At 31.6% G+C, this 45,557-nt stretch carries 30 protein-coding genes, 4 tRNA genes and 1 riboswitch (1 of these 35 only partly in view); of the genes, 17 read left to right on the top strand and 17 right to left on the bottom strand.

Annotated features, from left to right (window positions below; translation table 11 throughout):
• Positions 1 to 585 precede the first annotated feature (585 nt).
• The 3 genes from ACNF4Z_RS04345 to ACNF4Z_RS04335 form a co-directional block, all read right to left on the bottom strand.
• A complete protein-coding gene (locus tag ACNF4Z_RS04345; protein ID WP_458328019.1) occupies positions 586 to 2,586 on the bottom strand; it encodes a DUF2079 domain-containing protein in 2,001 nt (666 codons plus the stop codon).
• A 3,636-nt stretch (positions 2,587 to 6,222) separates the two neighbouring features.
• Complete coding sequence (locus tag ACNF4Z_RS04340) at positions 6,223 to 7,368, bottom strand: glycosyltransferase family 4 protein (protein ID WP_458328018.1); 1,146 nt, start codon at positions 7,366 to 7,368, stop codon at positions 6,223 to 6,225.
• A gap of 13 nt (positions 7,369 to 7,381) precedes the next feature.
• The gene (locus ACNF4Z_RS04335) at positions 7,382 to 8,527 is read right to left on the bottom strand and encodes a glycosyltransferase family 4 protein (protein WP_458328017.1); all 1,146 of its coding nucleotides are present in this window, start codon (positions 8,525 to 8,527) and stop codon (positions 7,382 to 7,384) included.
• Positions 8,528 to 10,210: 1,683 nt separating this feature from the next.
• Between ACNF4Z_RS04335 and ACNF4Z_RS04330 the strand changes: the two genes are divergently transcribed.
• Positions 10,211 to 11,338, top strand: coding sequence for a glycosyltransferase family 4 protein (locus ACNF4Z_RS04330; protein WP_458328016.1), 1,128 nt, complete (start codon positions 10,211 to 10,213; stop codon positions 11,336 to 11,338).
• A 1,003-nt stretch (positions 11,339 to 12,341) separates the two neighbouring features.
• On the opposite strand, the gene ACNF4Z_RS04325 is transcribed toward ACNF4Z_RS04330, so the two are convergent.
• Together ACNF4Z_RS04325 and ACNF4Z_RS04320 are read right to left on the bottom strand one after the other, a co-directional pair.
• Positions 12,342 to 14,921, bottom strand: a complete 2,580-nt coding sequence (locus ACNF4Z_RS04325; RefSeq protein WP_458328015.1) for a YVTN family beta-propeller repeat protein — start codon at positions 14,919 to 14,921, stop codon at positions 12,342 to 12,344.
• Positions 14,922 to 15,704: 783 nt separating this feature from the next.
• Entirely contained in the window at positions 15,705 to 17,240 is a 1,536-nt protein-coding gene (locus ACNF4Z_RS04320; RefSeq protein ID WP_458328014.1) for an oligosaccharide flippase family protein, read from the bottom strand.
• Positions 17,241 to 18,954: 1,714 nt separating this feature from the next.
• Between ACNF4Z_RS04320 and ACNF4Z_RS04315 the strand changes: the two genes are divergently transcribed.
• The 3 genes from ACNF4Z_RS04315 to ACNF4Z_RS04305 all read left to right on the top strand — a co-directional run bounded on the left by ACNF4Z_RS04315 (position 18,955) and on the right by ACNF4Z_RS04305 (position 23,834).
• Entirely contained in the window at positions 18,955 to 21,741 is a 2,787-nt protein-coding gene (locus ACNF4Z_RS04315; RefSeq protein ID WP_458328013.1) for a hypothetical protein, read from the top strand.
• A gap of 588 nt (positions 21,742 to 22,329) precedes the next feature.
• Positions 22,330 to 22,485: a transposase gene (locus tag ACNF4Z_RS04310; protein WP_458328020.1), complete on the top strand. Its 156-nt coding sequence runs from the start codon at positions 22,330 to 22,332 to the stop codon at positions 22,483 to 22,485.
• A 560-nt stretch (positions 22,486 to 23,045) separates the two neighbouring features.
• Positions 23,046 to 23,834, top strand: coding sequence for an FkbM family methyltransferase (locus ACNF4Z_RS04305; protein WP_458328012.1), 789 nt, complete (start codon positions 23,046 to 23,048; stop codon positions 23,832 to 23,834).
• A gap of 420 nt (positions 23,835 to 24,254) precedes the next feature.
• Here the strand turns inward: ACNF4Z_RS04305 and ACNF4Z_RS04300 are convergent.
• Positions 24,255 to 24,328: transfer RNA gene (locus tag ACNF4Z_RS04300), tRNA-Ile, on the bottom strand.
• 115 nt (positions 24,329 to 24,443) lie between these two features.
• On the opposite strand from ACNF4Z_RS04300, the gene ACNF4Z_RS04295 reads away from it, so the two are divergent.
• On the top strand, positions 24,444 to 25,463 hold the full coding sequence (locus ACNF4Z_RS04295) for a TrkA-related ion transporter (protein WP_458328011.1): 1,020 nt from the start codon (positions 24,444 to 24,446) through the stop codon (positions 25,461 to 25,463).
• Positions 25,464 to 25,499: 36 nt separating this feature from the next.
• Positions 25,500 to 25,584: transfer RNA gene (locus tag ACNF4Z_RS04290), tRNA-Leu, on the top strand.
• A 60-nt stretch (positions 25,585 to 25,644) separates the two neighbouring features.
• Here ACNF4Z_RS04290 and ACNF4Z_RS04285 read toward each other — a convergent pair.
• Entirely contained in the window at positions 25,645 to 26,601 is a 957-nt protein-coding gene (locus ACNF4Z_RS04285) for a Gfo/Idh/MocA family protein (RefSeq protein ID WP_458328010.1), read from the bottom strand.
• 51 nt (positions 26,602 to 26,652) lie between these two features.
• Positions 26,653 to 28,467, bottom strand: coding sequence for a chloride channel protein (locus ACNF4Z_RS04280; protein WP_458328009.1), 1,815 nt, complete (start codon positions 28,465 to 28,467; stop codon positions 26,653 to 26,655).
• A gap of 84 nt (positions 28,468 to 28,551) precedes the next feature.
• On the opposite strand from ACNF4Z_RS04280, the gene purB reads away from it, so the two are divergent.
• Both purB and ACNF4Z_RS04270 read left to right on the top strand, forming a co-directional pair.
• Entirely contained in the window at positions 28,552 to 29,913 is a 1,362-nt protein-coding gene (gene purB / locus ACNF4Z_RS04275; protein WP_458328008.1) for an adenylosuccinate lyase, read from the top strand.
• Entirely contained in the window at positions 29,897 to 30,490 is a 594-nt protein-coding gene (locus tag ACNF4Z_RS04270) for a hypothetical protein (protein WP_458328007.1), read from the top strand. The genes purB and ACNF4Z_RS04270 overlap by 17 nt, the downstream gene beginning before the upstream one ends.
• Here ACNF4Z_RS04270 and ACNF4Z_RS04265 read toward each other — a convergent pair.
• The gene (locus ACNF4Z_RS04265) at positions 30,485 to 30,910 is read right to left on the bottom strand and encodes a hypothetical protein (RefSeq protein WP_458328006.1); all 426 of its coding nucleotides are present in this window, start codon (positions 30,908 to 30,910) and stop codon (positions 30,485 to 30,487) included. The two genes, ACNF4Z_RS04270 and ACNF4Z_RS04265, sit on opposite strands and share 6 nt — an antisense overlap.
• 89 nt (positions 30,911 to 30,999) lie before the next feature.
• Here ACNF4Z_RS04265 and ACNF4Z_RS04260 point away from each other — a divergent pair, with 89 nt between their 5' ends.
• Positions 31,000 to 32,058 carry a radical SAM protein gene (locus tag ACNF4Z_RS04260; RefSeq protein WP_458328005.1) on the top strand — a complete coding sequence of 353 codons (1,059 nt, stop codon included), beginning with the start codon at positions 31,000 to 31,002 and terminating at the stop codon, positions 32,056 to 32,058.
• A gap of 5 nt (positions 32,059 to 32,063) precedes the next feature.
• On the opposite strand, the gene ACNF4Z_RS04255 is transcribed toward ACNF4Z_RS04260, so the two are convergent.
• Positions 32,064 to 32,699 (bottom strand): diphthine--ammonia ligase, encoded by a 636-nt coding sequence (locus ACNF4Z_RS04255; protein ID WP_458328004.1) that lies wholly within the window; start codon positions 32,697 to 32,699, stop codon positions 32,064 to 32,066.
• A gap of 83 nt (positions 32,700 to 32,782) precedes the next feature.
• Between ACNF4Z_RS04255 and ACNF4Z_RS04250 the strand changes: the two genes are divergently transcribed.
• A complete protein-coding gene (locus tag ACNF4Z_RS04250) occupies positions 32,783 to 33,259 on the top strand; it encodes a peroxiredoxin (RefSeq protein ID WP_458328003.1) in 477 nt (158 codons plus the stop codon).
• Positions 33,260 to 33,266: 7 nt separating this feature from the next.
• Here ACNF4Z_RS04250 and ACNF4Z_RS04245 read toward each other — a convergent pair whose 3' ends face one another.
• Entirely contained in the window at positions 33,267 to 36,404 is a 3,138-nt protein-coding gene (locus ACNF4Z_RS04245; protein WP_458328002.1) for an MMPL family transporter, read from the bottom strand.
• An 83-nt stretch (positions 36,405 to 36,487) separates the two neighbouring features.
• Here ACNF4Z_RS04245 and ACNF4Z_RS04240 point away from each other — a divergent pair, with 83 nt between their 5' ends.
• Together ACNF4Z_RS04240 and ACNF4Z_RS04235 are read left to right on the top strand one after the other, a co-directional pair.
• Positions 36,488 to 37,405 (top strand): endonuclease V, encoded by a 918-nt coding sequence (locus ACNF4Z_RS04240; RefSeq protein ID WP_458328001.1) that lies wholly within the window; start codon positions 36,488 to 36,490, stop codon positions 37,403 to 37,405.
• Positions 37,387 to 37,471 (top strand) — tRNA-Leu (locus ACNF4Z_RS04235). The genes ACNF4Z_RS04240 and ACNF4Z_RS04235 overlap by 19 nt, the downstream gene beginning before the upstream one ends.
• A gap of 29 nt (positions 37,472 to 37,500) precedes the next feature.
• On the opposite strand, the gene ACNF4Z_RS04230 is transcribed toward ACNF4Z_RS04235, so the two are convergent.
• Positions 37,501 to 37,875, bottom strand: coding sequence for a DUF2004 domain-containing protein (locus ACNF4Z_RS04230; RefSeq protein ID WP_458328000.1), 375 nt, complete (start codon positions 37,873 to 37,875; stop codon positions 37,501 to 37,503).
• Positions 37,876 to 38,072: 197 nt separating this feature from the next.
• Between ACNF4Z_RS04230 and ACNF4Z_RS04225 the strand changes: the two genes are divergently transcribed.
• Positions 38,073 to 38,276 (top strand): hypothetical protein, encoded by a 204-nt coding sequence (locus ACNF4Z_RS04225; protein ID WP_458327999.1) that lies wholly within the window; start codon positions 38,073 to 38,075, stop codon positions 38,274 to 38,276.
• Positions 38,277 to 38,287: 11 nt separating this feature from the next.
• Entirely contained in the window at positions 38,288 to 39,223 is a 936-nt protein-coding gene (locus ACNF4Z_RS04220) for a transcription initiation factor IIB (protein ID WP_458327998.1), read from the top strand.
• Between the two features lie 5 nt (positions 39,224 to 39,228).
• Here the strand turns inward: ACNF4Z_RS04220 and ACNF4Z_RS04215 are convergent, their stop codons facing one another.
• The gene (locus ACNF4Z_RS04215) at positions 39,229 to 39,441 is read right to left on the bottom strand and encodes a hypothetical protein (protein WP_458327997.1); all 213 of its coding nucleotides are present in this window, start codon (positions 39,439 to 39,441) and stop codon (positions 39,229 to 39,231) included.
• Positions 39,442 to 39,492: 51 nt separating this feature from the next.
• Here ACNF4Z_RS04215 and ACNF4Z_RS04210 point away from each other — a divergent pair.
• A tRNA-Leu gene (locus ACNF4Z_RS04210) sits at positions 39,493 to 39,577 on the top strand.
• Positions 39,578 to 39,587: 10 nt separating this feature from the next.
• Here the strand turns inward: ACNF4Z_RS04210 and ACNF4Z_RS04205 are convergent.
• From ACNF4Z_RS04205 to ACNF4Z_RS04190, 4 genes are all read right to left on the bottom strand, one after another.
• Complete coding sequence (locus ACNF4Z_RS04205; RefSeq protein ID WP_458327996.1) at positions 39,588 to 40,685, bottom strand: CBS domain-containing protein; 1,098 nt, start codon at positions 40,683 to 40,685, stop codon at positions 39,588 to 39,590.
• Positions 40,686 to 40,689: 4 nt separating this feature from the next.
• A complete protein-coding gene (locus ACNF4Z_RS04200) occupies positions 40,690 to 41,847 on the bottom strand; it encodes a serine hydroxymethyltransferase (RefSeq protein WP_458327995.1) in 1,158 nt (385 codons plus the stop codon).
• A gap of 76 nt (positions 41,848 to 41,923) precedes the next feature.
• Entirely contained in the window at positions 41,924 to 42,715 is a 792-nt protein-coding gene (locus ACNF4Z_RS04195; RefSeq protein ID WP_458327994.1) for a glycosyltransferase family 2 protein, read from the bottom strand.
• Between the two features lie 35 nt (positions 42,716 to 42,750).
• Positions 42,751 to 43,965 (bottom strand): MFS transporter, encoded by a 1,215-nt coding sequence (locus ACNF4Z_RS04190; protein ID WP_458327993.1) that lies wholly within the window; start codon positions 43,963 to 43,965, stop codon positions 42,751 to 42,753.
• A riboswitch (TPP riboswitch) is annotated at positions 43,956 to 44,057 on the bottom strand. (Overlaps the previous gene by 10 nt.)
• Positions 44,058 to 44,150: 93 nt before the next feature.
• Between ACNF4Z_RS04190 and ACNF4Z_RS04185 the strand changes: the two genes are divergently transcribed.
• Together ACNF4Z_RS04185 and ACNF4Z_RS04180 are read left to right on the top strand one after the other, a co-directional pair.
• Positions 44,151 to 45,149: an ATP-binding cassette domain-containing protein gene (locus ACNF4Z_RS04185; protein WP_458327992.1), complete on the top strand. Its 999-nt coding sequence runs from the start codon at positions 44,151 to 44,153 to the stop codon at positions 45,147 to 45,149.
• On the top strand, positions 45,146 to 45,557 hold the start of the coding sequence (locus ACNF4Z_RS04180) for an ABC transporter permease (RefSeq protein ID WP_458327991.1). It continues 413 nt past the right edge of the window; the window shows 412 of its 825 coding nt (coding positions 1-412); its start codon is at positions 45,146 to 45,148; the stop codon falls past the right edge of the window. The genes ACNF4Z_RS04185 and ACNF4Z_RS04180 overlap by 4 nt, the downstream gene beginning before the upstream one ends.

Here is a 45,557-nt window from a genome sequence, read left to right as displayed (position 1 = left end):
TGGATCATTCACAAAATATTGCCTGTACTTTTCCCTAAGAACTGTGTCGTAAAGGTCACTCACACAGTAACATGGCTATCCCATGAATAAATGTTATTGTTCCCTTATCTGTTCAGGGAATGGGTTTTTAGAAATCCTCATCATAATTGTGTTGTATTTCTCTATTAAATTATGATCAATAAAGTCATTCATTGTAAAATGCCTTTCCATGAATAAATGTTATTTTGTTTTATGAGTTGTATTAGAAAACCTCTACAATTTGAAAAATTTAGATCTGCTAACAGCAAATGGATATTCAATGAAGGAAAATATACAAATCAAGTGGGATCTACAGATAGAATGAAAAGCAAGGAAATAACTGGAAAGAATGAACTAATAGATCATTCAATCATCTAGAGATTTGTTGAAACATGCTGCAATGATCTTGAGGGAGTCATCTCAAGGATCGAACTTGCGGAGAAAATTGCATTCACGTAAAGGAACATAGGTTATTAGAGAGCACCCATATACTTCAGATGTGTCAAATTAAAACTTTATCAATGAACTCACACAAAATGTGATGAGCAAATATTTTTTTTAAATGGATTATAAGGGGGAGGTTTGGGAGACTTGTATGCCATAAAGTGAAACAGTTCCATTCCAATTTGCATTTTCTCCAATGAATTCAATTGTATCATAGAAGGTGTTTAAGGAAAAATTTACACTAATATAACAAACTTGATTGATCTTGGAAAAATTTGTCCCTCTTATTTTGAATTCTCTGAAAATATTTCCGGTGTCATAATCAAAAATAAGAATTTTCATTGAATTATTAACTGAATTATTTGAAACAGAGATTTTTAAAGTCGCAGTATAGTTACCAGGGGGTAAATATTTAAAAGGTCCATACCACAAAGAGCCATTGGGATTTACGCTCACTAGCTTATTTTGATTCATGTATGTTTCATTATAATTGGAAATTCTCATCTCAGAAGGTGTAAAACAATCTAACGTGGGAGTATAATATATAATTTGTCCTTTATATTTATATTTCAATAAAATTATTCCGTGATATTCAGCCATTATCCCATAATTGCCATTTTTATACAATTCTTGAACAACGTCAAACATATTTAAACTATAATTTGGAACATCACTATAATAGTTAAAGCTATTGCTATTGCTATCAGCAATAACATATTGTATTTTTTTTGTCCATACATGCTCAGATAGTTGAAATGTTAAGTTATTGGGATATCCGAACACATAACCAATAATAGAATTGGGAATATTTGGACTGTGCACCAAAACTTCAGGTAAGTTATTTTCTAATAGTATAGAATTACAATTCTGAGGTATCAGACTAATTACATTTTCTAGATACATCTCATCTAAGGTATTGTCCTTTAATATCCCTGACAAGTTATAATTATTTGAACTGTACTCATTTATTGGTGAATACGGTTGATATATAAATGCTAACAAAATTATGATAATAAATATAGTGAAAGGAACTTTATTTAATTTTAATTTCACAAATAAATAAAATAAATTTTTATTAAGTTTGAATTTGTTATTAGAATTCTTTGCATCCATTTTTTTGCTTAAAGATAAACCTTCTGAGGTTCCTAAAAAAAGGAAAGGGATTATTGAAGAAGAATATTGATCACTAATAATATTAGGGTATATGTATCCCTGGTTATTAGCTATAAAAACTAATATAAAGAATGGAGCAATTAGTATTGCCCATTTAATTGATTTAAATGGAATAAAAAGGAATGGTAGAAAAAAAAATATAATGGTAATAAGCTTGGAAGAAATATTTATAAAAGGATTGTAACTTACTATATGAAGATCAGAAGAAAGACTAGCATTAGGAAAAAATAAAAGCGATATTAAATATGCAAAAATAGTAAATGAGAGAGCAACTACCAGAAAAATTATTATATATGTATTTTTTTTGCTATCTTCTTGACTATTGTTTAATTTTAAACTATTTTTGCTAAAAATATTTTTTATTAGTTCATAACCAAGAAAAAGAATTGGAAACATCATATATGGAAATCTCACTAAACCTGAAAGGAAGAAAAATAGAATTGATAATTTATATTTGTTGCGCACATAAAAATAATATCCCAGCATGAAAAAAAAGATAAAAAAAGATTGTGCATGAACATCAAACCAATTTACTCCTGCTAAACTAAAAAAAAACAAGTATGAAATTGAAAGTAATAAAGAGACAAAACTTGAATTATTATGAAGTCTTGAAATTTTAAAGATTACAATTGCCGGAAGTGAAAGAAATAAAGTTTGCACATATAACAAAAGTAAAAGGCTATGAAAATATGAAATCGGTGAAATTAAAATCCTAATTGGCGAGTTTAAAATGTAATATGAAATAGTATGTAAATTTCCATCAAATATTTGAAATAACCCTTTATAGAAAATTCCCAAATCATAAACATAATTGTGAAGTGTAGTAAATTTGTAGTAAATTATGTCTAACCAAATTGCATTGTATAATATAACCATTACCAAAACAATGAGAAAGTAACGTATACTGAATATTTTGTATTTAAAATTCACTTTTTTAAGAGAACTTTCCATTAACATTTCATATTTTTTCTAAATATTAACTTTTTTATGCTTTTATTATTGTGTTACAAAAATTGATCAAAAGCATCACAATGCTAGAAAATGATGATTTTAATATCATAAGTTTGAACAGATACAAGAAGAAGATCTTATGAAATGTGCTTTTCAAATTATAAAAGCAGTTTCCTGAATTCCAATTATTCAGCTAAATGGAGTTCCTACCCAGTAATGTAAAATAGGCTGAAATATGCCTATGGCAAATCATATCTCCTGATGAAGACAGTAATTCTATTAAATGCTTCATTTATGGTGATAGGAAAGAAATGGCCCATATAAAGAATTATGATTGAAGAGTACAGATGATTAGGTTATGAAGAGTATAATTTATGTCCAGTATCTAATCATAGATTTTTTTAAGAACAATCACAAAAACAAGATAATAGTTATTGAGGACCATAATGATAAGGTTTCTCTAGAGTGATTTTAAGATTATTCAGAATATAACCGTTTGAATATTATTATAGACCTAGATAAAGGGATATTCAAAGGAAGGATTCAACCGTAATGGAAAGGTTCAAAGATTTTGAATAAGAAAGTAGAGCATTAGGTTAAAAGAGATAATCATCAATATCAAGGAATATTTAAACAAACGTGAACTTGAAGAATGTAAGAAGTGAGTTGGAAGAAAACAATCTTAGCCTTCCTCTTTTGAACATCGAGGGAATATCAGAATCCAGAAATCTCATTAAACCTCTTAAATCTGGCCTTCTCTTTTAGATCTGAATAAAATATATATAAATGAATCTTGAGTGATCCATCTCAAGCTCATTAAGGATATATTCAACAAAGAATGGCAGAGATGCCATAATACCTAGGATAAGACAATACTCTTGTAATCAATGGAACAGATTTAAAAGAATTGACAATGAAAACAGACACTGCATCACAGTTATATATAACTTAATTTGATGAATAAGGTGAATTTACTTGCAATATGACTTGAATATATCAAGTAAGTCACTTCTAAGGATAACTGTGATATTAGATCGTTCCACAATTCAATAAAGAAAGACAATATCTTGCAATCTGAGTTTCTGGATTTCCATGATACCTTCATTGCCATTAGGAAACCAGTCACAGATTACAATGAATATATTTCGCAGTAATCTATTAATTTTGCTCCCCTAATGGAGTTCAGGAGAAAGTTCACAGTTGATATAAAATTAAGGAAAAGATACTAGAGAAAAAATTTCAGTTAAGACTAAATAAATAATAAAGAAATGTGTTCCAAATTCTGCTGGATTAGCTTCCAAAAATAATTTTCCTCTCCTGAAAGTTAATTTATATGAAATCATAGCTGAGACTAATCCTTACATGTTTAATTTATTCATTTTCTCGAGCTTGACTACGTTTACTGAATATTTTATGGAACTCAAATAGTTTTTTGTCATACCATCCTACAATATGATGTGTCAATGTGTGCTCTATGCTTTAGCAAGTTAATACTTATTTGGGTTTCCACTCCATATCTAAGAAAATAGTATTACAAAGATAGTATTATGATATGACTAGATTTATCCAGATTGATTCCATTTTGTTTTCTCTATTTCACATATGGATGAAAATTCTCTATTTGATATAGAATTTTAAGACCTTTTTTTACCCTCTATCTTATTGCACGATCTATTCATATGAATACAACAATTTTCTCTGCATATTCAAAGAGAAAGATGTCACATATCATTCCAATAATTGGATTTCATGTTTTTAACCTTTAGCTAAAATTCTAATTATAAAATAATTATTATTTTCATGATAAAATTCCATCTCCTTCCTCATCCTTTCCATTTCTTAGATCAATACTTTCTTTTCTCTTATCATTTATGACATTTCCAAACTCAGTAATCCAACTAAGGCAAGTTTTAAGGATAATTCAGAGAGGCCTTCAAGATTTTCTAATTTTTCTCCTATAAATATATAGTTGAATTTCCTTCGAATTTGCTTCAAGACAATCTTCTAATGTTGCATATTTATTTAACTTGTTCACAGTATTCTCATTTATATCAATTGCATTACAAAGATATTTAAATGGCAGATCCGGTAACATTCTGAGGATGTTACTTTTTGTTTTTATATGCAAACTGCTTTTATCTGTTATAAGTTTTCTAAGGTTCCTTATATTTTCAGATAAAGAAAATATCTCTTTTTCTTATCTTATCATGAAATATCTATCGATTAATTTTGAATTCACTATACCATAATCATATTTCTATAGTAGATTTCTTCCCAACTCATAACTCAAGACTATTTAGAATTTTTACATGGAAGCAATCTAAAGTTAAATGGTTTAATAAATTGAAATAATACACTTCTATAAAATTCAGGTCAATTTTATTTATCATGCAGGGAAACTTAGGTGTTTTGATCATCTCTCACTTTTTTTAAATTCAGGAAAGAAAAGCAATAACCTAGGAAATTTAGATAAGAATGTATTAAAAATTGTCACATATGCAAAAGTTTCACAAGAGTTTGTAATAAATAAATTTAATTTATTTTAAAATAGACTTCTATATCTAATTAACCATTTTTTTTGTGATGAGATAAATTTGTTAGAGCCAGGACAATAATAATGGATAAAGATGGAAGAATCATGGAGATATTATACAAGATTTTAAAAAAATGAAAAGAACCCCTCTTATTTTAAAAAAGATTTATTCTTTTGATCCTTAGAATTCAATAATAACTTTATCAAAAGCATGAAAAAGGAAAGCTAAGATATCTTGGGGAGATCACTGAGAGAATACATAATCTCTCATTTAACGCGGAAATAAAAGTTACAGATATCTCAAACAGAACCGTTTCCAAGATGCTGACAAAGAGCAACAGTAAACCTCATAAGATTAGATATTACATTAAGAAGACTGAGCCAGAGATACCTCATTTTAAAGGGGTGTAGAAATACCAAAAAATCTATGAAGAAAGTCTGACTGTCTTTTTCTGATACCAAGAAAGGCCTAGCATTAAGGCTGTAGTGTAAATATATCCTAATAAATTTTTGATCCTAATCATGGGCATGTTTCCAGGAAAGATGACTATCTGAGGAATGAGATATCTTCATTTATTGCCGTATCAATATCTTCTCAGTTTATATTATACACTAGAAGAAAAAAGCCACGACCCGATGAATTCATAAGATTCATTAACATTGTGCATAAGTAATATTCTTGGGAATATGTTATCACAATAATCCTTGCTTACCACTCCTTACATTCTTTTAATGAAACAATAGAATATCATTACAAATAACTACAGAAAATGGGTTTTTCATTTATTCCAAGAGATGTATTATGGCTAAATATAATAGAAAAGTGCTTCAGCTAGATAACATTGACAATATTATGAGAATATTGGCGGATTAGAAGAAAGACTTGAAAAAAGGATTCTAAGTTACACAATTATAAGAGACAAATAGATAAATTGTTTTCTTCAATTTGAAATGAAGGATGGATAAGATGCTAGGTTGAAAAGGAGTATGAAACTACGATTATAATTAGGGAATTCTATATTAAGAGTGCATTATTCATATTTTTAGTTTGCTACTATCTCTCATTTTTAATTTTTGGACTATATTTGGTTGATTCTAATTAGCTAATGCATATTATTTGTCTTAATAATGCTTTCAAATTCAGAAACCATGTTATCTTCTGAAAAATATAAAGCAGTTTTTTTCCCCTCCTCTGAAATTTTTGCAATCATATCACTGTTTTGTGATAGAGAAAGTATTGCGTTCGAAAGTTCATTTACATTTTCGATTTCTACCAACACAGAATTAACACCATCTATCAAATATGTGTCATATCCATCAAATTTTGTAGAAATTAATGCACAACCATTAACCATTGCTTCTAAGTTGACAAGTGGAAACCCTTCTGTCCGAGAGGGTAGAATAAAAATCTTACTCTTACCATATAATTTCTTAAGAAATTCATCTGATATATTTTCGTGATATTCAATCCATTTTGGAACTTTCTTTTTGTTCAGGTTTCCGAAACCTATTAATTTAAAATTTTTTAATTCATCCTTTATATTATTTAACGCGTTTAATACAACATCCGACCCTTTATAGTATTCATTTCTCAAAGGAAATAAAATTATATTTTCTTTCGTTTGGCTAACTTCCTTCCAATAATTAATATCTATACCAATATGAAGAAATAGTGGATCATCAGATTGAAATCTTCTTAGAAGACTAGAATTAATTACTACCTTCTTAAGCGGGAGATCATATGAACGTCTTGCATAAGATGATAAAGAACCTGAAAATGAAGGGTCATCTTCTTTATTTTGAATAAGGTAATATTTATTATCACAATTTAATTTTATTTCATTTACAAAAAAAGCGGTACCCCACCAAGTAGCAAAAATATTTTTAATATTTAAATTGTATTTTTTATCCTTCCTCAATACAAATATTGGGATATTCTCTATAATTGAAAAATCGTAACTTTTTCCGTATATATGTTGAATAACCTTTGAGAACGGCTTAATTATCTTTTTGGGCAATAAATCATATAATTTCTCGTGTATATTCATCTTATAATTAATCTGTTTATCATTATTGTCATTAATTCCTAGTTCTTTTCTTATACTACTATTACTTATTATGAAACATACTTTATATCCTTTCTTTTTTAGTTCTCGCGTGATCCTAAAAACAATCTGGTCACCACCAGATGGTCGTTTCAAAGGCAGAGAACCAAGAACAAAAGCCACGTCAAAGTTTATTTTTTCCATAAATCACCTTCATTTACTTAATAATACTTTTTAAAAATTGAGTGAATTTATCCTCCGAAAAATTTTCTTCCATTCTAAGTCTCCCTCTCAGTCCCATTTCTTTCGCTTTATCAATATTTAAAGATAAATATTCCATTTTTTTTGCCATTTCACTTGGTGAACTTATCAAATAACCTGTTTCTCCATCTTTCAATATTTCTATCGGACCCCCCTCATTGATTGAAATTATTGGTTTATAACTGGCCATCGCTTCAATTAGGACTCTTCCGAAATCCTCATTTTTAGCAGAGAATAAGAAAGCCAAAGAATCCTTGAGGTATCTATTTTTCTCATCTTCTGAAACATTCTCCTTAATTTCAACATTCATTTTTTTTTCGTAAATCAACGATTTAATTTTATTTCGATATTGCATTTCTGTCTTTGTGTCAACAAAACCAATTAGTATTAATCTATAGTCATCGTATTTACGAGAAAAAATTTCAAAAGCATTTACTAAGAATTCAAGCTGTTTCATTGGGGCAATTCTTCCAATAGAAACAAAGTATTTCTCATAATTCCCCAAGTGATATTTATTTTGGTCAATTCCTTGATACATTACTTTGGAAGGAATATTATAATATTTTTCAAGCCTAGTTTTAACATTCTCGCTAACAGCAAATATTTTTCCTGAATTCTTAAGAATTAAATACTTATATAAAACGTTATAAAAATTTGAAAAACTCTTCCATATAAAACGCCCTAAGAGGCCTTTAAAAACAATGTTAGAATAAAAATTAATATTATCAGAAAAATAACGTGGAGGAGTATTAACAACCAAAACATCTGATTTTGGTGGAATAACACCCCCAGTAGAAAATAAGACGGAATATTTTGATTTTAACTTTTTTAAAGTTGCAGGGTATATATGTATAATTAATTCTTTAATAAGGCCATTCTTAGAGTGCTTATAAATTAACAACAACATTTTAGATAAAATAGTCCCATTCTCTATAAGTGAGTTTGAATTTGGTCCAAATAAAAAAATAGCTTCACAATTTGTTATTTTTGAAATATTTTGAATAAGCTCCTTTTCCCCACCATTAGAATTGTAAGCAGCAATAATGAGCCATTGCTTTTTGTTTACCTCTTGTTGATTCAGTTTTTCTGAGTTTATGCCCAATAAACCTCAACACCTATATTATGTTCTATTTTAATATATTTCCGCTTTGAGATATTTTGTATTTTTATATATACAATTTACAATAAAATAAAAGGTAATTATTGTATATTATGGCAACTACACGATGAATTATTTAAATAAATTGGAACATGATGTAGCCATTTACTTTAGGTTATTGGAAAACTAATATAATTCCATTTTTTGCTGAAGTTATAATTTATTAACGTGAGATATTACATTACATCCTTCTAAGTACCAAAACAATGAATGTCTGTTTTTTATAGAATTTCTATGTTGTCCTACTTTGTGAGATACTTACTTTGTGAGATAATGGCAGTGCAGAATGTACTTTCACGTTATTCTGCTAACTGTTAATATTTTCACATAAATGCCGGAATTCCTAAGAAGTACGCAGACCCCTCTGTATCCTTTTATTTTAAATTAAATATGTTCGGATATTTGTGCTTTAAATGTTCATTATCTCCCTCTCTTGCTTTAATAAATTGTTGATTTGAAATGTCTATTTCATTTGATATAAGTGCAAAGGCAATATTTTTCTTTATAATGTCAATAGCAATCTTTATTTGCTCCAATGTCGACCTTTTAAAAAAAATCTATTGCAGATGTCCACCACAAATCAATCTCTTGAGATAATCTATCCATTTTTAGTATTTTTTTCTTTTTATGTTTCACAAATTAACTTGCTTTTACCATCAATAAACTTTTCTTTCTAACTGTGAGGCTTTACTACAGATATTTTGTATCTAGGAAATAATTTATCAATGATTGTTGCTGTCGGTGTGTCTCGACCACTATTTTTATCTTCTTTTTAGCAGGGTATATATGTGTATGAGGATAAAAGGTCAATAAACTCGAAGATATCAATTTACATAGTTTCAAGATGTCCGAATCCTTAAATCAGGATAAATGATTTAAACCTTAACAAGATATCCATTATATAAAACATGTACAAAACACATAATCAAATTTATTAAATTTAAAGAATGAGGATATATAGAAGGTAGGCAATTAAATGGATAATGAGATAAAATATTTAAGGGATTAGGATGCAATCAGTTGACGCTTCTTTGTACCCCTTATTTCAATTTAGATAAATTTCAGGATGCTTAAAATATTCTACGAATGAATTATTATTTAATTTTCCCAAGTTAAATTTATTGAATTGCTCTGACGGCAAAATAGAATTCAGTAAGATTTCGAATATAGTTGTAAAGATTATTGAAAAAATGAATCTTTAATTATTACCTAAGAATTATAGTAATAAAATTGTAAAAAGAAAATTAATTATATAGAGGGATGGTTGCACATCTTAATTTTATATATTTTTCTTTATGAAATATTTTTTCATTAACGAGTTTTGAATTCATTTCATAATGTTTCATTAGATTTGAATTTTCTAAAAACCAAAGTAAATTTTACCACGATTAGTAGCATTTTTTTGGTACGCAAATTTGTGTCACAGGGTAAGTAATTTTTCAACATAATTTTATTATCATATGGTTTTAGGCAAAAAAAGAAACGTTATATTATTTAATTAGACAAACCCAATACTAATATTAGCCGATTGTTAAGCAGATTATAAGCACTTACTAAAAATAAATTTATAAATGGAAGAAGCATAACTATTTAATATAATCACGTAATAATGTCACATTTCAGGAGTTGAGTTGGGCGAAAATTGCCTTTATTTGTGACCGTGTAAACCCATTCTATTTTGGAGGGTATGAATATTTAATTTATAATTTATCTCAGAGATTAGCAAAACTACATAATGTAACAATATTTACATCGATGAATGAAGAAACAACTAAAATAAATGGAGTCGTTTATGTCAGGATCGCAAAGAGATATAGATACGTGAATTCCAGCGGAATTCATAATATAAAGGATTCGATAAGATTTGCACTAAACGTATATAAAAATATAGATAAATTCAATATTTATGATATTGTAATAATTAACACAATACCATATTTTCTATATGGAAAAATAATTAGGAAAATCAAACCTAAAAAAATATCTATTTTTCATGAAGCTTGGCATGATTATTTAAAGGAAGTTAATCCTATTTTAAGATATCTATTGCCTATAGAAATAAAGGGCATAGTAAATCATAGTAATTTGATTGTTGCAGTATCTTCTATAACTAATAACTCATTAACTAAAAATTATGGAGCAAAGAATGTAATAACAATCCCAATAGGAATAGAATTGGAGCCGTTTTTCGATGAGGTAGAACAGAAATATGACATTATATATCTTGGGAGATTGGCCAGTATTAAACACATAGATACACTTATAAAAGCGGTTAGGCTAGTAACTCATAAAATCCCTGATGTTAGTGTGTGCATTGGTGGAGAGGGGGATGAACTGGATAAATTAGTTGAGTTGACTAGAAAACTAAAATTAGAAAAAAACATTTTCTTCATCGGAAAATACAAAGATGAAGAGAAATTTAAATTGTTGAGATCTAGTAAAATCTTTGTTTTACCCTCAGAAAGAGAAGGATATTCAATTTCAACCCTAGAAGCTATGTATTGCGGAGCGGTTCCAATAGTATCAAAGCCAAAGTATGATGAAGTCTTTGGATGTTCAGATTTCGTAATTAATAATGTGACTGGTTTGTATTTTAGCTTCGGAAACATAATAGAGCTTAAAGAGAAAATAATATACCTTTTATTAAATAAAGATATTTTATCTAAGCTTAAGTACAATGCGCAAAACATATCAAAAAAATTCAGCTGGGTAAATGTTTTAAAAAAATATGAGGAAGCCATACTTACTATTTGATTTATGCTGTATAAAATAAATGGATTTCTCTATCTTTTTTTTAAGTAATTATTAACCCTCATTCATTTTCATTTTGTGAAATCCGGGAAACTTTTCAGGAAACTTCTTGATAATGAGTATATTTGTATCATTAAGGAAATATGGTTTGATCTCCAGAGAAAGATGCTTGATATCATCTTGGATTCTCCAGGATGATCAAAATTCACATGTACTGTATGTATACATTGTGTGATATATACTATGTGCAGATAATGAAGAAAGTAGATGGAGAAAACTTAACATCTTTAATTATCTTGTATATGTCCATGGAAGAGAACCGATAATAAAATGCAATGAACATGTAAAGAAAAAATTCAATCTTTCATGTGCAGCCGGATCAAGAATGCCAGATATAATCAAACGGGGAAAGTCAAATAAGAGGAAAAATGATGGCATAATGGAGGTAATAAAATATGAAATAAATTAAGCTGTTGTAAAAGGATTGAAAGACAGGGCCCTTACATCATTTAAGTATTTTTATATTTCAAAAAATCTATCCATTTTTGATAGATTGATTTCCTTTGTTCCTATACAAAATTCGAGATAATACCTTTAAAAACATTTTAATTTGAAATGATCTTATAAATTAAGCGATAATTGAAAACATAATTTAGTCAGTATGGATGGTAAACTCTGTATTGACTGTGGTTTCCATTCTGATCTCTTCATCCCATAAATACAGTGATTATTGAAATTTAAAAACCTGCTATTACACCTATTGTTAATACTCAAAACTCTCACTATTACTTTAAAATATAAATTGAAGATATTCCTTAAAGATACCTGTAATTAAACTATACCTTAAATTACAAGCTGATCTCATTAAGTAATGGTTAACCTAAATGCGTTTGAAATATTCCACTTTTTTCTAATGATCTTAAATTTAAAGAATAAAACTACATTTCATTCTATAATAATTTATTGAAAATTATACATATTATTTTTAAAGAAGAAATAGTAAAGATTATTTTCTTCTCCTTATGATTGCTATCGCGGAGCTTATCAGTGCAACTGCAATAATAATGCCTACTATTGCATACAATTCTGTGTCTGATAGCCCTGACGATTCTTTATTATTTACTGTTGATATTATTTTGAATGATATGGATTCAGATGTGTTTTTTCCATTGACTGTTATGCTTCCAGATGAAATTGTTAGATTGTAACCAGTAACAGATGATACCGTGAACGAATATGTTCCATTTGGCTCAGTGAATAAGATTGTGTCTGTTGTTGATGATTCTGTCAATCCGTTAAGTTTTACAGACCATTCAGTATCAGAAGGCAGGCCGGACTCTATGAATTTTACCGTATATGTTACCTGTGAGAACTGTACTGATATTGATTTTGAAGAACCATTCACTGTGAATATACCTCCGTTAGCATGATAGATCTTATCGACTGTACCTATTGTGAATGAGTATGATCCGTTGATAAGTGTGAATGAATATGATGATCCCGTTATAGCTCCTGAAGACATTCCGTTTGAAAGATTCACAAACCAAGGAGTGCCGGAAATTAATCCTTTATCAACAAATGTTACTGGATAATACGCCATTTGTTTTAATGTTGATATGATGCTTACAGATCCAGAAAGATAGTTGGCAACATAGATATTTCCATTCGAGGAAACAAAAGCTAAACCCTCTGGATCTTTCCCAACATCAATTGTCAAGATAACTCTGTTAGTTGAGCCGTTAATGACCGATAGATTGTTGGTATTGGAATTTGTTACATATATGTAGCCGTTCACTGAATCAAATAGTACACTATGGGGGTTTAAACCCACAGATATGTTTGATATTACTTTGTTAACTGTTGGATTAATTAAGGAAACATCTTGTGAAAGATCAGCTGCTATATATATGCAATTGTTTAATGAATCATATGCTACTCCCGATGGTCTTAATCCCACAGGGATAGATGTAATAACCCTGTTTGTTGTACTGTTAATAACAGAAACATTTTCTGAGTTAGAATTGGTTACATAAACATAATGGTTCAATGAATCGTATGCTGAATTACAGGGGCCTGATCCCACAAGGATCGTAGAAATGACCTCGTTCGTTTTACCATTTATTACCGATACGTTATTAGAGTCATAATTTGTTACATATATATATCCATTAAAAGGATCAAATAGAACACCTTTTGGATTTGTTCCAACTCTTATGGTGGAAACAACTCTATCAGTTGTACCATTTATTACTGAAACCGTGTTGGAAAGTTCATTTGTAACATAGATGTACTCGTTAAGTGAGTCAAATGTTACTCCTTCTGGTCCTAAACCTACTGAAATAGTTGAGAAGATTCTCTTAGTAGAGCTGTTAATGACGTAGACATTATTTGAAGCCTCATTTGTAACATAAATATATTTATTAGAGGTATCAAATGCTGCCCCGTCTGGTTCTGAAGCTATTGATATTGTTGAAATGACAGTGTCTGTTGAACCATTTATTACTGAAATATTATCGGAAAGACAATTTGTTACGTATAAGTATCCGTTAAATGGATCTAAAGCTGCCTGTTGAGGATTCAAACCTACTGAAATTTTAGAGATCAATGTATTTGTTGATCCATTAATCACACAAACAGAATTATCTTCTGAGCTTATTACGTAAATGTAATTATTAAATGTATCAACTGTCACTCCTTCTGGAAAATTTACGGGGATTTGGGTAACAACTTGATTTGTTGAGACGTTTATGACATAGACATTGCAGGAACAAAGATTAGATACATACATATAACCATTTAATGGATCAAAGGCTATACCTTCGGGAGATGTGCCAACTGTTATGTTGGAAACAACTTTATTTGTAAAGTCGTTTATAATTGATACATTATTAGAATATGAATTGGTTACATATATATAGCCATTTAATGAATCTAATGCGATTCCATATGGATTAGTGCCAACTGAGATTGTTGAAATTATATTGTTAGTAGAACCGTTTATTACTGAAACTGTATTTGAATTGTAGTTTGTAACGTATATATATCCGGTCGATTTATCAAATAAAACTTCTTTTGGATTTGACTGAACAGAAATTGTGGAGACCAGTTTATTTGTTGAACCATTTATTACTGAAACTGTATTTGAATTGAAGTTAGTAACGTATATATATCCGTTTAAGGAATCAAAAGCTGCTCCATCTGGAGATGAACCTACAGTAAGGGTTGAAACTACACTCCTTTTTGAAAGATTTATTATTGAAACTGATTTGGAAAAACAATTTGTTACGTATATTTGACCGTTAAACTGATCAAATGTTATCCCGGATGGCCCTAAACCATTTCCAGTATTGATTTGATTTCCATTTAAAAGGGTGTTATTAAAAAGAATTAGTGTGTTATTGACATTCTCACATTCTTTTAAATTCGTGCTTTGAATATTTGTTACCTTTGAAAAATTGTCTTTTTCCATTTCGTTTGTAACTTTATAATAAGATGAGCCTGATGCAGGCGTTAAGAATACAGTTACCAAAAAAATCGTAAATATGAGAGCCAAGATAATTTTTCTTGAGTCTATTGATTTTACCATAAGGTAGCATGAATGAAAAATTTAAAAATTTTTCCTTATAAAATATTTAATTGATTTTTTAAAGTGAAAATATTTTTTTTATTTGGTAAAAAAGAGTGGAGCGAAATTAGATAAAATTTTACCATTTATATTAAAAAATCTTTTTATCTTATTAAATCTTTCAAATTAAAAAAATTTATTTCTTCCATTTTATAAACACATATCTTATAGCATCACAAATTATGTATAAATTCCCAAATCAATAGAAGCAAATCTCTTGAATCATGACTTAAAACTCTCCTGAACAACCATGGAGTTACTAATAAGTATGGAAGAAATAGATAAGAACCGTACAGAAGTTGTTAAAATGACAGTTAAGTAATAGTACAAATGTATAGGAAAGACAATTTCATATATATTTTATCCATATGAAAGTCTCTGATAAATAGAGCAACACATGTATCTCAGGTTTGCAAAACTGAATGAGAAATTTTCTCAGATAATATTTAAGGGAAACTTCAAATGCAGATGTGAATTAAAAGAAGTGTTAATTGAGATTTATAGTTAAATTTATAAAGAGTTTTTGAAAAAATCTTAATCAGAAAATAAGTGAGCGATTAAACTTAAGAATTTAATATACATTATCTAATAATTACTTTTTTCAAAAGTTGTAAAATGTAAAAATATACTTATGTTATAATTAAATTTAGTTGTCTAGAAGGTTTGTCATTGACTATTCTTAAGAATGTAACAAGGGGAATGAAGTTAATATTTTATAATTCTTCCAAGATATAAGTTATTATATTATATTATTAGTTTTATCAATTTTTTTAAGAAATTATAATTTTCAGGAAATATGGAGTAAATAAAATTTTTTTCATCCTCATTAAATATTTTTAATAAATTGGCAATTAAAATAAAAATAAAAGCTCCCAATATAATCAAAAATATTATAAAAAATGGGGAATATCCATAAAATGATATTAATTTATCTGTCAATATAAACAATACTATAAACATTAAGAAAGCAGAGATCCATACTTTTATCATTCCCAATATATCAAATTTTACAATATTATAATCTTTTGCAAAATTATAAATTACTATAAAAGAAACGATTGACACAGATGAAAAGCCGATTGATGCGCCTGTAATTCCGTAAGATGGGATCAAAAGGAATGATAACAATATGTTAACAATAAGTGATAGGCTGCTTGAATAAATGAACAATTTTGTTTTTCTTATGGAAGAAATTGCCTGAATTAATATATTCTGAGATATAAAAAATGATGTGATTATCATTACAATCATTAAAGGTATCTTGGCCTGAACATAAGAAGGCCCTGCAATATAATAGAGCAAAAGTGGAGATAAAGCAGCAACTCCAAATGAAGCTGGAGTGTAAAAAAAACTCAAAAGAAGAGAGGATATTCTTGTGTTTTCCCTTATTGCATCATTTAAATTATTACCGAATAGATTTGAAAATTTTGGTAATATGATGTTGTTAAATGGACCTACAATAAATAAAATACCACTGTAAAAAAGAAGTGTAAAATTATATATTCCTAAGCTTGCACTGTTCAAGAAATAGGCAACTACAAATCTATCTGTATAGGAAGCTCCGTATCCTATTATAGATGAGAAAAGAACTGGCAATGAGTAAAGGATTATTGTTTTATGATCCAATGTATCCCCTTTTATGTTTTTATTTGACAATCTAATTAAAATAAAAATGATTATTATACCGAGAATTATACCTAAAGAAAGACCAATTATCCATCCATAAATTATAGCTATCAGAGAATGCAAAAATAATGCAAGTATAATTGCTCCAAAATAATATAATGTCCATATGAAAATGCTCACAATTGCTGATATTTTGAATTTCTGAAAACCATTTATTGCCCCTACTAAAATGTTAAAAATTATGGTTTCAAATATTACTATGGAAAGGTATTTTATGTATAAAGAAAAATTAGCAGAGTGAAAGAACGTTATTGAAATATAAGGTGAAAGAAGCAAGAGAATTATCAATCCTATAAATCCAGTCAGCAATCCTAAAAATAAAATTCTTTTAAGAGCTTTAAAAGGTGAATATCTTTGAGATTCAAGATAATAAGAAACAAAATGAGTTACACCTGTATTCAACCCAAGTGAAAAAAGTATTCCAAAAATTCCAACTATTGCCAAAAACAATGCTAATACTCCTAAATCAGAGGGTGTGAAAATTCTTGCAGCTACAATATAAAATAAGGATCCAGAGAGTATCTGGACCCCATTTCCAAGGTATTGAAATATCGCGCTTATACCAAGATACTCTTTTGGCTCGGATAATTCCATTGGTTCCCATATGTATGAATATTATTAAGATCTTTTTTTATCAAGCTTATTTATTTTCTTAAATTATAATTTATTAGTGAAAAATTTTCATTTACTTTTTCGGATAGTCTACCAACTTTTGCTTATCAATAACATTGAATCATTCTTTTCTCAAAATTCAAATTCATGAAACATAAAATGATGCATTTCTGGAACAAAATCAGAATGTAATGAATAATGTAAGAGTTTCATAAAAACACATCTTGGATTGTTACTAAGACATTGAAGTATTTCATGATTTCTCTCATGAGATGATGGATACAGATATTACTGATGAAAATGAATATTAATGGAATGGATATTATGAAATGGATCATGAAACAATGTAAGGAAAAATAAGGAAAAATCAATTATCTGAGAATTCAAAGGGATCAAAACAATTAATTTTGGACAACTTTATTTGAGAAATACCAGCGTAATATTTGTAGTGATACTCTTTTGTTTACTTTTTTCACTTCATGAAATGGTATTTTCTCAGAAATTAAGAGGACAAGGTAATATTGAACCTTTTAATGAATTCATGAATAATTGTTCTCAATTAGTTTGCATTAATATTTAGAAGAAATTTTTTTAGTCTAATCAACACTGTTTCAATCTACTACAATAACTTCAATATTATCTATAGATATAAAATAAATTGATTTTAATGAGTATTCCATTGTTTTATTACGGTATTTTGTATTTATCATTATTGACAATCAGTTTTTAATACTTTATTGAGGTTTATTGCATCACACATTATGCATTAATCCAAAAAAAAATAGAATCAAATCTCTTGAATCATGAGTTATACCTTTTCTGAATAACCAGGGAGTTACTAATAACTATAGAAGGGATATATAAGAAGCGGAAAGAAGTTGTTAAAATGAAATTTAAGTAATATGTGAAAAAAATTGATGATAATTGAGAGGAACGCTTTCTTATATGAATGTGTTTGTTTGAAAAATGGATACTATTACGAAAGCATGAAATCAAATATGAAGAGATTGGGAATTTTTAAAGTAAAAATTTATAGGAAAGATAATTTCAGAACTGATAGATTTGATCAATATGAAAATCCAGTGGGAATATATCAACACTTATATCTAATGGTTGCATAGATTAATAAGAAATTTTCTAACATAATATTTAAGGAAAACTTCAAATGCAGATATGACTAAAAAGAAATGTTCAGTAAGATCTATAGTTAAATTTAGTAAGAATTTGTTAAATTATCAATTTCGTAGCTCCAGATTAAAAAAAAGTATCAATAAGGATTTTTTCTTTAATATCTAACAAATATTTTTTTTTATAATTTTTATTGAAAACGTACTGAATTTATTGAAAATAATTTTAAATCAATATGAATGAGAAAAGTCAGAATGATAATTATAGAATGATTTCTACAATTTTATGCGTTTTTCTTTGAAATCTAAACTAGTTAAAAAGGCTTAAAAAAAGGAGTTAAAATGAATTTAAGTGATAAAATGATTATTGAATTTTATTAATTTCCATCATAACAATAAATTCTTATATACAAAATAATTATAAAAAGGTGTATAAAAATTCAAAATTATTTATTTGTTTTGCTTTAGCCTTGATTTTAATTGTTCCGGGGTCACCATTATCTAGTGAAAATACTAAACATTTTATTTCGTCGAAAATTGGTCCGAGTACCTCTACGAGTATAATAACTGTGACAAATAATCAATCAGAGCCTACACCCTCCCCTTTCCAGGAAATGGTGGTTATTAACAGCAAAGAATACGCAAGTGTAGAGAATTGTAACCTTTCAAATGTTTGGTTCAGTTACCTAAATGGCACCAGAATACCATCCTGGCTAGAATCTGGAAACTCAAGATATGATTCAAATAGTACTTACTGGTTAAAAATTAATTCATCAATACCTGCCGGTGTATCTGTCAGAATATTGATAAATTTTCTTCCAATTGGTCAAATAGCGTTCAATAATTGGACCGGAGAGGCTCCGCAGCTCTCAAGACCGTATGGTATTTATGATGATGGAAAACAAGTTTTCAACTTTTATGATAACTTTTCAGGCACATCACTTAAAAGTTCAATCTGGAATGTTCAGGGAGTTTCATCTGCATTTTCCATAGACAATGGAATCTCATTTTTAACCTGTACAGCATTGGTTTCAAAGGTTAGTTTCAAGTCTGCATCAGAAATTGAGGCATATGGGATTATAAATACACCTGAATACAATAATAGTACATCATATTTCCTAAATGGAGTGGGATATGGTAATGGAGGAATGGACTGCTCCAGTCCTGTAATGACTGCAGGGTGGGCAGAGGCAAATTCAAACATGCTTGGCCTTAGTATATGGGTAGGTAATGGAGTTGCATATACCTATAACGCTTCTAAGTCCCTGAGTCCATATGATTACCACGTTTTCGGTGTTGGATACCTTGGAAACGGAAGTACAGCCCTGTATGTTGATAACAAAATTCAAAACGTTAGTGGATTTCCAAATAATACAGGTATATCAATGAATGTGGTTCTCGGTTTTCAGGCAAGGAATTCTCCAAAGATCTTTCATTTTTACTGGATTTTCGAAAAGAACAGCACCAAATCAGGTCAGAATCTGCCATTTAAGATATACACTTCAACAATTCAATTTCAAACAGTAGGTCTTCCAGTCAATGTCCCGTGGACATTAAGTATACAAGGTTCAATGAATTTTAACAGTACGGGAGGTGTTCCAATCATAGCCAATCTCGTGAATGGAACTTTCAGAGGAAATGTAAGTGCCGGAGATGGATATATAGCATATCCAAATTCCATGTGTTTTTTGGTTAATGGTAATTCAGAAGCTTTCATAATAAACTTTGAGTCTCCTTACAACGCTTCTCTTATTCGATCAGAAACTACGTTTTTCCCTGGAAATGGTTCAGGATTAAATTCAGTATCGGGATATCAAATATCCTACTTCAGTCCACCAATGGGATTCTATGCACCGTTCTTTGTTTCAATGGCTTTGGACAATGTTTCTAACAAACTATTTGCAACATTCTCCGTAAACAACACAGGAAATGGAGGTCTAGTATGGGAAAATCTTACAAATAGAACCTCTGGGCACATTGAATTGGCAAATTTCTCAAATCAAATGGGCCTCTATTTTAACTATAAAAATAACTACATATATGTACCTGATAAATCTGGAATTATAATAATAAATGCATCCAACATGAAGATTGTGAAAAATGTTTCCATAAAACATGTCAATGTTTTAGCTTTGTCATTTAATCCTGAAAGTGATACATTTTATGTTTACTCTATAAACTCAACTTCAAAGACGAATATAACAACAATAAATCAAAATGGACAAATAACAGGTAACTTATCTTTTCCTTCAGTATATCTTTCGAGTAGGCAACTTTCTGAATTTATTTCACCACCTGTATATTATCTTGGAACCCTTATGATATCTAACGCTACTGGTATTGTGATATATAATCTGACAGATGGAACACAGAAATTTGTAAAAGCTCCATCTAATTATATACCCATAACGCTCCTTCCCTACGGTCATGCCGGATCATTCTTGGTAGGTGACTCAAATTACAGCGCAACTTACAGTTATGTTTACAATTCATCGAGTGGTCTCTTTACAAAAGGACCATCAGTTTCAGGTGAGGTTGTTGCCTCTGCTTTCAATCCACTGAATGGAGATTATTATATTTGGTCAGAGGGCCAAAATATCGATTCAGGAAATATAACTGTTTTTAACCCAATTAACAATAGAATTGTAGGCAAGGTTCCTTCCCCCATTGCCCCCAACAGTGATATGATTTTTGATTCAAGTAACCAGCTTTTGTATGTATTGAGTGGTTCTATTTCAAGCATGGAAGCTTTACCTTCTCTCTATGTATATTCGACTCAACACCAGTATAATATTCAATTCACAAAAAGTGGACTACCGTCGATGTATTCATGGTCAATAAGTATAAAAAATGAGGTAAGTTCAGGTCAGATATATGGAAATAAATATAGTACATATTTGCCAAATGGTACATACGCAGTTTCAGTTAGAGCCTATACAAGCTTATACCACCCATTAAATACAACATTTTCCATATACGTCAATGGTTCAGACAAATCTGTTGACGTTTCTTTCATTCTTACAACATTTGAAGTCACATTTATTGAAAATGGTTTACCCGTTGGAACAACCTGGAGTATTGTTTTAAACAATGTAACTCATACCGTGAATTCTAATTCAGTCATACTGAATCTTCAGAATGGTTCATACAGATTTTCAGTATCAGCCAATGGTTATATAGCATCGAATCAGTCAGGATTTTTTAATATATCCGGGAATAATATTGTGATCAGAGAAACTTTTCAGGAAGTTAAAACCAATGGATTAACACCGTATTATACCATTTTTGGAATTTTAGCTGCAATAGCGGTTGCAGCAACTGGAATAATTATCTGGAGGAAACGAAGACAAGCTTAAATTCGTTTATTATTATTTTTTTAATTTTTTGATTAAAGTATTTTTATTTCCTTTATTGTTTTAATATATCTTTATTAGAGCGTAGAAAATTTTTAATTAGTCTCTTCGATTTTGTTTATCAATAACATTGAATCATTCTAGCAGCTATGTTTAAATTTCACGAAACATAAAATGATTACTTCCTTGAAAAACAACAGAATATAATGAATAATTAAAGAAATTCATAAAAATATATCCTGGATTGTGATTAAGACATTGAAGTATATCATGGTATCTCTCATTAGATGATGGATACAGATTTTCCCTGATGAAAATGGATTATCATGGAATGGATATTATGAATAGATAAAGTAGAAAGACTAAGGGAATATAAATGAACTGAAAATTTCAATGGATAGAAACAATGAATTTCATACAGATATCTATGAAAAATACCAGCATTATGCTGGTATTGATACTCTTTTGTTTACTTTTTTTCATTTCATGAAATGGTATTTTCTTAGACAGGAAGAGAAGAAGGTAATATTGATCCATTGAATGAAATCAGGAATAAATTGTTCTAAATGTAAACAAAGACCATAATACAACATTGAGAAGAATCTAAATGTTCTTTTGAAGTATTCTGAGTATCATGAATCCATAAGAAGATCAATATATTCTGTAAATATTATTGAAAGAATGAACAATGAAATAAGAAGAATGATCAGGATAATTGATTCAATACAAAATAAGAGAATGATATGAAGATTATATATCTTAAGGTGGAAAATAAGTGTTGTACGGTTTATAAGATCTTTAAGGCGGATATTATATATGTATACATTGATAGTATCAGGGACATTTTACAGGATTTGAATCGTTTATGTTTAAACAGCATTTGTAAAGCTATGTAAAACTTGAAGTTATCCTAATAATATTTGTTTTCTTTATTAAGAGTTTACAGAGAACTACTATATTATATTGAAACAAGATACAGCAAATTTGTTGACTGAAAAAATTATAAAAAACTCTAATAAGCACTATAATTGAAACAATAAACAGCATTCTCTTAACAACATAATGTTTGAGAATTTAAGGTAATTAAGTAGATAAATCTCAAAAAAGGTTAAAGAGATTAAATTTAATATTTCTGATATTATGATATCTGGAAATAATACTAATGATTTCAAAGATAAGATCAGATCTATTGACCATTAGAGATGGAAAGCCTTAAGGATAAATAAATCAAAATTATGTTATAAACAAAGGAAGGTTAAAGAATGAAAAGAAATTAAAGTTTATAAGAAGAAAAAGGTGAAAGTATAATGATTATAAAAATAAGATTTAAAGAGAGTATATTGAAATTATACCTAGAAAGGCATTCTGATTTTTCGGCATTTTACCAAGTTTTTTTAGAAAAATCTTATCCAAATTTGATGATGAAAATCAAGCAAGGCGATACCATCATAGATGCGGGAGCAAATATAGGTATGTTTACAGTTATTGCTTCAGTTATGGCTGGTAATAGTGGTAGTATTATATCTATAGAACCCGATCCAGAGAACTTAAGAATCCTTAAAAAGAACATTGAATTGAATAATTTAAAAAACATTGAAATCATAAATAAAGCTTTATATAAAAAGTCTGGAAAAAAAATTTTATTTATTAAAAATGGGGTCATGTCTAAAATTGCAACTAATGAAGAAAAAGCGGATGCAGATAAAATTGAAGTGGAAACTACAACCTTTAATGATATTATAACCGAAATAGGAATAGAACCAACTATTTTGAAAATGGATATAGAAGGCGGTGAAAAGTATGCGTTATTAAGTGCCGAGAAAATGATGGAAACTATAAATTATTTAGAAGGTGAGATTCATAGTAAGGAAGATTTTGATGTGCTTAGGAGATTCTCTAACTTGTTCTCTTTTAAAATTGAACCTATAGAATCGATGCATAACGTGCTTTCTTTTGGAATCAAACATCCGTTAAAAATACTAAAATTAGAATCTTATAATAAATTTAGAGCAACTAAAAGAATTATCTTATCATCTAGAGCAGATTTTAAACCCTCAGAATATCCAAAAATTGTCTATGGTGAAAAACCTTCATGAAAAGAACAAGAATATAAATACGATTATGTCAACAAAGGAATTGCAAACATAAAACACATAATTTCTAACACGATAAGGTAAATTGGTAGTAAACAAACAACCTTTATAAAACTCAGATTATAAGGTTCTATAAGCATTCATAATTTGAGTTTTGGATCTCAAGCAATTGCAAGACTTGATTTTATTGTTAAAGCCTAAGGATGTCAAGGATAAGGAAATATGGCAAAAAGATGGCAACGTTCTTTGTATAATGCCAAGAGAAATGTAAATAGTTGTAAACCCTTAAATCCGAATGTCAGGATTGTAATAAGTCATTAGAATTATGTGAGGAATAGAAAAAGATTATAATTATTAATATTTACTTATCAATACATTGAAAAATCAGCACTTTATTTCTCATCTATATCATCTTTTAAATAATGGGGCTGATCGGATTCGAACCAATGACCACTTGGTTATGAGCCAAGCGCTCTACCTAGCTAAGCTACAGCCCCTTCAACTCCCAATATTAAAATTAATTTTAAACTTTTCTCATAGTGTAATACTCTGTGTTTCTATGAAGTAAATATTTTTCAAAAAATTTTATTATGCTTACTAAATCTCTAAGCATTGGTCAATCTTAAAAATCTGGTTGAAAATTTTAAAAAGATTCTAAAACAGAACATTGGTAGAACATTGTTCATAGCTATTCTGGTGATAATTTACAGTGTTTTTTCCGAATATCTGATTGAAAATCCAATAAAATCTTCTGGAATCCACTCACTCTTTGAATCCCTTTGGTGGACAATGCAAACCGTCACAACAGTAGGTTACGGTGACGTTACAATAGTGGGATTTTATGGAAAACTGAATGGCATCATTGTAATGATAATCGGTATAGGAACATTCAGTTTTCTTTTAGTATCAATTGCGGCTGAAATAGTTGACGCAAAAATTCTTAAAAGGCTTGGAAGAATACGTACTAAAATGGAAAAACACTCAATCATATGCAACTATACTGACAGATATTCAGATTTGATCAACAAATTAATTGAAATGAAATATCCCATTCTTATACTGGGAAACGAAGAATCCAAGGAGTTAAAGGATAGAGGGGAATTCATCAAAGGAAATCCTTTAAACAGGGAAGATCTTGTAATGGCTGGAATTAAAGATGCAGTATCCATTATAATTTTTCCTAATGAAAAATACGGATCGAGTGATCCTCTTGCTGTTGATGCTGAATCCATATTAATAATTATGACAGCAAAAAAAATCAAACCTGAAATCAAGGTGACAATTGAGTTACTCAATGAAAGCAGCAGAATACATGCAGTTGAGGCTGGTGCGGATAATGTTATTGTAAGGGGAAACATGAGCTCTTCGGCTATTTTAACATCCATAACCAGGCCAGAGGCTGGACATTTCCTGAATAGTGTTATGATTTCTTCTGGAGAATACATTATTGATGAAAAAATTTACAGGGACATGATAGGATATGAACTGCCAGATGTTATTCAAAAATTGATTGATGAGGGTAAAATACCACTGTCTCTTTACAAGGATGGAAGATATGAGAATCCATTTACAAAGAATTTAAAGTATAATGGAGAAATCCTAATATTCCTAAGTAAAGCTAAGCAACGATGACAAATTAAATATGCTTTACTACATTTCAGAATTTGAGCAGAGGTTGTCGAGACTGGTCAAAGGCGCCAGATTGAGGGTCTGGTTCCGCAGGGATACGAGGGTTCAAATCCCTCCCTCTGCATTTTTTTGAAACTGTGGATAAAAAATTCTGAATGGTGAAATACACTTTTTGCTTTACTTTTTACCTTATCAGTGATATAAATTTCTGTGCTTCTTCAACAATCCTGACAGCATTATAACCATCCTTGCCTGTTGCAATAAGTGAGTTTTTATTTTCCACATAATTGACAAAGCCCTCCACCTCACTTTTGTATAATGAATTTATTTTGTCTTCTTTTAAAATTTGCCCGTTCTTGAAAAACTTAAACTCACCCCCGGTGGAATAAAAATTAACAATTCTGTAATTATTGTTCTTCGTAAACACCACAAGATCGTTGGAGGGATTATATGTAGCCCTTGAGGAGAATGAACTGGCAAACCCTCCTTCAAAATGTAGATTTATCATCATACTTTCATCTATTATTTTCTCCTCAGGAATTCTGTATGCGGTTACCTTTCTTGGAAATTTCTTGTAAATGTTCATAATTGAATCAATCACATGAACACCCGTACCCATGACAGATCCACCACCTACCTTATCCTCTTCACTCCACCATTTTCTTGATTCTTCGGGGCTGGAGTGTGTGTTACCATGTCCCCAGTAACCATTTACAATTATTGGTATTTCCCCTTCCTGATTTAGGTTATGTTTTAACAATTCAATTGCAGGGTGAAAACGAAGATGGAACCCTATTGCAACCTTCACTCCATTTTTTTTAGAAAATTCATTTATTTCAGAGGCTTCAATTGATTTTAATGTCATGGGTTTTTCCATAAGTATGTGTTTTTTAAAATTTATAGCCCTCATGGCCTGAGAATAGTGCAAGAAATTTGGAGATCCTATGTAAACAGCATCAATATTGGACTGGAGCATCCTGTCATAACTGTCATAATACTCGCATGAAAATTTTTCTGCAACTTCTCTACCTTTTTCTTTATTTCCCGTGGTTACGGCAGATATTTTGTTACCACTCTCAACTATTGCTGGCATTACCCTGTTCAAAGAATGATTTCCTAAACCAACTATACCAAAATTCACATTAATGAAAATGATGAGGTGTAAATATACTTATTCAATTAAAAAGTTATTTTATTCATTTTCCTTTGACATTTTTCTCTTATTTTCTATTTTTAACCTTCTTATCTCCAGATTATATGCTTCTGCAATTTCTGATATTGTGAGAGTTCCAAGTACTTTTCCAGGAAAGTTTTTATCAATCACCACCAGTTTACCACTTGGCTCCTTTATCAAAATGTTTAGTGCGTCGTGCAAAGACTGATTTTTTTCAATGGATGGAACATTCAATGACATAACCTGTTCAACAGTCTGATCATAATCTAAGTTTTCAGGTATATTCTCAATGGAAAGAAAACCTTCTAGTTTACCTTCATCCTCTACAACAGCACCTTTTGTCCTGCTCTCCCTTAGCTTGTTAATTGCAAATCTCACCTTTTCATACTTGCTTACCCTGATGTAGTCTTTTTTCATAGCTGTGTAAACCGGTATATTATCAAGTATTGGTTTTTTGTATTTGTCCTCATGTGCAGGCGATTCTGATCTATCTAACACCTGTGATCTATATATTGTATTTTGCCCAGTTATAAAATAACTGACAGTTGTGGCAAGCATTATGGGTATAAAGAGTGCATAGCTTCCAGTCATCTCCGTTCCCATAATAATAATGGAGAGAGGTGCCTTTGAAGCACCTCCAAATAATGCTATCATTGAAACGATGACTATTTCGTCAAAACTTAGAAATCCAAAAACCATCTTAATGGGAACTGCCAGTGCTGCGCCAATGAAAGCCCCTGAAACCATACCTGGAGCAAAGACACCTCCTGATCCTTCAGATCCTATTGTAAATGAAGTTGCTATGACCTTAAGGAAAAATAGCACAATGAAAATCAAAAAAAGCATTGAATAGTTAGATGCAAATAGTGAAAGATTGCCGTCTATTATTTGCTGAACCCATCCATAACCCAGCCCAAGTACTTCAGGAAAAAATATTGCGATTACACCAACAATAATACCTCCAATGGCAGGCCTTACATAAGGACTTATATATTTGTTATTATGGAAAAAATTTGAGACGCCATAAAAAGCCTTGATATAAAAAAGGCCAGCAATTCCACAAACAATTCCTATGAACAGATAAACAAGCAGTGAAATTGGATGAAAGAAACCTATAACTTGGTTTGATGGAAGTTCAAACAGTGTTCTGTAACCGGTATAGTATCCAAAAATTGAGTAACCCACAATGGATGCCACAACCGATGGAATGAGGGCTTCAACCTCAAAATCCCTTTTGTATAAAATTTCAGTGCTTAAAATTGCACCTCCCAGTGGAGCCAGAAATATGCTTCCTATACCTGCACCAATTCCCGCAGCAACTGCAATTCTTCTATCTTTCTCATCCAGTTTGAGCACATCAGCAACAAATGATCCAAAGCCTGCTGCAATCTGAGCAGTTGGACCCTCCCTTCCGGCACTTCCTCCGGATCCAATTGTTACCGCTGATGCAATTGTTTTGACAATGGGGATTCTTCTTCTTATATATCCTCCCTTATTATGAAACGCATCGATTGCAGCATCAGTTCCATGGCCCTTTGCTTCAGGTGCTGTCTTTGTGAGGAATATCCCAACGAAAAGACCACCCAAACCAAGAATAATAGGGAAAAACAATCTGTGAACATCAGATGATATTTTATATGTAGAAAGTCCAGCTGTGAGCCCTGAGGATGGTGGATTGAAGCCAGAAATACCGTATAGCATATATTTCGTCACAACGTTAATCATAATGTAAAAAATAATGGAGCCGAAACCAGCAATCACACCTATTAATGTGCCTATAAAAAGCCATTTACCACTTGAATTTTTTAGGATCCTCTTTAATGTTCTTTCCAAGTCTCTCCTATATATTTATCATGGATATAATTATTATACTTTGTGTTAACGATAATATTTTTATCATTACCATGATAACCATTAATGGTAGTATCACCTATCGATACAAGATACGGTAGACCCGAGATACGAAATATTTTTGAAAAACAGAACAGATTCAACATTATGCTCAATATTGAGTACCAGACTGGACTTGTACAGATGGAACTTGGAATAATACCGAAAACGGACCTGTCACCACTTGAAAATATTATAAAAAAGGGTGTGGATATACAAAGAGTTGATCAACTGGAAAGAATAACAAAGCATGACATAATGTCATTCTTAAGAGCACTGGAAGAACAGTCTGGTCATGAATTCAATTACCTTCATTTTGGTCTAACTTCAAATGATTTGAATGATAGTGCCACAGCCATTCAATTGAAACAATTTCTCTCATTGTACAAAAAGTCCGTTTTTTCATTGCAAGAGACTTTGATGGAAATTGTGAGAAAGTACAGGGATACTCCAATGCTTGGAAGAACACATGGCCAGCATGCCTCACCAATCACCTTTGGATTAAAAATGGCAGTTTATCTTTCAGAGATAAACAGACATATTGAAAGAATAAGAGAGAGCGAGAAACGGATAATTGTTGGTAAGCTTTCAGGACCTGTTGGAACAGGGGCAGCAATAGGAAAAAAATACTTTGATTTCATATCAATGATGAAAAATAGGCTTCATATAGATTTTGAAGGTGCATCAGGTCAGATAGTAACAAGGGACAGATACGTTGAATTTCTTTTCATATGTTCAAACATTGCAACAACTCTGGAAAAAATTGGTACAGAGATAAGGAATCTTCAAAGACCTGAGATTAATGAAGTTATGGAGGATTTTGATGAGAAGGATCAGGTGGGTTCAAGTTCCATGCCCAGCAAGAGAAACCCTGTTGAAAGTGAAAACGTCTGCAGTCTTTCAAGATTCATAAGGGCAATGATCATGCCTGAAATGGAGACAGCAGTAACGTGGCACGAAAGGGATCTTACAAACAGCGCACTGGAAAGATTCACCATTCCTTACACTTCCATACTTATAGATTATGTTACAGTTAAAATGGAAAAAATTTTAAGGAACCTAAGGGTATTTTCAGACAGAATGATGAAAAATCTTTTAAATTCCCCCCTTTGTATTTCAGAAAGACTCACAGTTGAACTGACAAGAAGAGGTGTAAACAGAACAGACGCACATGAAATGATAAGGGAAATTTCGATGAATTTTTATTCCGGACACAAGAGCCTGCTTGAAATCATTATGGAAACAAAAGCAGGATCAATCATAGGTTCAGCAGATCTTAAGGAAATAATAAATCCAGTATCTTTCACGGGAAACTCCAGACAGATATGCGATATGATCATTGAGGAAACAAAAAATTTGCGGAGTGATATTAGTGATTGGGGAAACTGATCCTAATGTGGTGGTTGAAAAAATAAAAGAAGTCCTTTCAGGCAAGGAACTTTCAATTTCATCAATCAAATCTGAACTTGACAAAATTGGAGTTAAAGTTCACAGGCTGACACTTTCAGGTTTTCTTGATGCAATGGTTGCACTTGGTGAACTAAATGTGAAACATATAAAACCTTCAAAAATCTACAGTATAAGTGAAAAAAAGATATCAAATTTCTATGATATTGTGGGTAAGGTTTCAAGAGACAATGGAAAAGTCAACAGTGGTGATTTTGCACTTGATTTTCTTTACAGATTTCTTTCAAGGCCTGTTTTCATGAGAGAGATAGAACTCTGTGATGTGGAATATCCCAGACGATATGAGAGGAAGATATCTGATAAAAAGGAAAGATGGATTGAAATGCTTAACAGTCAGGGTATAACAATAGAGTCAAGGAACCCTCTCATAATTCCTAACAACTACTCAATGTCCAGTTCAGAATACGAGCAGACATTAAAAAAGATAATTGCTGAATATGGAAAAATAAAGGATTTTACGGAAAACAGTGAGGATCAGAAAACATTTGATAATTTATGAACCCTTTTGTTTCTTATTATTTTTTATAAGTCCAATTATTGTGTTTTTCTGACCAATTATCTTCCTGTCGAATATTCCTATTTTTGTTCCATCGTAAAGTGTTATTTCATAGAATTTTCTATTAATATTGGTGTTGTTTTCAATTTTATCTATCTGTGAATACAGTATCTTTTTTTTCCTTTCATTGGTTAATATGTAAAAATAATCGCTGGAAAATTCAATGTATGCCTGATTTTTAATGTAATTTCTGGTAAATATGAACATGAATATTACTATTATGGGATAAGGCACAAAATAAAGAAAGTTTGACAGGAAAACTCCATAATACAACACTATGGGAACTATCATGAATAGAATCAATAGAAAATTTACAATGATAGGGAAAATAAACCCTTTTAATCCAACTCTTATGTTTTTCACTATAAACACGTATGAAAAACATTTACTTATATTTTGGAGTGGCCTGTTAAATGAAACCTTATATATATTTATATTCAATACACCAGGTAATGAAAACTCTTCCCGGAAGATCTGCATACTCTGGAGAGCTCCCAGTAGGATGCAAGATGTGTGCAAAGGGTGCCAAGATGGTACTGTTTGTATCAGGTATATGCGATGCAAAATGTTTTTACTGCCCATTATCGGAGCCTAAAAAAATGAAGGATGTAATGTATGCAGATGAGATGCCACTTGCCAACATGAAGGATGCTATTTTTGAGGCAAGGATGATACAGGCAACAGGTACTGGGATTACTGGCGGAGATCCATTAAAATTTTATGAAAGAACCTCAGAATACATAAGAATATTAAAGGAAGAGTTTGGGCAGGCACATCATATCCACCTTTATACAATAAGTGGTTCTAAGGAGGCCATAGACTCAGTTGGTAAGGCGGGATTGGATGAGATTAGGTTCCATCCACCAGAGGAAATATGGAATCACATGCACAGATCAGTATTCAAGAATAGGATAAAGTGGGCCAGGGATAACGGAATGTCAGTTGGAATAGAGGTACCCTCACTCCCTGGAAGGGAGGAGGATATGAGAGCGTTAATACAATTCAGCAAGGATATGGAACTTGACTTTATCAATCTGAATGAACTTGAATTTTCTGAAACAAACTTTGAGAATCTTTTGGGAAGGAATTACAAAATAAAAAATGATGTTGAGTCTGGTGCAAAGGGTAGCCAGGAACTTGCAATTAAAATGGTAAAAGAAAATCCCGATTTCACAGTTCATTATTGTTCAGCCTCCTTTAAGGATGGAGTTCAGCTAAAAAACAGACTGAAAAGAAGGGCACAGTCCATTGCAAGACCCATTGATGCTCTGACCAAGGATGGCACAATAATTAAAGGTGTTGTTGAAGGTGGAGATCTTTTGGAAATTGTGGAGGAACTCAAATTACTGGGACTTAAACCTGGTGAATACCATATAAACAAAATAAGGAAAAGGGTTGAAATATCTCCATGGAGGGCTGAGGACCTCAAAGGAAAAATTCAATACGATATATATCAGGTTGAGGAGTATCCCACTTGGGATGCCATAGAGGTTGAAAGGGTTAAAATCTGAAGATATTATTTTTCAAATATTCTAAAACAATTATTCCCTTCAAAATAATCCTTGAATGACCTAAAACTTATACTTTTTCTTAAATAAGAAAGTACAAGTGTTTCATATTCCCCCCCTTCGCCTGAAGGATTCATTCCATACAGGGAGGATATTTTCATCAATTTTTCAATTCCTTTCATGTCTATTTCCATACCAAGGAAGGATCCATCCAGACCTTCTGATGAGACAGAAACTATAATTGGATGTATTCTGCTTTCAACAATCATTTTCAATTCTTTTTCCTGATTCAATAACCACAGGGGAGTGAAATGTATAATTTTGTTATCTGTGCATAATTTTTCAAGTCTGGTCTTCTGAAAATTGGATGCAATGGCCCCGCTGACAAGAACTTTTACATCATTCGTCCTTATTATTTCTGATAAATCATGGTTAAAATTTTTTTCTTCCAGAAAAATTGTATTGAGTCCAAGGAGTTTTGAAACGTCCTCAGCCATTCTTATATTAGGAAAGTGAAACATTTCAGAATATTTTTCAGGTATTACGGTGATTGCATTAATGAGTTCAATACCCTGTTCCATCGCTATTACGGCAGAGAGGAATGAATCCTTTCCACCTGACATCAGACATATTCCTTTCACCATATGTTATTAAAATGATAGATAAATAGGGATTCAAAAATAGGATTTGATTATATATTAAATAATAATAACCATATGGTGATAATATGACTATTAAAGAAGGAGAAAAAGCACCAGATTTTGAACTGCCAGATCACACAAACAAGGTGAGAAAACTCTCAGAATACAAAGGAAAGCCGGTTGTTCTAGCATTTTTCCCAGGAGCATTCACTGGAGTATGCACAAAGGAAATGTGCAATTTCAGGGATTCCATGTCTGCATTCAATAATGTGGGAGCAAAAGTTGTAGGAATAAGCGTTGACACACCATTTTCACTTGCTGAATTCGCAAAGGTTAACAAACTGAACTTCGATCTGTTGAGTGACCATAATAAGGAAACAATAAAAAAATATGGAATAGTACACAACAAATTTATAAATCTTCCAAATCTGGACGTGGCAAAAAGATCAGTCTTTGTTCTTGACAAAGATGGTGTTATTAAATATTCATGGGTATCGGAAAACCCAGGTGTTGAACCAGATTACGAAACAATTAAGAAAAAAGTTTCAGAATTAAAAAATTAAATTTTTTTTATTTTTCATTTTTTTCAAGCTTTGAGGGCCACCAGTTGAATCTTTTTATTATACTCATTATGGCTGGAATAAAAAATGGCCAGCTGATAAAGGTATCCAATAAAACTCCTATTCCCACGCCTACTCCAATTTCCTGAATCAGCGGTATTGCTGAAAAGTAGAGTGCAGCAAATGTAACAAAGAGGAGTGTTCCCAATAGCATAATGACCGAGCCATTTTCCTTCACACTTGTTACCAGACCTTCCCTCAATGTTCTTCCCTTTATTACCTCCTCTCTCACCCTTGTTATCATAAATATATCATAATCAAGTCCTACGGCCAGTAACGTTACAAATACAAATACTGGCATAAATATGACCACTGGATAACCCTGCAGATAGTGGAAAAGACCGTAAGTAACCATCAGAGAAATGAGAACCATGGCAAGAACCATAAATATAAGCCTAAGTGGTGTGAGTATTGAACTCAGTTGAATTGTTAGTATTACAAAAATTGTTATTGTTAGTATTGGCAGAAGCTCATAAAATGAATTCTGTGTCTGTGTAAAAGCATTTCCCAATGCCTCAGTAAGTCCTCCGATAACAACTGTTTCATCTGCACTTTTGTTATTTTCAATGTTTTTGTACAAAACATTAAGGGTGTTAATGGATTTTGAATTCCAACCAAGTTCGTATGTCTGTATTACCAATTCCACATATCTTGAATTTGAGGAACTTATGAATGACAATGATGTGTTATAATACATCCTTGCATTGGAAGGTGTAGCATTTGATGGTATAAGACCAGTAAAGTATCCATATGGCCTTCCCGGACCTATTACTGTGGTTATTCCATGGGTCTGTGCCGTAACGTTTTCCAAATTATAAAGCTGTTTCATTTCGTTTGTATTAACAACACCATTTGATATGAGAGGAGAAGTGAAATTTACAATTATGAAATCTCTGTCAAAAAAGTCTCCGTTGAAACTATTATTTACCACTTCTATACCCTCTATTGCCTGGCTTTTTGGCAGCAGCTTCAGCAGATCGATTCCCTGTGTGGTTGATGCATAAACAAAAAGTCCACCAATTGTTATTATAACGAATACAACCAAAAGAATCTTTTTATGATCAACTGAAAAATTACCAACCTTTTCCATTCTTCTCTGATCTGGGGCTTTGAAATCTCCTGATGCAGATCTTGGGAAAATTTTCTTTCCAAAACGATGCAGGATAGCCATAAGAAATGTGGTGGCAAGCATCAGTGTAACAGTTACACCTATTGCATTTGCCAGACCAGTATCACTGAAAAATGGAATGTTTGCGAGCCATAACACAACTTCAGAGATGATAACAGTTAAACCAGAGGTGAAAATTGCGTGGCCTGCCCATCTTGAAGTCAAAATTGTGGGGTGTTCTGTTTTATTTCTAAGTTCCCTTCTGTATCTTGCCATCAGATAAACTGTATAATCAGAACTCAGACCTAGTATGAATATAAACAAAAGTGTTGGAGTTATGAATGAAACACTTGTATTGAAAACATAAGTGTAAAGGTAGCCAACCACACCAAGTGATATGATAGCCGCCACTACAAACATCATTATTGGTATAAATGCAGCCCTGAAAGATCTGAAATAAAGGCCAACTATGATAATGGAAAGAATTATTCCTGCAGCAAGGGCCTTAAATAACCCCGAAGTTATTTCATTTTCAAGCTGACTGCTGAATTCCTGGCTTCCGGCTATGATAAATTTGCTTCCCGTGATTTTGTTCTCATAAAGGTGGACAATTGTTGTAATATTATTTTTAATGGAGTTTGAATAGTTCTCGGAAAAAAGATATATGAAAATTATTGTACTATTGTCATATCCAACAAAATTATGAAGCAGGAAAGGTGTTGGAACTAATGGAAAATTATTGAGCGATGATGTATTCATCATCTCATATACTGTATTGTTAATATTTTTTGAGCCTGAAACATTGTATATTATTGAGAAGAAATTCAAAAGATCAGGTGAATTTATCTCTATATCAGGATTTCCGTAAAACTGTTTTTTAGCTGCGCTTTCCGTTAACAATAATGCAGGATTTTCCTCTTCAATACTGGTTAACCCTGAAACAATACCAGTTCTACCCTTCACCAGATAATTGTAAGCGATGTTAAAAAAATTATGTAAGGATATTCCATCCACATTCACAATGAATGAAGTTGCTTGAGAGCCTGCCTGTGATATGAAAATTGGAAGAGTCAAATTTATTGATTCCGCTGAAAAATTTGAAATAAATGCTGAAATGTTCTGCTGTTCAATGATAAATGATGTTATATTTGTGTAAGATGACCCAAGCAGTGTAAGATTATTAACAAATGATTTGTTCTGCAAAGCATTTTCTGAAGCTGTCTGAATAGATTTGAATATTTCTTTTGTAAAACTTTTGCCTAAGGAAAGATCACTTTCAAAATAAGGTTTGACTGTTGAATTAATAACCGTTATGAAGTTTTCCTGGCTATAATAAAGATGTGTATTATTTGTAAAATGATATTCTTCATTTAAAAATTCAGCTGTATTATTAAATGCAAAAGTCATTGATCTACTTACATTATTATTATGAGTGAAAAATTTGAGGAAATAGTTCCCATAGAGAATTTCAATGCCTGGGAAAAATGAACTTGTTGAATTAATAGTGGAAACCAAAGTTGCAGCGTTTCCCAAAACTTGAGCATTTGTGGACATTATTAGTTTCATTCCGTTGGAGAATGCCAGCAATGCATCTTTTTCTGTATCCACTATGTTTTGAGTTCCATTATAACAACTGTATTTTGAAAGAATACTTTGGGTTTGATACTGATATTTTACAAGTTGTGAAAAATCTGTTTTTGAATTTATGCTTGTATTCTGAGTTATTATAATTATTTCAGAACCAGAAATAGAGCCACTGTTTAAGGAAGAATTGGAAAAATATTCCGATAATTCATTTGAGGCCTTCGCTGACATTGAATTGGATGTGCCAAATCCGTTTGCTATGTTAAAATTTGTATGTGAAAAAACCAAGAGACTACCAAAACTCATAAGAACCAGAATTATTATCCACACAACGATAATTTTTCCGCTATGTTTTGAAACCTTTTTACCCAACGTTTCGAAGAAATTTTCAAACATTGAGGGTTAATTAGTTGTGAATATTAATAATTTATTACTTAATAATTGAGTTAATTTAAATAGATTGCTTTATTATATAAATTATGGATCTGAAATTACCAGACCTTTACAAGGCTGTTTACAATATGCTATTGCAGATTCCAGATGGAAAGATCACAACTTATGGTGATATAGCCAGAGCTCTAGGTGACATAAACGCATCAAGAGCTGTGGGTTTCATTCTTTCAAGGAATAAAGAACCAGACATCTACCCATGTTACAAGGTAATCAAGAGTGATGGAGGGCTTGGTGGTTATACCAATCCATTAGGTATTAATGAAAAAATAAGAAGATTGAAAAATGACGGTATAAATGTAAAGGAAGGCAGAGTGCCGAATTTTGAACAATTAATCTTCAAAGATTTCAAAGCAGAAAATTTACTTTTAACATTACTTAATTTTCAAATGGATATTTCAAAAAAAATGGCAGAGTGTGCTCAAAATTTCAATTATGAGGAAAATCTGTTGGGCGCAATTGATATTTCATATGATAAAGATGATAATGGTTATGCTGCCTTTGTCATATCTGAAAAAGGAAAAATAAGTGTTCAATATCTTTTTTTAGAAAATAATTTCCCGTATATACCTGGTTATCTTTTTTTTAGGGAGGGAAAATACATAGAAAAACTTTCAAAAAACTTTAATGGATTACTTCTAGTGGATGGAAATGGAATACTTCATCCAAGAAGAGCAGGCATAGCATCCCTCTCTGGATATATGTACAAAGTAGCAACGATAGGAGTGGCAAAATCAAAGATGAGTTTGCCTTCTGGACTGTATTCCTCAATTAATGAAAAATTCAAGATAATCAATGATAAATACATATTAAGCGAAGGATACGGTGTACCATTCAAAGAAGCCTATTCTATCATAATCAAAGAATACGGTATGACTTATCCAAAAATTCTTAAATTAGCACACAATTATGCAGGAGAATTCAAAAAGCGCAGGTTGTCGAGCTAGGTTAAAGGCGATGGATTCAGGGTCCATTCCCGCAGGGGTTCGCCGGTTCAAATCCGGCCCTGCGCATGAAATTTTCCACAAATTCCATATTTAGATTAGATATAATTGCAAAGTTTATCTTGCCAGAGATCATATTCCTCTTTTAATTCTTCTATATTTTCCTTTTGAAAATCTCCTTTTTTAGAAAGATTTTCATACATTTCGAGAATATATTTCCTTGAATTTTGTGCGAGTTCATCAAAATATTCCCTTATGCTTTTTTCCAACCCTTTGTGTAAATAATTGATTTTCTTCCCAGTGAAAAGTACTTTATAAAATTTCTTGTTTTCAAGTGTGACATGAAATATTTTCCATCTTATATCAAATTCTTCTTTGAAATGATTTCCTGTAAGGTTCGCAAGGGCTAGAACAAGTCTTTCATCATCCGGGTTTTCATTAAGCTGAAATGAAATATCAAGTCCTTTTACCATGTTAAAGCATTGGAAACATTCTTAATTATTTTTGTTAATTTTTTAATCTCTGATTATTAAAAATTATGTTTACAATTAAAAATACCTTAATTTTCAAAGAAAGTGGTTAAACTTTCCATATAAATATATGTAAAAAAATGACCAAAAAAATTAATAGTTTTTCGAAAAGTATATATATATGCATAAAATAACTATATATGAGAAAATCTCTCCCTATCATACATCGATTGGATAGGGAACTATTGGTATCTGATGTTTCCATGGAACTGATTAATAAAAATGTTTACGATAAAAGTGGAAAGAAAATAGGTAAAATAGTAAGGATTCTTGGCAGATCGGAAAATCCACACGGCATTGTTGTATTAAATTCTGATATTGAAACAGATGAGATTTTCTTGTGAGGGTGGTTTTAATGGTAGAAGATGGGAAGAAAAAAATTGAACAGATAGAGAGATGTCCTGAATGCGGTTCAACTGATATGTCAAGGGATTACGAGAGAGGGGAACTGGTCTGTAATAAATGCGGTATTGTTATTGACGAAAGTTACATAGATCAGGGTCCTGAGTGGCGTGCCTTCGACAGTGAACAGAATGAGTCAAGGGCAAGAGCAGGTTCACCAATGACATTCACCATACATGACAAAGGACTATCCACGGATATTTCATGGAAAAATAAGGATTCCTATGGAAAATCAATACCTACCAGGAACAGGGCACAGCTATACAGACTTAGAAAATGGCAGAAAAGAATTAAGGTTTCAAATGCCGCTGAGAGAAATTTATCACAAGCACTTCAGGAAATGGAAAGAATGGCCTCAAATTTAAGCATACCAAATGACGTTAGGGAGACTGCGGCTGTTATCTACAGAAAGGCAGTTAAGCAAAACATGATCAGGGGAAGGAGCATAGAAGGTGTTGTGGCAGGTTCTTTGTATGCTGCTTGCAGACTAACAAATGTTCCAAGAACACTGGATGAGATCGCCTCAATAACAAGGGTTAAGAAAAAAGAGATAGGTAGAACATTCAGAATAATGAGCAGATATCTTCAGTTGAATATACTTCCCTCAAAGCCGGAAGACTATCTTAACAGATTCTGCAGCAAGCTAAAATTATCAATGGAAACAAGAAAAAGAGCAGCAGAGATAATAAAACTTGCCCAGGATCATGATCTAACATCTGGAAAAGGACCAACAGGAGTTGCAGCAGCAGCAATTTACATAGGTTCCATAATTACTGGTGAGAAAAGAACACAGAGATCAGTTGCTGAGGTTGCCGGTGTAACTGAGGTCACCATCAGGAACAGATACAAGGAACTGACTGAAAAATTGAATCTGGATGTTCAGGAATAATTTAATTAGATTTCCGAAATTTTTTCATAAATATCTATTATTTTTAAAAATTCATCAATAACATTGTAAATTGAAGTAAATTTTTCAATATCCCCCTCTATAATTAATCCTTCTTTGGATAATTCAGTGAGGAAATTTTCATTTTCAGGAGACAACATTTGCATTATTTTCTTTGCATCCTCGTATTTAATCTCATTCAATTCCACTCTGATTTTCATAATGGTATATATTGAAAAATTTATTTATTGTTTTCAATATGGATTAAGGAAGCAGAGGTTGCCGAGACAGGTTAAAGGCGGCAGACTCAAGATCTGCTTCCGTAGGGATTCGCCGGTTCGAATCCGGCCCTCTGCATTTTTAATTTTTATTTTGAAAATTCTTTTTTGATCCTTGTTTCGTAAATATCAAATATATCTGATAGCGTTCTTGCATAATTCCAGCCGTAACTGTCAACAGTCATATTGAGTTTTCTTCCAAGAAGTCTTGTTCTTACGGAATACTTGATTTTACCCTCGTTTTCCTTGTGCTTTGCAACATGTATCTGAAAAGATCCGCCTTTTAAATTAACTATTTTTTCAAGCCTGTTAAAAAACTTCTCACACATGCTGTATGTAGTAAGATAAAGGTCCTTGTCATTCTGGTTAAGGCCTGAAATATTGACCATTATCCCCTTTTCCTCACCTTCATTACCTATGACATCAAGTACATTGTTTATGGTAAGCATACCCGTAACCTTCATTCCTTTGTTCACCACAGGAATGCTGTGAACTTTTTCTTTTACTATGGACTCACACCCTGTAATTACCTTATCCTCCTCGTATACAAAATGGGGATTTGACATTACAGATTTTACTATTATATCTGCCTTTTCTTTGTTTCCTGACATCTCCATGGAATTCTGTTTTTCCCTTGTTTTAAGTTCATAATCAAGAACTTCTTTCATTTTCAAAATTCCTGAAATTTTCTCATCCTTATCAATCACCGCTACTATATCAAGACCCTTTTCTCTCATCTTTTCAATTGCAAGTGATATATCCTGATCCTCATGAACTGAAAGGGGCTCATCCATAATATCCTGGGCACTGTAAAGATTTACTTCTGGAAATTCAGATATATTTTTTATTATATCTGTCCTTGAAACAACTCCAAGAAGCTTGTTTCCATCAACCACAGCCAATGCACCCATTGCACTCTTTTTAAGAAGATCAAGGGCCTTGTTAATGTCATCATCAGGTTTTAGAACAGGTGAACTTGATATGAAATGTCTTATCTTGGAATTGAAATGTATACTCTTTCTTCCTGCAAGATCTCTGTAACTTATCATTCCTATGTATGATTTACCAGAAAGCACCGGGAGCTGAGATATATTGTGATCCCTCATAACATTCAATGCCTTAATTACAGTCTCATCCTCACTTATAACCTTCGGCTCATATGTCATTATATCTCTGACTGTCTTCATATTATCACCTACAGTATTTAACTCCAGTATTTTTTAATATCTCTGCCACTTTACTTCTTGTATCCTTTCCCTTTATTGAATCAGCGATTACTGAGGCTAAACCATCCATATCGTTGAGGCCCAATCTTGTTATTTCAGAAGTTCCTATCCTCCCTTCACGATCCACTATTATGTTATTTTTTTCAAGAATCTTTGATATTTCAATGAAATTTGTTTTTCTATCTTTCATTATTATCTGATGTGATTCAGAATACCATGGACCGTATTTAATCTCTATACCGTATTGCTCAAGATTATACGCAAGATTTTTTGAATTCTGGATAACATTTTTTGCGTAAGTTTCTCCAAATTCCAGAAAATCTTCAGCTACAACTCCAAGTGCAGCAATCCTGTTTGGATGATAATTATCAAAGGTTTTCCACACAGTATTTTCCTCTATTTTCTTGAAAAGTTCTTCGTTCTGCGTCAGAACAATACCTCCTTGCGGACCGAAAAATGATTTGTGTGTTGACCCAAAGAGAATGTCACTGTATTTTATGGCATCAGGTTGAAATTTTTTACCCGCAATTAGACCCATAACATGTGACCCGTCATAAATAAGGAATGAACCTGATTTATCACATATTTCCTTAATTCTCTTAAGATCGTATGGTTTTACAAAAAATGACTGCCCGAGAATGATTGCATCTGGACGCTCCCCGGCTGCTTTTCTTTCCAGAGCTTCATAATCAATTTCCTGAATATTATTGTCATATGGTATTGAAGAATATTTATATGAAAGCATGTTTCCAAGGTATTCATCAGCGTAACCTGTGTAGCCTCCATCTTTCTCATCTATAGCCATTATTTTACCATTTGTTTTAACAGTTGAGAGAATGGCCATTTCAGCAGCTATATGGGCACCCGGTGGCCTTATCTCAGCAAATCTTGCAGAGTAAAGAGCTTTTATTGAGTTTTCAGTTTTAGTTTTTATTTCCTCTATGAGATCTGTTCCACCATATGCATTTATTCCATTATTCATTACGTGGGAATATCGGCTTCCTAAGTCCGAGCCCAATGCAAGTCTTGCATGAGGGCAAAGGTAATTTTCAGATGCCTGAAGATTAATTACATTTCTTCTGTATCTCTCATATTTGTCAAGAAGATCAATTATTCTGTCCATGATATTGTATAATGATTATGAAAATAAAATTTTATTAAATGGTGAATTTAAATTATTAACTCCACACTTTAAAAATTCATTGTTTGTCAGTAAAAAGATTTTTAAGTCTTTCATATCTTTGTTCCACGGTTTCATATTTTATATGTCTCTTTCTTAAAGTCCCTCTTATGTACAAGTATAATGAATATGGTAAAACTGAAAATTTTGGTTCAAAAAAAATTTTTCTGTATAATCTAAAACCATAACCAGATGAAAAAAGAATGTGTGACGCATTATCAATTCTTCTATTCCAAAGCTCCTTCTTATTTTTTGAATATCTTAGTTCACTGTGCTGTTCTTTTTTTTCTATTCCCATATCAATCTGTTCAATTTCATCACCTGTAATTTTGATCTCCTCAAACATGTTTAGCATTTCTGCAAGTCTCCAAACATAGAGATCCTCTAAATAATTCAAAGGAGGATAACCCTCGAGAAATTGCCATGTCTTCCTAGAACCGCATGTCATATTAAATGATGGTTCCTTTCCAAGTATTCGTATAAGTTTTTCTGTATTCATTGATAAAATTTTTTCCACCAGACTGTTAAGACCTCTATAATAGAGATCAGCATCTAACTGGAAAATGAACTCTCCATTGGAATTAATTAGTCCTATTTGTCTTCCTTCCCCCCTGTTACATTTTTCTCTTATAATTTTTAATTTGTCACCAAATTTAACCTTAATTTCTTCAAGAACGGAAACCGTTTCATCGTCAGACATATTATCTACAAGAATTATCTCATAATTTTTTTCATTTAATGAATCGAATGCGGAAAAAAATTTTTTAAGTGTTTTACCTGTTCTGTATGTTGTTACAACGAAACTTATCATTTCTCGATTCATAGATGATAAATATAAAAATATTTTTAATCAGTGTAAGAAATATCAATACCTTTGGTTTCAGGAAGTATTATGAAATAAAGGATAGCTGCAAACACCCCAAGTGCCCATAATATGACATTTTCAATGATGAAACCCTCCACTGATAAATTTAAGCTGATTACTATAGTTATGGCATATACTATCATTGGAAATAATCTTACAACGCCGATCATTGTGCTTCTAACACCGGTACTGAAAAGTTCTGGTTCAAGTACCACTCTTGAGGCCCAGGCGAATTCACTGCAGAACATGTTTGAAAAAAGCAATGGTAGAAATATGTAAAGGTTAGAAATATAAGGTAATACAGCCATTATTATAAGTATTGTAATCAGACCTGATAGATATGAGTAAAATGTGTATGATTTTCTTGGACCCTTAACAAGGTAGGCTGCTACAAAACCTGCCACAGATGAACCAGTTAAGGCAACAAATATTAGAATGCTTGAAATTTTAGGAAATTCAATGGGCCCTATGTTGTATGCAAGAAGGCCAAAAGTGATATATTGTGATATACCCATCATTCCCAATAAAATAATTGATGGTAAGATGGAAGGCTTATTATTCACTTTTATTCCCTCATCCGTAATTTTAAGTATATTTTTCTCTTCCATTGCCTTATTTTCATTCCCTTTCACCTTATACCATCTGTAAGATTCTGGTAATGAAAGTCTTGCCACTGCAAGTGTAAATATTATGGATAATGAGATTGCTAATAGTATTAACCTCTGTATTTCAGTTGATACAGGAAAGAGAAAGATTGCGGCAACCACTGCACTACTAATATTACTCATGTTTGTTATTATAGTAAGATAAAAAGGACGATCTGTTGCGTTACTATCTTCAGCAATAAGTGAAAGTGATGATGGCTCCTCCCCGCCTACTCCAAACTGTGCCGTAATAAGACCAGCCAGAAGTAGATAAACTGTGGAAGAAAATGTTATTACTATTATTCCAATGGAATAAAGCGACATCGTTAAGAAAAATATACTTTTTCTTCCGTATCTGTCTGAAAAAATACCCATTACAAAATTTCCTAAGGGTACAGTCAATGGTCCTGCAAGGAGAAAAACCTCCGTCCAAAATGATGAAACGTTACTGATAATATTATCAGACGCAGCAAGCGGACCAATGGTTGCAATAACGCCCCAAAATGCAAAAGCCAAACTTGTAGACCAAAACAAACTTTTATTAATTCTCACTTTTTCATCCCTCCGCCGGCATTACCCGGATCAGGTTCTAAGGGTCGACCCACACAGGTCCTCTCAGCCTTTGAGCTCCCCTTGCTCTTGGATTATAATCAAATATATTAATATGATTATACATTCATTCAGTTGATTAAATATTTTATCATTAAAGTTTAAGTATATTAATTAATTATTACCTTATGAGCAATGAATTTTCAGTAATAACTAAAGGCCTTAGAAAAGTCTACAACGGGTCTATAGAGGCAGTTAAAGGCATAGATCTTGAAATAAAAAAAGGTGAAATATTCGGATTTTTAGGCCCCAATGGAGCTGGAAAATCTACTACAATAAAAATGCTCTCCACATCAATTAAACCAACTTCAGGAGAGGCAACAGTAAATGGCTATGATATAATAAAAGAATCGATAAAGGTAAGGCAGAGTATTGGTGTTGTGCCTCAGGACTTGACTGCCGATGAAGACCTTAAAGGTATAGAGAACCTTGTAATGGTTGGTAGATTCTACGGGATGCAAAAAGAAGAGGCTTACAGAAAATCAAAAGAACTTCTTGAGATGGTTGATCTTGAGGAATTTGGTGAGAAAAATGTAGGTTCTTATTCAGGTGGAATGAGAAAAAGGCTTGAACTTGCAATGGGTCTCATACATGATCCTGAAACAATATTTCTGGATGAACCGACACTTGGACTGGATGTTCAGACAAGATCAAAAATGTGGGAATACATAGATAAAATAAGAAAAGAATTCAATGTAACGATTTTGTTAACCAGTCATTATCTGGAAGAGGTGGACGCCCTTTCAGACAGGATATCTATAATTGATCACGGCAAGATCATTGTAACTGGAACTTCTCAGGAATTAAAGGATAATCTTAAAGGTGATATAATTCAGGCAGAATTTAAGTCCAAAGATGATGCAATGAAGTTTTTAAACTATGAAAATAAAATTGATGGTAAACTTATGAATGAAAACACTGTGAGAATTAAGGTCGAAAGTTCTGAGACTGAGCTTCCAGGTATCATGGACTTTATTGTAAAAAACAATCTTAAAGTTGGTAAATTTACAGTGACAAAACCATCCCTTGATCAGGTATTTCTTGAATACACTGGAAAAGAATTGAGAGATGAAGAAGGTGGAGATGCAAGAAAAATGATGATTAATATGAGGAGGTTGAGAAGATGAGTGGTCTGGGCCCTCTTACGGTCAGAGAACTTAAGAAATGGTACAGAAATCCTGTATTTCTTATCACAGGTCTTATACAGCCAATTTTCTGGATAGCACTTTTTGGAAGCGCCTTTGATATAGGAAAACTTTTTTCACTGATACCATCTAATTCAGGAGCTGCAAGCTTTGCATTCTTTGGTCCTGCAAAAAATTATATCACATTTATACTGGGTGGAATACTTACTACAACCTCCTTATTCACAGCACTTTTTTCAGGAACAAGTATAATATTTGACAGAAGACTGGGTGTGATGTCAAGACTCCTTGCATCACCCATAAAAAGAAGCTCAATAATTTTCAGCAAAATATTGTCAACAACGGTTAGAATTCTCGTTCAGGCGTTCATCCTTATTTTGGCTGCACTTA

The sequence above is a fragment of the Caldiplasma sukawensis genome (assembly GCF_052315375.1).
In the GTDB taxonomy this organism is placed as follows: Archaea; Thermoplasmatota; Thermoplasmata; order Thermoplasmatales; family Thermoplasmataceae; genus Cuniculiplasma.
The sequence above is the reverse complement of the archived record's forward strand: the minus strand, read 5'-3'. Positions and strand labels throughout refer to the sequence as shown.

What these genes read in the sequence shown, in the direction of transcription:
- ACNF4Z_RS04340 (WP_458328018.1), bottom strand. Translation starts at nt 7,368, where the DNA reads ATGGAAAAAATAAACTTTGACGTGGCTTTTGTTCTTGGTTCTCTGCCT.
- ACNF4Z_RS04325 (WP_458328015.1), bottom strand. Translation starts at nt 14,921, where the DNA reads ATGGTAAAATCAATAGACTCAAGAAAAATTATCTTGGCTCTCATATTT.
- ACNF4Z_RS04320 (WP_458328014.1), bottom strand. Translation starts at nt 17,240, where the DNA reads ATGGAATTATCCGAGCCAAAAGAGTATCTTGGTATAAGCGCGATATTT.
- purB (WP_458328008.1), top strand. Translation starts at nt 28,552, where the DNA reads ATGGTAGTATCACCTATCGATACAAGATACGGTAGACCCGAGATACGA.
- ACNF4Z_RS04225 (WP_458327999.1), top strand. Translation starts at nt 38,073, where the DNA reads ATGAGAAAATCTCTCCCTATCATACATCGATTGGATAGGGAACTATTG.
- ACNF4Z_RS04205 (WP_458327996.1), bottom strand. Translation starts at nt 40,685, where the DNA reads ATGAAGACAGTCAGAGATATAATGACATATGAGCCGAAGGTTATAAGT.
- ACNF4Z_RS04240 (WP_458328001.1), top strand. Translation starts at nt 36,488, where the DNA reads ATGGATCTGAAATTACCAGACCTTTACAAGGCTGTTTACAATATGCTA.
- ACNF4Z_RS04245 (WP_458328002.1), bottom strand. Translation starts at nt 36,404, where the DNA reads ATGTTTGAAAATTTCTTCGAAACGTTGGGTAAAAAGGTTTCAAAACAT.
- ACNF4Z_RS04260 (WP_458328005.1), top strand. Translation starts at nt 31,000, where the DNA reads ATGAAAACTCTTCCCGGAAGATCTGCATACTCTGGAGAGCTCCCAGTA.
- ACNF4Z_RS04200 (WP_458327995.1), bottom strand. Translation starts at nt 41,847, where the DNA reads ATGGACAGAATAATTGATCTTCTTGACAAATATGAGAGATACAGAAGA.
- ACNF4Z_RS04305 (WP_458328012.1), top strand. Translation starts at nt 23,046, where the DNA reads ATGATTATAAAAATAAGATTTAAAGAGAGTATATTGAAATTATACCTA.
- ACNF4Z_RS04195 (WP_458327994.1), bottom strand. Translation starts at nt 42,715, where the DNA reads ATGATAAGTTTCGTTGTAACAACATACAGAACAGGTAAAACACTTAAA.
- ACNF4Z_RS04185 (WP_458327992.1), top strand. Translation starts at nt 44,151, where the DNA reads ATGAGCAATGAATTTTCAGTAATAACTAAAGGCCTTAGAAAAGTCTAC.
- ACNF4Z_RS04215 (WP_458327997.1), bottom strand. Translation starts at nt 39,441, where the DNA reads ATGAAAATCAGAGTGGAATTGAATGAGATTAAATACGAGGATGCAAAG.
- ACNF4Z_RS04230 (WP_458328000.1), bottom strand. Translation starts at nt 37,875, where the DNA reads ATGGTAAAAGGACTTGATATTTCATTTCAGCTTAATGAAAACCCGGAT.
- ACNF4Z_RS04345 (WP_458328019.1), bottom strand. Translation starts at nt 2,586, where the DNA reads ATGGAAAGTTCTCTTAAAAAAGTGAATTTTAAATACAAAATATTCAGT.
- ACNF4Z_RS04220 (WP_458327998.1), top strand. Translation starts at nt 38,288, where the DNA reads ATGGTAGAAGATGGGAAGAAAAAAATTGAACAGATAGAGAGATGTCCT.
- ACNF4Z_RS04250 (WP_458328003.1), top strand. Translation starts at nt 32,783, where the DNA reads ATGACTATTAAAGAAGGAGAAAAAGCACCAGATTTTGAACTGCCAGAT.
- ACNF4Z_RS04255 (WP_458328004.1), bottom strand. Translation starts at nt 32,699, where the DNA reads ATGGTGAAAGGAATATGTCTGATGTCAGGTGGAAAGGATTCATTCCTC.